Here is a 57,671-nt window from a genome sequence, read left to right on the forward strand (position 1 = left end):
AAACTCTTAAATAATTTTTTATTATATTTGACATGGATATTGTTTGTTTTGCGACTTCAAGATACTGAATTTCAGTGTCTTGAGCAATATCTAATTAATATTTTTTACTTCAAATAATTACACCCAACGGGTTAAAAACTAATTACACCCAACGGGTTAAATTAAGAGAATATCAGCATTGTTTTAATCGTAATAGCTTAACAATGTTTTGTTTATGGGTTTTGCATGAAAATTAAGATAATATTTGTTGGTGTGAGCCATGGGGAGCGATAGGAATTCCGGATTTAGTTGTTATCTTTGTGCCCAAAATTATTTCCTTTTTTGACTCTCTATTTTGTGAGTTGGAATGGCGAAGCCTTGTTTTTCAGTTAGCAGAATACAAAGTTCAGAAGGGGTTTGGATTAATTGTTTATTAAGTCAGAAAAGGTTAATTGTTTAATCGAATAATGTTTTGGCTACAAAATAGTTTAAAATATCATAAAAGTATTATTATCATGAACTTAGACTCAAAAATTTACATAGCAGGGCACAACGGCATGGTAGGTAGTGCCATCTGGAGAGCCTTGACAGCCAAAGGGTATACCAATCTTATAGGCGTTTCCAGTGCCGAACTGGATTTGCGACATCAACAGGCGGTTAAGGATTTTATTTCTACTGAAAACCCGGAAGTAATTATTGATGCGGCAGCAAGAGTGGGTGGAATTTTGGCCAACTCGAATTATCCCTATCAATTTATCATGGAAAACCTGCAAATCCAGAATAATCTAATAGATTCTGCTTTACAAGCGGGTGTTGCGAAGTTTATTTTCCTGGGCAGTTCTTGCATCTATCCCAAATTAGCTCCGCAACCTTTAAAAGAAGACTATTTGCTTACCGGCGAGTTGGAACCAACAAATGAATGGTATGCCATTGCAAAAATCACGGGAGTAAAAGCCTGCCAGGCTATTCGGAAACAATTCAATAAAGATTACGTCAGCCTGATGCCAACGAATTTATATGGTATACATGATAATTTTGATCTTAACAGCTCGCATGTCTTGCCGGCTGTGATGCGAAAATTTCATGAGGCTAAGGAAAATAACAATGCTCCAGTCACGCTTTGGGGTAGCGGAACTCCTATGCGGGAATTCCTGTTTGTAGATGATATGGCGCAAGCCGTGGTCTTTGCACTTGAAAATACGTTGCCGGATTACTTGTATAACATAGGGACGGGAGAAGATTTAACTATCAAAGAACTGGCCGAAACCATTCAGAAAATTACAGGACATCAGGGCGAAATCATTTGGGATGCCACTAAACCCGACGGTACACCCAGAAAACTAATGGACATTTCTAAAATGCATGCTTTGGGCTGGAAACATCAGGTAACTCTTGAAGAAGGGATTCAAAAAACCTATGACTGGTTTTTGGATAATATACATCGCTTTAAGGAAGTGAAAATGTAGTTTTTAAGGTTAACGGTTTAATCGATTAGAAAAAGTTTAACTGTTTAGGAAGAGGTTAACTGTTTAGGAAAAGTTTAACTGTTTAAAAAGGGTTAATCGGTTAAGAAAAGTTTAATCGTTTAATTGTTTAGGAAAAGTTTAATGGTATATTCAAAATGTAAAATGTTAAAATCGATTAACCATTTAGCCACTTAACGGATTAACCAAAAAAACTTTACCTATGAAATACAATATTTATTCTTTCGAAAAATTAGAAGTTTATCAGCTCTAGCCAGAAAGTTTAAAATTGATATAAAGTTGATGAGTCAGTCATTTCCAAAAGAAGAGCGATTTGATTTAATTAGTCAAATCAATAGGGCATCAGCCAGTATCTCTGCTAATTTGGCAGAGGGTTCGGGAAGATTTTCTAATTTTGATCAGGCACATTTTACAAATATGTCCTATTCAACAGGGCTGGAAACAATAGATCATTTGAATACCGCATTGGATATGAAGTATATTACTGAAGAAAAATATACCGAACTTAGAATAAAATTAGATGCTATTCTTAATAAACTCAATTCACTTTATAAATATCAAATCAATAATAAGGAGACATTGAAGAAAAAAGTTTAAAAAGGGTTAATCGGTTAGGAAAGGTTAACTGTTTAAATGGTTAAAAGGTTAACTGATAAGTAAGAGGTTAACTGTTTAATTGTTTAGGAAAAGGGTTAACTGGTTAGGAAAGGTTAACTGTTTAAATGGTTAAAAGGTTAATCGTTTAGGAAAAGTATAAAAAAATAAAAACAATTAGTTAATCGAGAGGCAAAACAATTAAGCAAATAATCGATTAACCGTTTAAGCTAAAAAATATGAGCACACCACAAAAAGTAGCACTAGTAACAGGAATTACTGGTCAAGACGGATCTTATTTGGCAGAGTTATTATTAGAAAAAGGATATATGGTTCATGGTGTTAAGCGCCGCGCTTCTTCTTTTAATACGCAACGTATCGATCATATCTATCAAGACCAGCATGAAGCCCATGTTGATTTTAAATTGCATTATGGAGATTTGACTGACTCTACGAATATCATACGAATCATTCAGGAAGTACAGCCAGATGAAATTTATAATTTAGGAGCGATGTCCCATGTTAAGGTTTCTTTTGATTCACCTGAATATGTTGCAAATGTGGATGGGATAGGAACTTTAAGAATCCTTGAAGCAGTTCGAATATTAGGTTTGGCAAAGAAAACCAGAGTGTATCAGGCTTCCACTTCTGAACTGTACGGCGGTTTAGCAGAGAATAAAAATGCACAAGGATTTTATGACGAAAACTCGGCGTTTTATCCGCGTTCTCCGTATGGAGCGGCTAAGATTTATGGTTTTTGGATTACTAAAAACTACCGTGAGGCTTATGATATGTTTGCCTGTAATGGTATTCTTTTCAATCATGAATCTCCAAGACGTGGTGAAACGTTCGTAACGCGTAAAATCACCATGGCAGTAGCGGCTATCGCTAATGGAAAACAAGATTGTTTGTACTTAGGTAACCTGAATTCTCAAAGAGACTGGGGGCATGCTAAGGATTATGTAGAGGCCATGTGGCGTATTTTACAGCAAGATATCCCTGAAGACTATATAATTGCAACGGGTGTTACCACTTATATTAGAGATTTTGTTCGTATGGCCTTTGCTGAGGTTGGTGTGGAACTCGCATTTGAAGGGGAGCAAGAATGTGAAATCGCGAAAGTGGCTGCGTGCAACAATCCTTTATACCAGTTAGAAATTGGTACCGTGGTTGTGCGTGTAGATCCTGAGTATTATCGTCCAACAGAAGTTGATTTGTTAATTGGGGACCCTACCAAATCTAAAACACAATTGGGCTGGAAACCACAATATGATTTGGCTGCTTTGGTTAAAGAGATGGTGGCGAGTGATTTGAAATTGTATTAGTTAAAGAGTTGTATCTGAAAGATGGTGGTTATACGACTCTGAATTATTTTGAGTAGTTATCTGTTATCTGTTATCTGTTTTGGGTTAATTGTTTATCCCCTAACCCCATATAAAGGTAAAAAGGAAGTATAGTTGGTTTAGAAAGAGTTATTTGGTCTTTTTAGGATTTGAATCCGTAAAAGTAACAACTTTTCGGGATTTGAATCCGTAAAAGTTGTATATTTGTTCTTTATTGTCTCTGTTATGATTGAAAGAATACTTGAAAAAACACTTAAAAGTAAGCTCCATACTGGGAAAGCCATAGTTTTGCTGGGTGCTCGACAAGTTGGAAAAACTACTTTATTGAAAATGCTTTTTGGTACTTCTAGCGATGTATTATGGATGAATGGAGATGAAATAGATGTACAAGCCCTATTTGCAACCGTTTCCGCTACGCGATTAAAAGCAATTTTTGGAAATAAGAAAATAATTATTATTGATGAGGCACAACGCATCCAAGATATAGGATTGCGAATGAAACTCATCACCGACCAAATTCCAGAAGTTCAATTAGTTGTTACTGGGAGTTCTTCCTTTGAATTGGCTAATAAACTCAACGAACCCTTAACAGGACGTAAGTGGGAGTACAAAATGTATCCGTTGTCTTTTGGAGAAATGGTCGCTCATCATGGGTTATTGGAAGAAAAGAGACTCTTGGCTCACCGAATGGTTTATGGGTATTACCCCGATGTGGTAAATACTGTAGGCGTTGAAAAAGAAATATTAAAACAGTTGTCCAATAGTTATTTATATAAAGATGTACTGTTGCTGGAACAAATCAAAAAGCCAGAAGGACTTATTAAATTATTGCAGGGCTTGGCCTATCAAGTTGGTTCCCAAGTTTCGTATAATGAATTGTCTCAGCTTACTAGTCTTGATGCTAAAACCGTAGAAAAATATATTGAAGTATTAGAGCAGACTTATATTATATTCCGATTAGGTTCCTTTAGTAGAAACCTTCGGTCGGAACTCAAAAAAAGCAGAAAAATTTATTTTTACGACAATGGAATTAGAAATGCTTTGATTGCTAATTTTAATCAAGTAGAAAATCGGACAGATGTAGGGGCTTTATGGGAAAATTTCATGGTTTCTGAACGAGTGAAATACGCTCAGTATTCTCAGAAATGGGCTAATTCTTGGTATTGGCGTACTAAAGAACAAAAAGAAATTGATTATATCGAAGAACAAGATGGCGTTTTGACTGCTTATGAATTCAAATGGAATCCTGATGCTAAACATAAAATGCCTAAGTTGTTTCTAGAAACCTATGCCGGAAGTGAATTTAAAGTTATTCATAGAGATAATTTTGAGGATTTTTTGATGTAGGAGTGTGTTAATCGTTTACCCCTTAATGGGGAATAGGAAGGGGTTAATTGGTTAGTAAAAGGTTAACTGTTTGCCCCCTAACCCCCTAAAGGGGGGATAAGGAAAAAGGATATTGTTAAACCTAATCATAATGGTATATTGAAAACCAATTAAACGATGATCCGGCTGCAATTCCCCTCTTGAAACCCTTTAGGTTCAACGCATCCAAAAAAATAGACTTGAGTTATAGAGCTTGTCCCGTTTTTTAGACCTACCGAAGTTGATTTGCTAATTGGTGATCCAAGTAAGTCTAAAAAATTAGGCTGGAAACCGCAATATGATTTAGCGGCATTGGTTAAAGATATGATGCAAAGCGATTTAAAATTAATGAAGAAAGAACAATATTTGAAAGACGGTGGGTATACGACTTTGAATTATTTTGAATAAATTGTAACAAATAGTACCTCAATTTTCCGATTAACACAGCTAAACTTTATAAATAAAACACTTAATGCCCAATACCACAAATAATAAACGCATAGCTAAAAACACATTTATTCTCTACATAAGAATGTTTTTTACAATGGGGGTAAGTCTTTATACTTCGAGAGTGGTATTAAATACTTTAGGAATCGTAGATTATGGGGTTTATAGTATTGTTGGGGGGATTGTAACTTTATTTAGCTTCTTTAATGGCGCCATGACTTCGGCAACCCAGCGTTTTTTAGCGTTTGATATAGGGAAAAATGATTTAGTAAAATTAAAAAAAACCTTTAATGCCACACTTAATATTCACATGGCCATAGCTATTTTGGTTTTGGTGTTAGCAGAGACATTAGGGTTGTGGTTTGTAAATCATAAATTGAATTTACCTTTAGATAGGATGGTAGCAGTTAATTGGGTGTATCAGTTCTCTGTTTTTACTTTTCTTTTGGGAATCATACAAGTTCCTTATGACGCCTTGATTGTCGCCAGAGAAAAGATGGATATTTATGCCTATATGGCCATTGTGGAGGTGTTTTTGAAATTGATAATTGTGTATCTTTTAGTTGTGTTTTCTTATGATAAATTAATACTCTATGCTGGTTTGTTATTTTTAGTATCCTTTATTGTTAGAACCGCACATAAACAGTATTGCAAATGGCAATATGAAGAAAGTAAATACGAATTCTATTTTGATAAATCATTTTATAAAGAATTATTGTCCTATTCAGGATGGAGCTTATTTGGCAATATAGCGGCAGTAGCAAGAGGACAAGGGTCTAATATTTTATTAAATCTTTTTTTTGGAACTGTTTTAAATGCTGCTTATGGAATAAGCCTGCAGGTACAAACAACAGTGCAGGGCTTTGTGCTTAATTTTCAGATGGCGGTAAATCCTCAAATTATTAAACAGTATGCAGCAGGGAATAAAGAACAATGTTTAAAGCTAATCTTTCAGAGTGCTAAATTCTCTTATTTCTTAATGTTTATTATTACCTGCCCCATCCTTTTTAATATCGATTTTATTTTAGAATTATGGTTGAAAAAACCACCTAAATATACTTCTGTTTTTGTAATGTTAAGCCTAGTTAGTATGTTAATAGAATGTATTTCAGGGCCACTAATGATTGGAGCCCAAGCTACAGGAAATATAAAATGGTATCAAATTGTTATTGGGACTTTAATTTTTCTAAACCTTCCTATTTCATATATATTATTAAAAATATATAAAAGCCCGGAGTTAATTTATTATTCAAGTATAATAATTTCATTACTTAGTTTGGTTTTTAGATTGTTTTTCTTAAAGAATATTATGAAATTTCCAGTAAAATTTTTTTTCTATAGCGTACTATTGAGAATAGTTTTCGTTTCAGTTTTTGTGATTCTACTACATCACTTTTTCTTTCAATTGATAATAATAAGAAATAGTATGGTGTATTTTTTTGTAAATATTTCGGTAATATTCTTTTCTACCATAGTGATAATATATACGATAGGTATTAATTCTGAAGAAAAAAAATCAATTAAAATGTTAATTTTAAACAAGATAAAAAAATGATTAAGAATATACTTAAAAGAATAATAAGTTTAATGATTGGAGAAAAGAAGGTATCAAAACTTGGAGACTTAAAATTTTTAGCCTTAAATTATTTTCAGGATTTAAAACTATTTTATATTCATTCAAATGCTTTTAGAATAGACTCTTTTAAAAAAATCGAAGCAATAATAATATTAGATTATCACTCAATAGAAAAAGGTCTTTTATTTAATAATTTGAAACCTGGTTTTGCGGAATATAAAATAAAAAATTTACATCAAAACTTAAATAAAGATGTTGTTAAATCTAATATCACCTCATCTCAAATAAATGTAGCCTTTCAAATAATGTGTCAATATTATGAATTACATCAAAAAATAAATTTTGATATTTCAAATTTTTTTACGCTAGAGCAGTATGGTTTTTATAAAGATTCCCTTAAGGAATCATATTCTTCTATTTTCGCAGGTGCCGTTGAGTATCAACAAGACGATTTCTACAAAGATAACCAGCAAAATTTCGAAATATTTTCACAATCTAGAAAAAGCATTAGAAACTTTACTGGAGAAAAAATTGATATTTCAATAATTATAAAAGCTGTTAAATTATCTTTAAATACTCCTTCGGTATGTAACCGTCAAAGCTCTAAAGTTTATTTATTAGAGAACAAACAGTTAGTTGATCAAGTATTAACTATTCAAGGTGGTATGTCAGGGTTTACAAAAAATATTAATCAACTACTGATTTTGACCACCAATAGAAGTTCTTTTTATAATGTCGGAGAAAGAAATCAAATGTTTATCGATGGTGGTCTATTTTTGATGAACTTATTATATTCCTTACATTTTTATAAAATTGCTAATTGTCCTGCAAATTGGGGCAAAACAATAAATGAAGAAAAAATGTTGGAGCAATATTTTAAAATTGCAGAATCTGAGAAAATTATTTGTATAATTCCAATTGGAGTAGCTGAAGATAATTTTAGAGTCGCTTTGTCGCGCCGAAGAGAAGTTAATGAAATTTTTGAAATAATAAAATAATGAAAAAAATAGGGATTTTAACATTATCACTGCATACAAATTACGTAAGCATATTATGAATTACATCAAAAAAATAATTTTTATTCTTTCATCCTCAATTCTAATAATAACTCTTCTTTATTGTTTTTCGGCAAATGGAGTTAATTTTAATGGAAGTGGTGTAAATCTAAATAAAAGAATAAATTTTAAAAAATCCAATACTTTAATTTCATCTAAGTTAGGATTATCTAACCAAATTTGTTCTGGTATTAATATTCATTTTGTGACAGGGCATGAAAAAGACTTAGATATGATTGCTGCTGCCGGATTTAATTTCATTCGTATGGATTTAGTCTGGCAATCTACCGAGCTCGTAAAAGGAAATTACTCTTGGGAAGCTTATGATGAATTGATTTCAAATCTTGAAAAACGGGGATTGCGTGCCATTTTTATTTTAGATTATTCAAATACACTTTATGAACCTTTGCTTATATATAAAGATACAATTAGTGGAAAGGAGAAAAGGGGAATGATTCCGCCTAAACACATGGAGAGCATCAATGGATTTGCAAATTGGGCAGCAGCAGCGGCTCAACATTTCAAAAATAAAAATATAATTTGGGAAATCTGGAATGAACCCAATATAATTTCATTTTGGTTACCACAACCTAATGTAGTTAATTACTCTGATTTGGCTTACGCTACTTCTAAAGCTATTAAAAATGTTGAACCTAACGCAATAGTTATTGCACCTGGACTTGCAGGAACGACCTCGCCATTTCTGGAAACATTCTTGGCTACAGGTATAATGGGATATATTGATGCTGTTAGCGTTCATCCTTACAGAGATTCTAGTCCCGAAACTGTTGACGCAGAATACAGTAAAATAAGAGATTTAATAAATCGTAATTCAGTATCCAAAAAAAATATAGCTATAATTTCTGGTGAGTGGGGTTATTCAACATATGACAAGGGTATTTCTTTGAACTATCAAGCAGCTTATATTGTCCGAATGCAAATACATAATTTGATTTCAGGCATTCCCCTCTCAATCTGGTATGATTGGAAAAATGATGGGACTAATTTTGCAGAAAGAGAACATAACTTTGGAATAGTAATGTCAGATTTGAATTTAAAACCAGCATACACCGCCATTAAGACAATGAACCAACAATTAAAAGGTTTTAGTGTTGTAAGCAGGATAGATTCTATGAACAATAAAGATTATATCTTACTTTTTAGAAATCGTCAAGGTAAATGCAAGATAGTAGCGTGGACATCAGAGAGTGCCCATTCCGTTGTGATAGATAATAAAATATCAAAAAAGGATGCTTTAACTGCAATTAATGGCATGGGCGGTATCTTAAAATTAAAAATGGAAAATAAAAAGTTAGTTTTGGATTTAAATGAATTACCGCAATACATTAATATTCCAGTTAGGGTTCTGAAAGAATGAATTAAATCATAGTAATAATTTTAGCTGAATTACAAGAATTTTTTTGAATCAATGAATTGAGGAAATAATTTTAAAATTAACATTTACTAAGTATACAAAACAAATAGAATACAAGAACGAAACTACAAAATAAAAAACTAATATAGTACATTATGAGCAAGAAACTAAACGTATATTACTGGAAATTAAAGACCAACCATGGAAACTTTGGAGATGAATTAAATCATTACATTATTTCGCATTTATCAGGCTGTAAAATTAATCAAATTATTATACCTCTTTCGGGTTTCAATTATATCGTTACTTCATTAAGATCAATTTATCATCGTGAGATTCCAATAAAGAAAATTCCATTGATTATCAAACAATTTTTTATAAATGATTTTATTGTTGGTATTGGTAGTATTATAAGAATTCCTGACAGCCATCGTTGTAAAGTTTGGGGTTCGGGTATAATTAGTAAAAATGAAGTAATACATCCCGCTATCTTTTGTGCTGTTCGAGGTAAATATACTCAAAATAGATTGCGAGAATTAAATCTATCTGTTCCGGAAGCAATAGGCGATCCCGCTCTTTTATTGCCCTTAATATATAAATCTAAGGTGTCAAAGAAATTTAAACTAGGAGTTATACCACACTTTTTGCATTTTGAAGATTTTAAAAAAATGTTTAAAGATGATGATGTAATTGTAATAGATCTTACAGAACCTATTGAAATAGTAATTGATCAAATTAACTCATGTGAATATACAATTGCAACATCTCTTCACGGTCTAATCGTATCACATATTTATAATATTAAGTCAATATGGTATGAGTATTGTGAAATGCCACTTTCAGATGATGATGTTAAATTTCTAGATTATTTTTCCTCTGTTAATATTCCAGAATACAAACCATTTAATATTGCATTATTAAAAGATATGAAAACAATCGACATTGTGAATTTAATTATAAATAGTGAGGATATAAATAAAATTAATATTGATATTAGAATTTTGCAAAAACAATTAATAGATATAGCACCATTTCCTATAAAGTATGAATATATTCTAAATTAAAATATTATTATGTTGAGATATAATTTTATTATAAGTTTATGAATTTAAATTAAATTAGGTAAATGATATAATTAATATATAGATTTTATTTATGATGCTGATATTAGTATACGACTCATTCGTATAAGCCTGTAGTTATAGTTAATCTCATTAGGATAGCACCTCTTCTACTGTAATAAAAAGCGTTAAAAATCAAGATTATGTAAAAATTGGCTCAAATTCCATGGTTAACAAAGATATTCCTGCTGCTACATTGGCTGTGGGTATACCTGCGAGAGTTGTAAAGCAAAACATTCATTGGACACGTGAAACCCTTTTTTAATGAGACACCAATAAAATATGCTAATGCCTAAAGTTTCAATAATAGTACCAATTTATAATGCAGAGAAGCACCTTAGACGTTGCATAGATAGTATTTTATCTCAAAAATATGAGGATTTTGAATTGATTCTTGTCAATGACGGTAGCAAGGATTCTTCAGGGTTTATTTGCGAAGAATATGGACTTAGAGACAAGCGTATAAAAGTTATTCTAAAGGAGAATGGCGGTGCATCTTCAGCAAGAAATGTTGGCTTGAATACAGCAATTGGTGAATATACAGCATTCTCAGATTCAGACGATTGGATGGAGGAAGAATGGCTTTCTGCCATGATGGAGAATATCGGTAACACCGATTTGGTAATAGCTGGATATGTTAATCACGAAGGTGATGAGGTTGTCAATAAACCCCTGCCATTGGTTACTTATTCTGAAGGTGAAATTGGGGATGCCTGTTTCACTTTGCTAAACTCTTTCCAGATGGGATTTCTTTGGTCTATGCTTTTCCGTTCTTCCATTATTAAATCCAACCACATTATAATGGATGAGAATATGACTTTTCAAGAGGATCTTGATTTTATTCTCCGATTTTTAACTTATTCCAACTCGTTTAAAACTATTGATAGTTGCCAATATCATTATTATTACACAAATAAAGTTTCCTATCGATTTACAGTTTATGGAGTGGTGAAGATAATGAATTCATTAAAAATCATTCTAGATGAGTCGGGTTACAATCACTGGCGTGACATTTACGGTGACTCAGTCCTACTTATACCTTTGCAGAACAATACTAATATTTCTATGAAAGAAATAAAAAGCTATATCGCTCAATATGGAACTTATCACTATAGCGCAACAGCCTCTGTATTTTTAAAGATTGAGACTCTATTACCAACATTTCTGGCTGTTTTTTTTGCTAGAATTGCTAAATTTATGCTGCGAAAAATGAATAAAATTAATTATTAAGATTTCACAATTTGACACCTTATATTTTATTATTAGTTTTAACAACGTTGTTCGCTTACTTTGCGGATTTACTATTTAAAAAACATCACTCGCAGAGCATTGTTTTTATTATAGGTATAGTTGTTGTTTATACAGTTATTGCGGGCTTACGTGATTTTGGAATTGGTATTGATACAAATGTTTACATTGAAGATTATTTTGACACAGCTAAATCATTAGTTAGTATAAAAGACTTCCTTACAATAGAGTCAATGGACAAAGGATTCTTGTTTATTTGTTGGATATCATCTCTTATAAGCAGCGATAAGCAAGTAGTACTTGTTGTGGTGGAATTCTGGATAATAGCTTTCACAATGCACGGAGTCTATATGCTGAAGAAAAATCACGGTGTAAAATTATGGATTTTTGTATTTTTGTATTTTTTCATGTTTTTTGGTTACTCCATAAATTTAATGCGTCAGTTCTGTGCAATGTCATTACTCTTTTGGGGGTTTGCTTGGCTCAGAAAAGGCAATTGGAAGGTTTATGCTTTAACACAAGTGGTAGCATATTATTTTCATAGTTCATCAGTTGTTTTCTTAATTGTACCTATTGTATATTTTCTATCATCTATAAAAAATGTACGTTTTAGAAATTATATAACTATAGCAAGTTTAATTGTTTTCATTTTTATAATGTCTTCTTTTATTTATTTCCTTACTTTGTTCGGTGATTTCAAAATAGTTTCTGACGTATATACAGATAGGTACGGTCAAAATTCTGATTTTAACACTACAGCAGGTTCCAGTAATATACTGTTATTGAGTTATATGTTTGAATTTTTTTTACTTTACATTGCATCAATAAATAAGAGAATGCCAGTTTCTTATAAATATATATTAGTTACCCTTTATTGTATCAATTTTTTGCTTATTCAACTTCATTTTATTACTGCTTACCTAGATCGTCTTTCCTATTACATTGGCTTAGTTTACATGACTTATCTTGTATACGTTTTAGAGGATAAGCGTATAAATCCGTTATTAAGAGTTACTGTTGTATGCTTTACTATATTTTTTTCCTATCGAATTTTTATAGAGAATGGAGGAGCAGAAATTTATCCATATACATCAAAAATTTTGGGAATTTAATAAAGAAATAGTAATAACATGTGCATGTTTAAAAAACTACTTTTTACTTTTATTTACTTATGTTCAACAGTACTTTGTCAATTAAAAATATTCAATAGATAAATTAATATGGAAGTATCGATTATTATAGTAAATTACAACACACTAGCACTTACGCAATCTTGTATTAATAGTGTATTTGAATATACATTAGATGTTTCTTTCGAGATTATTGTAATAGATAATAATTCACATGATGGAAGTCAGGCGATTTTGGCTCTAGATAATCGTATAACATTTATAGAATCAGACCTAAACCTTGGTTTTGGTAAGGCAAATAATTTAGGGATTAACGTGTCTAAAGGGAATTATGTATTTTTCCTTAATTCTGATACATATCTTTTAAATGATGCAATTTCGAAGTTGTGGAAATTTTGTGAAGAACGAAAAAATGAATTTATTGGGGCTGTTGGTTGTTTACTTATTGGGGATGATGGTCAACGCTGTCATTCTTATGCAAAGCTCCCATCAGCTTTTGACATTTTAAAGTCCTATGCTATAGCCCCATTTGCATCAAATAAAGCAAAACAAATTTTAGGTATTGATAATTCTAAAAACGAATCTGAATTAAGTTTTGAAGTTGGTTATGTTACAGGTGCTGATTTATTTTTACATAAATCAGTACTAGATAATTGCGGACAATTCGATTCAGATTTTTTTATGTATTCTGAGGAAGTTGAGTTGCAATGGCGTTTTAAATCAGCGGGTTATAAAAATGTTATAATTAACGGCCCTCAAATTGTGCATCTGGAAGGAGCAAGCATGAAAGTATCAGAAAAGATTTCAATGAATAAGATTATTATGATACAAAAGAGTTTGTTTCTCCTAATAACTAAGACTTCTTCATTGTTAACATATTATATTTTTCGATACCTTTTTGCTGTAATTAGAATTCCATTCTTGATATTGTCAAATTATTCATTTAAAGATAAAACAAAATATTTGTCACTACTATTTTCTTAAACAGTTGTAAAAATGAAATTAATTATCGAGTGCAGAAGCTTACTAAAAACGCCAACAGGAATTGGATTATTTACTAAAGATTTAATAAATGCCTTATCTCAAACTAGTCCTGACTGGGATATTTATTTATTGACACCAACTAATTTTCATTTATCCATTGAAATAAATAAATCGAGCAACATACACATTATAAATTCTCCTATAAGTTGGTGGAGATTTGCTCCAAGAATTATTTGGTATTTATTAAAGGTACCTATACTTACACGAAAGATCAAGCCAGACTTTTTCTTATCTCCCATGTCTTATTTTCCATTCGGTTTACCAAGAAGTGTAAAAACAGTCAATGTAATACATGATGTTGTTAATATTGAGTTTAAGGAAACAATGACTATTGCCAATAGAATTTATAACCAATTATTATTTAACAAATCAGTAAACAATTCTAATTATATTTGGTGTAATTCTAATTACACTAAAGAAAGAATTTCACATTATTTCCCAACTAGAAAATGTAAAAACATATTTGTTGGACTTTCAATTGACACAGCTTTTCAAAAAATAGAAATTCCTACAGATAGAAAATTATTGGTATATAAAAATTTTGAAATTGTTGATCCTTTCATTTTATTTGTAGGTTCGCTGGAACCTCGAAAAAATTTAGAGTTCCTTTTAAAATTGACACCAATACTTTATAAAAAACATAAAATAAAAACAATAATTATAGGGGCAAAAGGTTGGAAAAATTCATCAATATACAAAATTATTAGTGATCCATCTTATCCCAAAGAAGCAACACATTTTGGGGGATATGTTACTGATTTTGAATTAGTTGATTTATATAATCTTGCATCGTGTTATGTGTCTACTTCCCTAAATGAGGGGTTCGGTATGCCTCAGTTAGAAGCATTATTTTGTGGCTGCCCTGTTGTTACAGCGAATAATTCTGGCATGACTGAAGTGGTATCAGGAAGAGGAACTTTAGTTGATGGTTGGGATGAAGAAGAATGGATCAAACAAATTGTAGAGACAGTTAGAAAAGGTAGAAACATGGAAACGAACTTCGATTTAACAGAATATGATTGGGTAAATATTACAAATAGATTTAGACAATATTTAAATTTAAAATAATATTCCAATAAAAATTTTATGTTAGAATACTTTCAAAAACACACACAATACTGACATAAATTTTTAAACTATGAAAATCTATATAAACGCTCGTTTTTTAACTCAGCCCATATCTGGAGTTCAACGTTTTGCTATTGAAATTTCTAAAGAACTAAAAAAAAGTAATTTATCTTTAGTTTTTTTAGCTCCCAAAAACATTATACACCATGAATTGGCTGAGGAATTAGGCGTAACTGTTCTTGGAAATTTAAAAGGACACCTTTGGGAACAAATAGAATTACAAACCTATGTTTTAAAAAATAATGCTTTATTAATTTCATTTTGCAATACAGCTCCTTTATTTATTAAAAATCAAATTGTGACTATTCATGATTTATGTTTTAGAGTTCACCCAGAGTGGTTTTCAAAAAGTTTCGCATTCTTTTATAATTTTTTAATACCACAATTGGTAAGAGTATCAAAAGGAATTATAACAGTCAGTAATGTTTCAAAACAAGAACTGATTAAAGAACTCAATGTTCCTGAAGACAAGATTACTGTTATTTATAATGCAGTAGCATCTGTTTTTGAGATAGTTAATAGTTTTAAATTATCTAAGAGTGAATCCCCAATTCCTTTTGACTACATTTTATCTGTTTCCTCCCATCACCCCAGGAAAAATTTTGAAAGACTCGTAAAAGCCTTCAAACTAATTAAGCAGGATAATCTTAAATTGTGTATAATAGGGAATATGAATAAAAATTTTAATTCAACTGAATTAGAAATTGAAGATAATGTTATTTACTTACAAAACATTAGTGATTGCGAATTGATTGAATATTATAAACATTCAAAATTATTTGTTTTTGCAAGTATTTATGAAGGTTTTGGAATACCAATAATTGAAGCACTTAAGGTCGGAGTACCTATTTGTATTTCTGATATTCCTGTTTTTCATGAAATTTGTCAAGAAAGTGCATTATACTTTGATCCATATAATATCAATGATATTAAAGATAAAATTATTGAATCGTTAAGTGATTCTTCTCGGTCAAATGATATTGATTTTAAAAGGTTTTCTTGGAAAGATGGAGCTTCAAAAATTTTAAAATTGATAAATGAAAATTTTTAAAATTGCCAATTAAAATAATTATTTAAAATATGAAAAAAGCATTTATAACGGATTGGCTAGATAAATACGGAGGAGCGGAACGTGTTGTTAGTGCCATCAATGAGATTTATGAATTTGATTATTATTATGCTTATGTGAATAAGATGACCCTTGAACTTCAAAAGAAAACTTTTGGAAATCGAGATGTAAATGTAATAAGTTCTAGAATTATGTCCTTGTTTAAGTATAAATTTAGAATACTAATGCCTTTTTTTCCTTATATTATTAAAAAATTTAATAAGCAAACTAAGCAAAATGAGATTGACTTGGTTATAAGTTCTTCTTGGACTATGTCAAAGGGTTATAGGTCTGGAAATGAATTGCATATTTGTTATCTTCAAGCACGTAATTTTAAATATGTATGGGAAGAGGCAGACTTATACTTTAAAGGTCCTCTGAAATTAGTTTCGTTTGTCAAAGGGTATCTTCAACGATTTGATATTGAATCTGCACGTAATCCTGATTATTTAATTTCTAATTCTGTTTTTGTACAAAATTGGGTAAAAGAAAGATATAAAAGAGATTCTGTAGTTATTTATCCACCAGTAGACGTTGAAGATTTTTATATTTCAGATACTACAGATGATTATTATGTTACTGTAGGGAGATTAGAGCCATATAAACGTTTTGATATCGTTGTTGAAGCGTTCACACAAAATAAAAAGAAATTAGTAGTTATTGGTGATGGCACACAATCAAAATATTTAAAGTCTATTGCTGGAGTTAATATTGAGTTTACAGGATATTTGGAAAAAACGAAAATAAAGGATTATTTATCAAAATCAAAAGCATTTGTTTTTGCAGGAGTGGAAGATTTTGGGATAGTAATAGTTGAAGCTCATGCTTCTGGAGTGCCAACAATTGTTTTTTCAGGAGGTGCTGCTAATGAGATTGTTACTCCAGAAAATGGCTTGTGTTACAATATACAGAATGCTGAATCTTTAAACAGTAAACTAATAGATTTTGAAAATCAGTATTTAAGCTATAATAAAAATAAAATAAGAGAATCATCTTTAAAATTTTCAAAAGAAAGATTTAAAAATGAAATAAGAACTTACGTTGAATCCTTAAAAGTAAAGTGTTTGCCGCATTTGAATTAACGAATTGAATATCTGGCTTTAAAAAAAAATCTATTGTAAAATTTAATTTAAAAGAAGGAAGATTTTCTGTACGGGAAACCTCTCTTTATGCAAATGATATAAATTATTTTGCAAACAAAATAGTAATTCTAATAGATAATCCTAAACTATAAAATAAAAGAGGTAAATTATGGTTACGATAGAGTGATAAATGAATGATCGTGGATTATGAGTCTGAAAAATTAATTAAATTTTATGAAAAGGTACTTGCGGGTAGTTAAAAAAAAATTAAAAACGATTTATTCATGCTTTTAAAGAGCTATTTGACTCTAAGAACTCCGCCGCATTTGGAAACAATACCTCTATTATGATTCCTTGTTTAGTGGTTTGATTTTGAGAGAGAAGTTTAATCGTTTAACGAATAAAAACAAAGAATTTTTTCATTAAATGAAAAGAGAAGCAATGGACACAATTAACCCCATAACCAATTAACCATTCACACAATATTTAATTAACAAAAAACACCCCAAAAGTCCCCAAAATCTATATGTCACTTTTAAAAATATTTTCTACCTACCATTTTTCCCGTTATTACAAGCTGGGTCTCGTTGTTTGGGACATCGTGCTGCTGAATGTAGCCATAGCACTCTCCTTTTTGTTCCGATATGGAAATTTTGACTTAGCAGATGATAGAGGGAAACGAACTGTTTCTTTACTATCGAACGTATTCTGGATTTTCTTATTATTATTTAAGGATTCCTATAGAATCATCCGGATAGAACGAATTGATACTATTCTGATGCGAACATTTCGTTTGTTATTGATTCATTTTGCTTTTATTGCGGTATTCATTATTGTTCTGAACTATGATGAAATATCACGGTTGAGGATGATTTATTTCTATACAACCTTTTTTATCTTTCTTATCGTTTTCCGAATAGTATTTATGAAAACCCTAAAATACGTTCGCACAAAAGGATATAATTATAGAAGGGTAGTCATAGTAGGCGCCAATGCAACAGGGGAGCGTATGAACAGAATACTCTCCAAAGACCTTACTTATGGGTATCGTGTGATGGGATTTTTTGATGATGAAACAGATTCGGATACACAGCTAATGGCTCCAATCTTAGGTGGATTTGAGGATATTGAAGACTATATTCTCACTGAAAAAGTTACAGAAATGTATGTTGCCCTCCACATCAGCAAAATTGAAGTTATCAATAGTCTTACCTTACTTTGTGAGCGACATATGGTTCGCATTAAGTTTATTCCTGATTTTCAGCAATACACTAAGACTAATAGGGTTGAAATAACTTTTTACGGAAATGGCAATGTTCCCGTTTTGATGCTGCGCAAAGAACCTCTTGAAATAACGCTCCATCGTTTGATTAAGAAACTATTTGACCTTTGTTTTTCCTTGTTTGTAATAGTATTTCTCTTTCCGTGGTTGTTTCCTATCCTGATGCTACTGATTAAATTAAATTCTAAAGGACCTGTCTTTTTTGTGCAACAACGCTCGGGCAGGGACAATCAATCGTTTCCTTGTTATAAATTCAGAACAATGCGCATCAACAAGGATTCCGATAAAATACAGGCCACGCAAGACGATATACGTATAACCAAAATAGGAGCCTTTCTACGTAGAACCAGTATGGATGAATTGCCGCAATTTTTTAATGTATTAATAGGAAATATGTCGGTGGTGGGGCCTCGTCCGCATATGTTGTCACATACAGAACAATATTCAGAATTAATCAGCAACTTTCTTGTTCGGCATTATGCTAAACCAGGCATAACCGGCTGGGCTCAGGTAAATGGCTTTCGGGGTGAAACTAAGGAACTTGCCGATATGAAGAACCGAGTGGAACACGATATATGGTATATCGAAAACTGGAGTTTGCTATTGGACATCAAGATTATGTGGAATACAGTAGCGGGTGTATTTAAAGGAGATAAAAATGCTTTTTAGTTTGGGGGTTGTCGGGTTGTCCCCTTCTAAAGCGGAAGCTAGCTGCAGAGGAATTTATTTATAGAGAATCGCAATAGGTTTTTTTCTTCACCCTTTAGGGCTGGGAGAAAAAAAACGAATCTAAGAGGAAGAGCTTCAGCACATGATTTATTCCATCGAATTAGAAACGGAAAGTGGATTCCTTTTGTAATTAGGGCAAATTGTAAGTTTGCATTGCTTATCTTTGCCATTCTGATAATTTTTTTTTTTTTGGCCAATTAAAAAAGTAGGCTGTTTTATGCAAACTGATGAATGCAAAAGACTGTTACTACCGTGCAAAACAAAGCATTGGACAACAACAATGAGGGTGTCTTTAAAAAAATCCCCATTTTCTCCCGAAGCATCGGGACTAACAAATAACAAATAATACTTACATGAAAGTTATCTATTTATTAAAAAAATCAATTCCCTTTCTTTTTGCCGTCTTATTTTTTTCCTGCGCCCCTAAAAAAGAGGTGGTCTATTATCAGAATATTGACGGACTGGCCCATACCGAAAAAGCAAATTCCTATGAGATTAAAATACAGCCTGATGATTTGCTGATGATTATCGTTTCGGCCGAGGATCCAGAAACAGCCATTCCTTTTAATTTGAGTTCTATTAGTGTGGCTCCTTCCAACAATCTAAGTTCGATAAGAGGACAGGAAGTTATGCAATCTTATTTGGTTAGCGCTAACGGAACTATTGATTTTCCGGTTTTGGGAAAACTCCAACTGGGAGGACTAACCCGTACCGAAGTCATGCAACTGTTGCAAGGCAAAATTGCTAAATACATCAAAAACCCTATTATTAACTTGCGTCTCATGAACTTTAAAGTCTCGGTGCAGGGTGAGGTTACTCTACCGGGCAACTACAATGTGGCTTCGGAACGTATTACACTGATAGAGGCTTTGACATTGGCCAAAGATCTGACCATCTACGGCAGAAGAGACAATATCCTGATTATTAGAGAAACTAACGGCGTGAAATCCTATAACCGCGTTGATATTACCAAGGCTGATTTTATTAACTCCCCTTTTTATTACCTGACTCAGAATGATGTGGTCTATGTGGAACCCAACAAAGTCAAAATCAACGGGGCAGCGGTGGGGGCCAATACCGGGGTGATTATCTCCATTACTTCTCTACTCATTACCTTAATTACACTAATCGTTACTACCACCAATTAATTTTTTCATGGAAGATAATTTTATGTCAGACGAATATCAGGAAGACGATATTCATTTAAGAACTATTTTAGACAAGTATCTCGTCCATTGGCGATGGTTTGTAGTGGCAGTGGCCGCCTGCCTTTTTGCAGCCTATGGATACCTGCGTTATACAATTCCCCGATACAATGCAGTTACCACCATTCTGGTAAAAGATGAGAAGAAAGGCGGTATTCTTTCGGAACTTTCTGCTTTTTCCGATCTGGGAATAGGTTCGGGTGTGAAAAATAATGTGGACAATGAAATCGAAATATTAAAGTCGAGAACCCTTGTCGAAAGCGTTGTCCGAAAACTGAGCCTTAACACCAGCATAGTGGTGAAAGGAAAAATTGTTGACAACGAAATTTATAAAGTAACGCCAATTACCGTCAATTTCAGCAATGCCAAACCGGATTTTGATACCGAAGGAATGAGGCTTAAATTCACCGAGTTAACACCCAATACGTTTAGCTTAAAAAGTGAATCGAATACAGATACGGTATCAGTAATTTTAAAGAATAAAAAAGAGTTCCGCTTTGGGGAAGTCATTGCCTTGAGGAATGCCAATCTGGTTATTACCTCTTTGAACGGCAATGGATTCAGGTATAAAAATAACAATAAATCGGTTGACATCGTGGTCAGCCCTTTTGAAAATGTAGTGTCGAATTTTCTGGAAAAACTCGAAGTGACTTCCATCAGTAAAACGAGTAGTGTGGTGTCTATTTCACTAAACGATGCCGTGGTGAATAAAGCAGAGGATTTTCTAAACAATCTGATTCAGATTTACAATGAGGATGCCGCTGCCGACAAGAATTTTATCTCCGAAAGCACCTCAAAATTCATTGCAAACCGACTGATTTTGATTACCCAGGAACTGGATGGGGTGGAGCAGGACGTGCAAAGTTTTAAAACCTCGAACCAGCTGACCGATATCGAATCCGAAGCCAAATTGTTTATCGAAGGATCCAATGATTACAATAAAAAATTAGCCGAGACCGAAATACAAATAAATGTGGTTACTTCGATGCTCGATTACATGAAAAAAAGTGGTAATGCAGATTTGTTGCCCTCCAATATTATTGCAGGTCAGGATGAAGCAACCGGACTGATAAGTGCCTACAATGGATTGGTTTTGCAACGCAACAGAATCCTGAAATCAGCTACTGTGGCGAATCCTTCAGTGATTAAATTAGACGAGCAGATTACTTCCCTGAAAGCTAATGTAGTGGCCAGTCTAAACCGCCTACAGTCCACTTTGGCTATTCAAAAAAGAGATTTAAACGGCCGTGAAGGGCTGATGAATTCTAAAATTGGTAAAATTCCGGTTCAGGAACGTCAGTTTAGGGTCATTGCCAGACAACAAAAGGTAAAAGAAGAATTATACTTGTATTTATTGCAAAAAAGAGAAGAAACCGCCATTACGCTTGCCGCAACTCAGCCTAATGCTAGAGTTATTGACACTGCCAAAGCTTCTAAAAATCCAGTTTCTCCCAAAAAAAATATCATTTATCTAGCTGCCTTATTGTTGGGGTTACTGATTCCGTATTTAATTCTATACCTAATGGATCTTTTAGATACCAAGGTAAAAAGTCAAAAGGATATGGTAGGAAAAACACAGATTCCTTTTATTGGAGACCTGCCCAATTCTGAATCCCCTTCTAAATTGATAGAGTCAGAAAGCCGAACAAGTACAGCCGAAGCATTGCGAATTATCAGAACCAATCTTGACTTTATGCTGAATGAGGTGCCAGATGGCATGGCCAAAACCATCATGATGACATCAACCATTCCCGGAGAAGGAAAAACGTTTATCACCGTTAACCTAGCGGCTATCTTTGCCCTTTCCGGCAAAAAGGTGCTGTTGATAGGAATGGACATCAGAAATCCGAAGCTGTCTGATTATTTCGATGTGCCAATTAAACATGGTCTGACAAATTATCTGTCTTCTAAAAATGTTTCGATTGCCGATTATATCACAAAAGCAGAAGGCTTTGATAGTCTCTATGTCCTTCCCACAGGAATTATACCTCCGAATCCGGTGGAGTTACTGATGAATAAAAAGGTTGATGAACTCTTTGCCCAACTGAAAAAAGAATACGACTATATTATTGTTGATACGGCTCCGGTGAGTTTAGTGACTGACACCCTGATTGTGGCAAAACATGCGGATACTACCGTTTATGTGGTGCGTGCCAACCATCTGGATAAAAGAATGCTTCCCATTCCCGAAAGACTGTACAAAGAAAATAAACTGCCCAATATGGCTTTGTTGCTCAATGATACACAAACCAAAAAAGGGTATGGATATGGCTATGGTTACGGCTATGGAGGCTATGGCTATGGAGGCTATGGTTACGGTGTCAAGGTTGAAAAAAAGCCGTGGTACAAGAAGATTTTTAATAAATAAAAAAGAGGCGAAAGCCTCTTTTTTTGTGGGTTGATGGTTTTTTGTTATGGGTTACCCCCTGACCCTCTAAGGGGGGATTGGAAAATTTGCCAGTTATTGGTTGGCAGGCTATTTGTTAATTTGGAGTACAACTTTTGATTTAACCGATACCCATATCCTAACCGATTCACCAAATAACCAGTTCACCAAATAACCCATTCCAAACAAATCACTACATTTGTCTTTATGGAATTTTCATCAAAACTTTTAGAAAAAGCAGTCAACGAAATGGCGCAGTTACCGGGGATAGGTAAAAGAACTTCTTTGCGGCTGGTGTTGCATTTATTGAAGCAGCCCAAAGAACATACCGGTTTTCTGGTGCAGGCTCTGACGAGCATGCGTGAAGAAGTGAAGTTTTGTGTGAGCTGCCATAATATTTCGGATGTGGCCGTTTGCGAGATTTGTTCGAACACTAAGAGAGACCATCAGATAATTTGTGTGGTCGAAGATATTCGCGATGTAATGGCTATCGAAAACACCGGGCAATTTAGAGGGATTTATCACGTTTTAGGTGGAAAGATTTCGCCTATAGATGGTGTGGGCCCTAGTCAACTGAACATCAATTCTCTGGTCGAAAAAGTAAAAACAGGTAATGTCAGCGAGATTATTTTTGCTTTAAGCTCCACAATGGAAGGGGATACCACCAATTTTTATATCTTTAAGCAAATACAGGATTGCGACATCATCACCTCTACCATTGCCCGTGGAATATCTGTAGGAGATGAACTGGAATATGCAGATGAGGTCACATTAGGAAGGAGTATTTTGCAGCGGGTGCCGTTTGAAAAGTCTTTTAAGGGTTAGGGGTTTTAGGTTTTGAGTTCTGGGTTTTAGGTTGTTTTTTCGAAATATTCTTATTGTGTGGGCAAGCCAAAAATAAATAATTCATATAAAGAATGGTGTTACTTTTAAATTATTAAATGAAACTCTATATTTGTTATCTAAAATATAAAAATGAACAAATCCGTACTCTATATATTGCTGGGAATTAGTCTGTTTTTTACTTCTTGCATTCCTGTCAAAGACTTGGTTTATCTCCAAAATAAAAGCGGAACCCCCGCCGATGTCCCAATTTCGGAGGTGATGTTAAAACCCTACCGACTTCAGGTGAATGATGTTTTGAGTATCACCATTAAAGCCGATGATCCCAAACTAGTTTCTATTTTTAACCCTACCAACAAAGGCGAAACCGATAATGCAGGTTCTTCTTTGTATTTTTCCGGTTACACAGTAGACGATCACGGGAATATCCGCATTCCGGTTTTGGGTGAAATCAATGCCATTGGTTTTACGGTGGAAGAGTTGCGACTGAAAATTGAGAAACAACTTCTTGATGACTATTTTAAAAAAGAAGCCAATATTTTTGTCATTGTGCGATTGGCAGGATTCAAATACACCATTAATGGGGAAGTGGGCAGTGTAGGGACCAAGTTTTTATTTCAGGATCACGTCAACATTATGGAAGCCGTAGCCAATTCAGGGGATATTACCATTACAGGAAACCGTAAAGCTGTTACAATCATTCGACAGTTGCCTTCCGGAACCGAAATGCATGATATTGATTTAACCGATATTAACGTAATGCGGTCACCTTATTATAATTTGCAGCCCAATGATTACATTTATGTGAAACCGCTCAAACAAAAAACATGGGGAACAGGTAAAACAGGCATAGAATCTATAGGCACCATCATCACCCTGATTTCATTATTTACGACCAGCTTAGTACTATTAAAATTATAATAAAAGTCAAAAATGTTAGATATAAAAGATTTTTCTATTTTTGAAGCCGACTCCGGATTTGATTTTAAGGGATTCCTAATCAAGATTGGAAGTTACTGGAGATGGTTTATACTGAGTCTGGCCATTACCTTCACCATAGCCTATCAGGTAAATATCCGTAAGGAAAAGATTTATGCCATGGAGTCTCTGATTTCCGTGAAAGAAGAAAGCAATCCGCTGTTTACTTCTACTACCAGTCTGGTTTTCAATTGGGGAGGCACTTCTGATCAGGTACAAACGGTAGCTACCACGCTTCAATCCCGCTCTCATAATGAGTTGGTTGTCGATAAACTGCAATATTACATTGGATATCTCGCACAGGGAAAATACAATTTGGTCGATGCTTATGGTGCCGTGCCTTTTTATGTCAACATCGATAAATCCAAAGGGCAACTTGCAGGAACCCTCATTGGTATTAAATTTCTGAGTGAAAGCGAATATGAAATCCGAATTCCTTTTGCGGGTAATTCGGTTTCTCTTATAACCTATGCGGACAATTCTTATAGCAACACTGCTGTTGCACCAGGTAATTTTATCAAAAGATACAAAGTGGGAGCTCTGGTGAGATTGCCTTTTTTGAATTGGAAACTCCAGATAAAAGACAATCCCGGTTTTTATAAAGGAAACGAATATTTTGTCCAATTCAATGATTTTGACGGGACTGTTTCGGGTTACAGAGGAATCAATGTAAAGTCGGATGATAAAGGAGGATCCATTATTACACTGGGAATGCAGGGAACTAATAAAGCCCGAATGGTGGAATACCTGAATTCAACGGTTCAAATGTTAATTAAAAGACAATTGGACGGCAAAAACCAATTTGCAACCAACACCATCCAGTTCATTGACAGCACGCTTGTGGCCATGGAGTCGCAACTCAAAGAAACAACTAATGAACTGAAAAACTTCCGTAAAGACAAAAACATCTATAACATTGAAGGAGACGGATCTAAATTTTCGGATAAAGCACTGGAATACGATGTAAAGAAAGATGAGATTAGCCGAAAAATAGCGTATTATAATTCCTTAAAATCCTATTTAAAAAGCAGTGACGATTATGCCAAGCTTCCGGCGCCATCGGTTGCAGGAATTGAAGATCCCAATATTGTCGTGAATGTTTCGAAATTAATTTCTCTTTCTACCCAAAGATCCGAGCTGGCCTATGCCGTAAAAAGCGAGAAGATATTCAGGGATTTTGACAATCAGATGGAAGCCGTAAAAAAGGTGTTACTCGAAAATATTGCCACAGCTAAATCTTCCTTGCAGTTTGATCTGGCTATGGTCACCAGTAAAATCAATGAAACCGAAAGCACCATCAAGCAACTTCCTGAAGACCAACAAGAGTTGATTAAAATCAAAAGAAAATATGATTTAAGCGACAATATTTACAGTACTTTTCTTCAAAAACGAAGTGAAGCCGATATTGTGAAAGCAGCATCACTGTCAGACATTCACTTTATCGATCCTGCAAAAGATATTGGTGGCGGACTCATTGGTCCGAAAACATCCGTCAACTATGTGCTGGCTTTATTCCTAGGATTATTGATTCCCCTGCTTTTTGTTTTTGCCATTTTCTTCATCAACAATTCCATTCAAAACACAGAGGATATCAATAAACTAACCAAGATTCCGTTGATAGGAGTCATTGGATTAAGTAAGGATAACACCAATTTAGCGGTTTTTGAAAAACCAAAATCGGCTTTATCCGAATCCTTTAGAGCCATTCGGTCTTCGCTTCAGTTTTTGTACAAACAGCAAAAAGTGGATGGAGCAAAAACGCTGATGATTACCTCCTCTGTCAGTGGGGAAGGAAAGACATTCTGCTCTCTGAACATAGCCACGGTATTTGCCTTAAGCGAAAAAAAGACCGTTATTATTGGGTTGGATTTGAGAAAACCCAAAATGTTTGAAGAGTTTAATATATCGAATGAGATTGGTGTGGTAAATTACCTCATTAAACAAAAAACGCTAGAGGAAATCATAATTCCCACTCACATTCCTTTTCTGGATGTTATTGTTTCCGGACCCATTCCGCCTAATCCTGCCGAGATGATTATGAGCGACGGAATGAAGGAAATGATTGAAGAGTTAAAGAGAACCTACGATTATATCATTTTGGATACACCACCTGTTGGTTTAGTTTCGGATGCCCTGGAACTGGCTCAATATTGTGATGTTACCTTATACATCGTAAGACAGAACTTCACCAAAAAAGACATGATTACCTTACTCAACAACAGGGTAAAACGGGGTGAACTCAACAATACCAGTATTATTTTGAACGGATTCCAGAACAAAGCTAAGTACGGAGCCGGTTATGGCTATGGCTATGGCTACGGTTACGGAAGCACGACCTACTCGAACGGATACAATGATGACGATAAACCAAAAAGTATTTTCGAAAAGATTATGGGTCAATTTAGAAGGAAACAAATACGATAACCCGTTTGTTTTAATGTAAAAGAATGAGACGCCCAAGACAATCGTCATTAACACGCAGAAAAACGGTTATAGGCGTTCCACCTGCCTGTCGGCAGACAGGTCTTCAAATAAAAAACAGATATTATAAACAGATGAAAGAAGGAAAAAGCACGATATTAATTACGGGTGGAGCGGGTTTTATTGGGTCCAATTTATGTGAGTATTTTTTATCCAAAGGGCATCCCGTAGTTTGTTTGGATAATTTTGCCACAGGACATAAGCACAATCTAAAGGACTTCATTACCAACGAAAATTTCCGACTGATAGAAGGTGATATTCGGAATTTAGCAGATTGCCAGAATGCAGTTCAGAATGTGGATTATGTTATGCATCAAGCCGCTTTGGGTTCGGTGCCTCGTTCCATTAATGATCCCATTACCACCAACGACGTGAATGTCTCCGGTTTTTTAAATATGCTTGTGGCTTCCCGCGATGCTAAGGTGAAGCGATTTGTGTATGCCGCCAGCTCTTCGACTTACGGAGATTCAGAAGGATTGCCTAAAGTAGAGGAGGTGATTGGGAAACCACTTTCACCTTATGCCATCACTAAATATGTCAACGAACTCTATGCTGAAATATTTAGCCGAACGTATGGATTAGAAACCATAGGGTTGCGCTATTTCAATGTTTTTGGACGCAAACAAGATCCCCAGGGAGCTTATGCTGCCGTTATACCAAAATTTGTCATGCAACTGATGCAACTCGAAAGCCCAAAAATAAACGGGGATGGAAACTATTCACGTGATTTTACCTATATTGACAATGTGATTCAAATGAATGAACTGGCGATGACCACCCAAAATCCGGCAGCCGTCAATACAGTTTATAATACGGCATACGGAGACCGAAACACCCTGAACAATTTAGTGGACTATTTAAAAAAATATTTGGCGGAATACGATCCTCGTATTGCCGATGTCGCTATCGAATATGGCCCTAATCGGGCAGGAGATATTCCCCATTCTCTGGCCAGTATCGAAAAGGCGAAAGCCCTATTGGGGTATGACCCACAATTTTCTTTGCAAGAAGGCTTGAAGGAGGCGGTAAGTTGGTATTGGGAGCATTTGGCCCCCTAACCCACTAAAGGGGGAATTGCAGATTAGAGATGGCAGGTTTCAGGTAGCAGAATGCAGATTTCAGGTAGCAGAATGCAGGTTTCAGGTAGCAGAATGCAGATTTCAGAAAATAGAGAAAATAGAGAAAAGAAGAGAAAAGAAAAAAGGAATAGAAAAAAGAAAACAGAAAATGAAAATTACAAAAATTTGTTGCATTGGGGCTGGATATGTTGGTGGGCCAACTATGGCGATTATTGCGCAAAAATGCCCACACATTCAGGTTACGGTTGTGGATTTGAATGCCGAACGCATTGCCGCCTGGAACGATGAAGACCAGAATAATATTCCAATATACGAACCGGGATTAAGCGACATTGTTGCCGAAGCCAGAGGGCGAAACCTGTTTTTTTCGACCGATGTGGATAAAGCAATTGATGAAGCCCAAATCATTTTTATATCAGTAAACACTCCAACAAAAACATACGGTAAAGGCAAAGGAATGGCTGCCGATTTGAAATATATCGAATTGTGTGCCAGACAAATTGCCAAAATTGCCAAAGACGATAAAATTGTGGTTGAGAAATCGACTCTGCCTGTACGTACAGCCGAAGCCATCAAAAGTATTCTGGACAATACCGGGAATCACGTAAAGTTTCAAATTTTGTCCAATCCTGAGTTTCTTGCCGAGGGAACAGCTGTCCAGGATTTATTGAATCCCGATCGCATACTGATTGGCGGAGATCCGTCGGCTGAAGGACAGGAAGCGATTCAGGCCCTGGTGGAGGTTTATTCTAACTGGGTGGCTCCTGAAAAAATACTGACTACCAATGTGTGGTCATCTGAATTATCAAAACTGACAGCCAATGCTTTTTTAGCACAAAGAATATCCTCCATCAATGCCTTGTCAGAACTTTGTGAAAAAACGGGTGCCGACATCAATGAAGTAGCCAGGGCCATAGGAACGGACAGCAGAATAGGACCTAAGTTCCTTAAAGCTTCAGTTGGTTTTGGAGGTTCCTGTTTTCAGAAAGACATCCTGAATTTGGTTTACATCGCTAAATCCTATGGATTAAACGAAGTGGCCGATTATTGGGAACAGGTAATTATCATGAACGACCATCAGAAAAAGCGGTTTGCCAATAAAATTGTGCAGACCCTTTACAATACTGTTTCCGATAAGAAAATTGCATTTTTGGGATGGGCTTTCAAGAAAGACACTAACGACACCAGGGAATCAGCGGCGATTTATGTAGCCAATGATTTAATTAACGAACACGCACAAATTGCGGTTTATGACCCAAAAGTGTCCCATAAAAAAGTGCTGAATGATTTGGATTATTTAGAAAGCAGAACGGCTGAAAAAAATGCGAATGCCATCAGTTCCTTTGACAGTCCGTATGAAGCCTGCAAGGATGCTCACGCAATTGCCGTACTGACGGAATGGGATGAATTTGTGCACTATGACTGGCAAAAAATATATGATAGCATGCAAAAACCAGCCTTTGTGTTTGATGGAAGAAATATTCTGGACAAGAAAGCATTGGAGACTATTGGATTTGTATATCAGGGGATAGGGAGTTAGGGGTTGTCGGTTGTCAGTTATGGGTTATCGGTTATGGGTCGTCAGTTGACGGTTGTGAGTTATTGGTTATGAGTTGTCGGTTAACTGTTTAATCGTTGTGAATAATCAAAGATCAAAGGGATGGCTTCTATATAAAAAAGGAATAAGAAAACCAGGTTTCAATCATTAGAAACAAAAGAAATAAAAAATTGAAAACAGATATAAAAATTGCCGTAATAGGTTTGGGATACGTAGGCTTGCCCTTGGCACGTTTGTTTGCCACCCAATATTCAGTGGTGGGATTTGACATCAATCAGTCCAGAATCGATGCGCTTAAACAAGGGAATGACAGTACACTCGAGATAGATTCTGTCAGCTTGCAGCAGGTATTAGTTGAAACTTCAACCAATGCCATTGGTTTGTTTTGCACTTCAACCCTTTCTGAAATAGCGGATTGTAACTATTTTATCGTAACGGTTCCCACCCCAGTGGATAAAAACAATCGTCCTGATTTAACCCCTTTGTACAAGTCCAGTGAGACGGTGGGCAAAGTATTGAAAAAAGGCGATATTGTCATTTATGAGTCTACCGTTTATCCCGGGGTTACTGAGGAGGAATGTGTACCTGTTTTGGAAAGAATTTCTGGTCTAACGTTCAATGTTGATTTTTTTGCGGGGTATTCACCCGAAAGGATTAATCCGGGAGACAAAGAGCATACCGTGGATAAAATTCTGAAAGTCACTTCGGGTTCCACTCCTGAAATCGGACAGAAAGTCAATCAATTGTACCAATCGGTAATTACGGCCGGAACGCATCTTGCACCTTCGATAAAAGTGGCGGAAGCTGCCAAGGTAATCGAAAATTCTCAGCGTGACATCAACATTGCCTTTGTCAACGAATTGGCCAAGATATTCAATATTTTAGAAATCGATACGCATGCCGTGCTGGAAGCAGCGGGAACCAAATGGAATTTCCTTCCGTTTAAACCTGGTTTAGTTGGCGGACACTGCATTGGAGTAGACCCTTATTATTTGGCTCAAAAAGCACAGGAAATGGGTTATCATCCTGAAATTATTCTGGCAGGACGCCGTTTGAATGACAGTATGGGAGAGTATGTGGCTTCGCAGGTGGTCAAGCTGATGATTAAAAAAGGAGTCACCATAAACGGAGCGAGTCTGCTGATGCTGGGCATTACTTTTAAGGAAAATTGCCCCGATGTTCGCAATACTAAAATTGTCGATGTCATCAGGGCTTTGGAAGATTATGGAATTCATGTGAGCCTCTATGATCCCTGGGCTAATCCAGCTGAGGTCTTGCACGAATATGGATTATCCGCCAGCAATCAGCCACCAACAATCACTTTTGATGCTGTGGTTTTAGGCGTGGCACATCAGGAATTTTTAAGCTTAGACTTTGATGTGCTCCGGAATCAGAACAGTGTTCTTTATGATGTAAAAGGAGTTTTAGGCGATGGTGTTGACGGGAAGCTATAGGGGGTTTTGGTTGGGTTGTAGGTTGTTAGTATTGCCTGACCTTAGAGGAAAAGAGAATAAAGTAAAACAAAAACAAAAATAAAATGAAAAACATATTAATCACCGGTGGTGCAGGATTTATAGGTTCGCATGTGGTGCGGCTTTTTGTCCAAAAATATCCAAAATACCATATTTATAATTTGGATGCCCTTACTTATGCGGGGAATCTGGAAAATATAACTGATATCGAAAAGGAGTCCAATTATACATTTGTAAAAGGGGATATTACTAACGAGGCTTTTATTGCCCAATTGTTTCAGGAGCATCAGTTTGACGGCGTCATTCATTTGGCTGCCGAATCGCATGTGGATCGTTCCATTGAAGATCCGATGGCTTTTGTAAAAACGAATGTGATTGGAACCGTGAATTTACTTAATGTGGCTCGAAAACAATGGGCAAATAACAGTGAAGGCAAACGTTTTTACCACGTTAGCACTGATGAGGTATATGGTTCTTTGGGAGCTGAAGGTTTGTTTACAGAAACGACACCTTACGATCCCAATTCTCCGTATTCGGCTTCCAAAGCCAGTTCAGACCATTTTGTCAGAGCTTATGGCGAGACTTATGGTTTACCATTTGTACTGACCAACTGTTCCAATAATTACGGGCCCAACCATTTTCCTGAAAAATTAATTCCCTTGTTTATCAATAATATTATCAATAACAAGCCTTTACCCGTTTATGGGGATGGAAATTATACCAGAGATTGGCTGTTTGTAAAGGATCATGCCGTGGCTATTGATTTGGTTTTTCACCAAGGAATGAATCACGAAACTTATAATATTGGCGGTTTTAACGAATGGAAAAATATTGATTTGGTTAAAGTATTATGCCAAATTATGGACAAAAAGTTGGGCAGAGAGTCAGGTCAATCGGCAAAACTTATTACTTATGTCAAAGACAGACCGGGACATGATTTGCGTTACGCCATTGATGCCGGTAAAATAAACAGGGAATTGGGATGGAAACCCTCAGTCACTTTCGAACAAGGGCTGGAAATTACCATCGATTGGTACTTGAATAATCAGGAATGGTTGAACAATGTGACTTCGGGAGATTATGAAGGGTATTATGAGAAGATGTATTCGTGAGGAGAGGTATGGGTTATGAATTATGAGTTATGAATTATGAGTTATGGGTTATGAGTTATGGGTTATGAATTATGAGTTATGAATTATGAGTTATGGGTTATGGGTTATGAGTTATGAGTTATGAATTATGAGTTATGAGTTATGAGTTATGGGTTATGAGTTATCGGTTATGGGTTATGAGTTATCGGTTATGGGTTATGAGTTATGAATTATGGGTTATGAGTTATGGATTATGAGTTTTGAGTTATGAGTTATGGGTTATGAGTTATGAGCTATGAATTATGAGTTATGAATTATGAGTTATGAGTTATGAATTATGGGTTATGGGTTATGAATTATGAGTTATGGGTTATGAATTATGAATTATGAGTTATGAATTATGGGTTATGAGTTATGGATTATGAGTTTTGAGTTATGAATTATGAATTATGAGTTATGAATTATGAGTTATGGGTTATGAGTTATGAATTATGAGTTATGAATTATGGGTTATGGGTTATGGGTAATCGGTTGGAAAAAATTAGAAGTGGGAGGTTGACCGTCTACCCCCTAAAGGGGAACAGGGAAGTTAAAAGTATTTGGGTCGAACAAAAAAAAATGAGCTTAGAAAAACGAATTTAAAGACTATGAATTGGTATGTAGTGTACACCAAACCCAAGTGGGAAAAGAAGGTAGCGGAGCGATTGAATGAAATTGGGGTGGTGACGTATTGTCCTTTGGTTACAAAAGAGAACCAATGGTCTGATCGAAAAAAAATTGTAAGTGTGCCTTTGTTTAATTCCTATATATTTGTGCAGATTGAAGAAAAGCAACGGAACCGCATCTTTGAAGTGACAGGTGCCATACGTTATTTGTTTTGGTTGGCAAAACCTGCAATAGTTAAGGATTCAGAAATTGAAGCTATCAGAAATTGGCTTTCCGTACCGGACGTCTATGAAGTTTCTTTGGAACAATGGAAAAAAGGAGATAAAATTGTGCTGGAATCGGGACCGTTTGTAAGTCAGTCTGCCATCATTCAGGAGGTCAATCAGAATCACTATATTTTGATTTTAGAATCTATGGGTTGCGTGCTTCGAGTGGATAAAAAAGAGCTTTAATTTTTTATTTTTAGAATTTATATTAAATAAGAATTGAATTTAGTAGTGGGGTTTGTAAATTAAGTTGCTTGTTTCTAATGCATTAAGTGTAAGAAATAACCTTATTTTTTATAATATTCAGCTTACCATATAATACTGATAAAAGGACATCAATCCTTTTAATTTGCATAAATTTGTAATCGTTTGAAATTTTGGTGAACCCGTTGTGGGAGTCACTGAGGCGAAGCTGTTGAAAGATTTCAGATTTCAGATGGCAGGTTTTTGTTATATTTAGTGCATACAACATTAAAACAGCCGAAATCGACTACTTTTTAACAATAATACCAAAAGGGTTTTGTTTCATTTTTTAAGATTTTTAATATTAATTACTTTAGCATTATGAGAAAAATATTTACTGTTATTTTATTTTTGTTTGTACTTTTTCAATCAGGAACACTGATGGCTCAAGATCTGTTTAAAGGCTCTGATTTGAGTACTTTGAAAGTGGATTATTTATCAGACACCGATATTGCTAAAATAAAATCACAGTTGCAAGCGAACAACACCACTATAGAGCAGGTGGAGCCAATTGCATTAGCCAAAGGGATGTCGGCAACAGAGTTTGCCAAATTAAAAGTTCGATTAGGAGTGCCGACTACTACGACGGCAGTACCAAAAAAAGAGAATGTGGAAGAGAATACAGAAGAACTGACTCGAAAGCAAGATAAAATCGTCAACAAAAAGGTGAAAGACACCCTGAATTCGTTGGTTTTTGGATCGGAGTTGTTTGATAATCCCACCTTGAACTTTGAGCCCAATTTAAAATTAGCCACCCCGGTAAATTATATTTTAGGTCCCGGAGATGAATTGCAAATCAGTGTTTATGGAGTGCAGGAGTTTAATGCCAGTATTCCCGTAACAATGGAAGGTAAGGTTACTATTCAAAATGTAGGCCAAATTTCGGTTTCAGGAATGACTATTGAGGCAGCCTCCCAGAAAATAAAAGGCGCTATCGCCAGAGTTTATAGCACAGTACAATCAGGTCAATCCCAAGTGGGAATTAGCCTGAGTCGCATTAGAACCATTAAAGTAACCCTAATAGGCAGTAAACAACCCGGAAACTATTCCATTTCTTCTTTAGCAACCGTATACAATGCCTTGTTTTTAGGAGGTGGACCCGGAAAAAACGGAAGTTACAGAAACATCGAGTTGTTAAGAAACAATAAAGTATACAAGAAAATAGATATTTACAATTTTTTGGTCAACGGGAATCAATCGGATAATGTGGGGTTGAAAGACAACGATGTCATTCGGATTCCAGTTTACACACAAAGAGTTACTGTAGAAGGTCAAGTAAAGCGTCCCGGTATTTTCGAGATGAAAGCAGGGGAGACTTTTAAAGATTTACTGACTTTTGCTTCCGGATTCAATGAGTTTGCCTATACGGCTTCGGTTAATGTACTCCAAAAAACAAGCAAAGATTTTAAGGTAAAAGATATACAAGCGGCTGAATACAATATCTATAAACCACTTGCAGGTGATGTGTATCGTGTTTCTAAGATTTTAAACCGTTTTGAGAATCGTATTAAAATTGAAGGGGCGGTTTTCAGACCCGATGTCTATTCCTTTTATGAGGGAATGCGTATAGCTGATCTAGTTGCTCAAGCCGATGGACTGAAAGAAGATGCCTATACCAAGAGAGCCACCATTGTTCGATTGAAAGCCGATCTGACTACTGAAGTAACCAATGTGAATCTGGCCAAAGCCTTGGCAGGAGATTCCGATGCCAATATCAGTCTGAAAAAAGAAGACATTGTAACGGTCTATTCCATTTTAGATTTCAAGGAGGACTATAAAATCACCATAGACGGGGAGATTAAAAAACCTGCTGTTTATGAGTATCACGAGAACCTGACTTTAAATGATTTATTGGTTCAGGCAGGCGGATTAACAGGTTCAGCATCCAAAAGAGTGGAGATAGCCCGAATGATCAAATCGGATGAAATTGACGATGCTAATCCTAACAGAGTACAATTGTTTAATCTGGAGATTACAGCAGAGAGCAATGAGCAAATCAAAAACTTTGAACTGCAACCTTTTGACGTAGTCAATATTCGCAGAATGGCTGTTTATGAAAAACCGGAGGTCGTTACCATTAGTGGAGCAGTAAATTATTCCGGAAAATATGTTTTGGCCAATAAAAAGGAGAAGATATATGATATTATCCAAAGAGCGGGAGGATTGAAATCGGTAGCCAATTTAGATGGAGTAAAAATCAAACGCCCTATTCAGGCGAAACAAATTGAAGAAATAGAAAATGTGGACCTGAATTTAGGAAAGAAAGACTCCATTCAAAATAAACTGACCAAAAAATTAAAAGAAGATTTAAAATATTCTACTATTCCGGTTGAGTGGAGAAAAATAGTTAAAGATCCAAGTGACAATACGAATGTTACCTTATTTCCCGGTGATGAAATTGAAGTTTCTGTGTACAATGAAAGCGTGAAAGTAACAGGTAGTGTGCTTTTGACTTCAGAGATACCTTATGAAAAAGGTAAAGGATTTAGTTATTATATAGGAGCTGTTGGAGGAACTGATGCCAAGGGCTGGAAGAAAAAAGCCTATATCATTTATCCCAATGGTAAGGCAGCAGTCTCCAGTACTTTCTTTTTCATACGATCGTACCCTAAGGTTTTACCGGGTTCTCAAATTGTAGTTCCTGAAAAACCGGAAGGCAAAAGAATGAGTACAGGCGAATGGGTAAGTATAGGCAGTGTCATCACCAGTATTGCTTTATTGATTGTGACGGCGTTTAAATAGTACAATAGCGATACAAGCACAACCGCCTACCTATTTCAGAACAAATATAATTACAACAAATAGTTAAAAAATGGCAAATGAAGCAAAAGTCAAAGAAGAAATATCTTTAAAAGAATTAATTGAAATAGGCAAAGAATGGTTTGTTTATTTACTTTCTCAATGGAAAATTATTATAATAGCAGGAGTATTTGGAGCTGTTTTAGGGCTGACCTATTCTTTGGTTATAAAACCAGTTTATACCGCTAGTTTATCTTTTGCACTTGAAAGTGAAAAATCTGGAGGAATAGGAGGTGTCTTAGGTCTGGCTAGTTCTTTTGGGTTTGATTTAGGAGGAGGAGGAGGAGGAATATTTGAGGGTTCTAATTTAATAGAACTTTTTAAGTCTAGAAAGATGGTTGAACAAACTTTATTAACCCCTGTTATCATAAACAATAAGACTATTTCTTTAGCAGAAATGTATATTCAAATTAATGAATGGAGAGATAATAAACCAAAACTATCTAAAATACAATTTTCTCCTGATACTAAAAGAAAATATTTTACTAGAGTACACGATAGCATTTTGGGGTTGATTTATGAGGATTTGTTAAGAACATCTTTATACATTGGTCAAAAAGATAAAAAAATTGACATTATTTCCTTGGAAGTCACCTCAAAGAATGAATTATTTGCTAAGTATTTTTGTGAAGGATTAGCAATTCAAGTAGGTCGTTTTTACGTAGCAACTAAAACAAAAAAAGCCAAAGCGAATATGGCTATTTTGCAAAGACAGACCGATTCTATTCGTGGCGAATTAAATAATTCTATTACAGGTGTAGCAGTGGCTAATGATAATACTTTTGCATTAAATCCTGCCTTAAATGTTCGAAGAGTTCCATCTGCTAAACGCCAAGTTGATGTACAAGCCAACTCAGCCATATTAACTGAACTAGTGAAACAATCAGAGTTGGCTAAAGTATCATTAAGACGAGAAACACCATTGATTCAGGTTATAGATAAACCTATTTTGCCTTTGAAAAAAGAAAAAGTCGGTAAAGCAAATGGAATTTTTTTGGGTGGGATTTTGGGTGGGATCTTAGTAATTCTTTATTTAATTTTTACAAAAAAAATAAAAGAATTAGATTGAGTTTTAAAGATGTGATCATTAATAAAAGCACTCATTTTTAATTAATAATTATACTGATAGTCAAAGTATTAAAATGAAGTCTTTAAAAGGTAATTATTATGAAAATGTCCTACAACTATTTTTGTATTAGTTAATTGGTAAAATATGAGTTTAATAAAAAATTACTTTTACAATACATTATTATTAGTTACTAATGTTTTATACCCTTTAATAACATTTCCATATATTGCAAGAGTTATAGGGCCAGAAGGTACGGGAAAATTAGCATTTATAATGTCAATTGTACAGTATTTTGTAATTGTTGCTGCACTTGGGATACCTGCTTATGGAGTTAGAGAAATAGCAAGATTACGCGATAATAAAGAAAAACGCGATAAACTATTTAATGAACTAGTAACTATCAACATTATAAACTCGGTAGTTCTCTCTTTTTTTTATTTATTGCTGTTGTTTTTAGTTCCAAAGCTCGAAGTTGACTTTAAATATTTTTTAATTTCTATTTTATTTGTATTATTTAGTTTTACGAATGTAGACTGGTTCTTTACTGGAATTGAGGAATTTAGATTGATTACGATCCGGAATGTTATAGTTAAATTGCTTTCAATAGTATTATTATTTATTTTTGTAAATAGCAAAGCTGATTTTGGTATTTATTTTGGATTAACCTTTCTTGGCCTTTTTATTAACAATTTTATTAATTTTTATTATTTAAAAGATAAAATAAAATTTTCGTTTACAATAAATTACTCTTTACATTCAAAACCCTTATTACTTCTCTTTGCAACAATTTTTGCTACAAGTATTTATGTATTAATGGATACTATAATACTTGGTTTTCTAACAAATAGTCTTTATGTAGGTTATTATAATGCATCGATGAGGCTTTATAAGGCAGCTTTGCCAATAGTGACTAGTTTGGGAGTGGTTATGCTTCCAAGGATGTCAATTGCACTTGAAAAAAATGATATGCCTGAGTATAATAAATTAATTGAAAAATCAATTTCATTCCATTTTTTTGTTTCATTGCCAATTTCATTATTTATAGGTCTTTTTTCGTCTGAATTAATTATGCTATTTGCTGGTAAACAATTTATTGCTTCGATACCCACCACTCAAATTTTAGCTCCTTTGATTATCATTGTTGGATTATCAAATATTCTAATACTTCAAATTTTAAATACAATGAGAATGGAAAAATACATGCTTTTTTCTGTTTTAATTGGATCTATAACTAGTTTGGTTTTTAACTTTATACTCATTCCTTTTTTATATCAAAATGGTGCTGCTTGGGCTACTTTTATAACTGAAGTAGTAGTTTGTTTGATGTTGGGATATTATGTTTTTTTTAAAACTTCGATTCGTATTTGTCTAACTGCTTTTTGGCAAGGTAGTATTTCATTAATTCCATTTATTTTTTTTTATTTTTTGTTCCATGATTTCTTTTTAAATATGTTTCTTAGATTAGGCATTATAAGTATTCTTGGGATGACTTTTTACATACTAATATTGCATAAATTATTTAAAAATGAATTTATTATAGCCATGTATAATCTCTATTTATTTAAATTTAGATTAAGATGAATAAAACCTGTTTAATAATCACTTCTTGCATCTATCCTTTTTCAAGTTTTGTGGAACTAAAAAATCCAAAGGAGCGTGAACATTTACATATTTTAGCATTAAAGAGATGGCTTAATGAATCTAATTTCAAAAGTATAATTATATGTGATAATTCTGCTTATACCTATTCAAATGAACTAGTAAATTTAGCGTTAACTAAAGGTAAAAATTTAGAGATTCTCTCTTTTAATGGAGATAGAGAGAAAACATTTCTTTATGGTAAAGGATATGGTGAAGGTGAGTTAATGCAATATGTATTTTCAAATAGTGAATTACTTAAAGAGCATGACAGCTTTTTCAAAGTCACTGGAAAGTTATTTGTTGAAAATTATTTTGTTTACAATAAAACTAATAATTCTGATTTCATTTTTTCGTATCCAATTAATTTTATTTTTGTAAAAAAAGCTTTAGATCGGATTTTTACGGATTTTTATTATGCAAAGATCACGAGTTATAAATTGTATCTAGGTCAGGCCTACCATAAAGTTAGAGATAATGAGGGTTTGTTTTTAGAGCATGTTTTTGCATTAAGATTAAACGAACTTAAATTTAAAAACGAAAAAATTAAAATAAATACTATGTACCCATTTCCTAAAATTACGGGTAAAGGAGGCTCTATAGGGACTGTATATGAGCTTAATCCTATTAGAAATTGTATTAAGAACTTTTTACTACGCACTCCTTTTGTTAAGAAGGTGTAATCTTAATAAAATATTTAATGAAAAAAACTTTAATTTTTGACGAACAAATAGCTGGACATCATTTAGAATACATTCATCATTTATATATGGGTGGATTGGAGAAAATAAATGAAGATTTTGTTTTTTTTCTTTCTCCTGATTTTAAAAAAGTTTCCACGAATTTAGTTTGGCCTACTGCTCCAAATATTACAATTAAATACATTGCTGATGCAGATATTTCAAAATTAAACAAGAACAAATTGCTAAAATCTTTATATTTAAGTAAAATATTAAGGAGAATTAGTAGGGAGTATTCCATTTCACATATTTTTCTTGTATCCCTGATACAGTTTCTTCCGTTTCTGCCTCTTGTTTTAAATAAAAGAATAAGGGTTTCGGGTATTGTTTATTTAATTTACTTATACAGGTGGAAAAAATCGTCTTTTCTTGTGCGAGTAAGCGATTTATTGAAATATTTGTTGTTATCAAGATTTAAAATTTTTGAAAATATTTATTTGTTAAACGATTCAGTAGCTCCAGTTTATTTGAATAAAAAATATAAAACATCCGTTTTTAAATATTTGCCAGATCCCTTTGTTCCTGTTTCTGTTGATTCAATTAAAAATTTGAGAGAAGAATTAAGGATACCTTTAGATAAAATTGTTTTGCTTCATTTTGGAGCACTTTCAGATCGGAAAGGAACAATTAACATTTTAAAAGCTATCGCTATTGCTAATGAAAATATTTTAAGTCACTGCTGTTTTATTTTTGCAGGTAAAGTATTTGACGATATAAAAGAATCCTTCTATTCGCTAACCAATGATTTAGAGAAACACACACAAATTGTCATATTTGATACATTTTGTTCCTACGATTACATAGGATCCCTTTGTTTAACAAGTAATTACATATTAATGCCTTATAAAGATTCTGAACAGAGTAGTGGGGTCATAGGATATGCTGCCCAATTTAAAGTGCCAGTAGTAGGCCCAAGCGTGGGGTTATTAGGAAAGCTTATTAAGAAGTATAAATTAGGGTTGTTACTTGAAAATTGTTCAGAAATAAAATTGAAAGATTTTATTAATGGTATTTATGATATAGACTTCAAAGTAAAGACGAGTTATACCGAAGAAAAAACAGTTTTACTTTTTATTAATACAATTTTCAGATAAATTTTGTTTTGACATGGAGTATGTATTTTCGTTTGTTGATTTGTGGCCTTATATTCTTATTGCATTACTATTTATTTTATGTTATTACTATAAAATTCAAGAAAGTTCTAAAATAATTTATTTTACTTTACTACTTTTTAGTTGTTTACGTTATGATGTTGGATGGGATTATGATATGTATGTATGGGAAATAGGGAAAGGATATGATTTACTTATAGAAGGGAGATTTGAGCCGTTAAGTAAGGTGATTTTTATAATAGCGAGCGAACTAAACTTTTATCCAATTGCTTTTATTTTTTTTGCTTGGTTAACCTTGAGATTAGTATCGTTATCAATTGATAAATATTCTGTAAATCCAACGATTTCTTGGTTAGTATTTTATTCTTTTCCCCTTTTCTTTTTTGCATCATTATCTACCATAAGGCAATCTTTAGCTACAGCGTTAATATTGTATTCTTACCAATTTGCAGTAGAACGAAAGATTGTAAAATTTTTATTAATTATTATGGTTGCCTTTTTATTTCATACGTCGGCTATATCGGGCTTGATTATTTTACCATTGCTGTATTTGAATGTAAGTAAAAAAGGCAACTATATTTTATTTATCTCTTCTTTTTTCCTTTCTATTATTATAAAAAAAATAATTTTATCAAGTTTTATTAACGAGTTATCGGTTATATCTCGTTTGCAAGAGTTTTATATTGATGCAGATACTGCCAGTCCCACCAAACTTCAATATTTGTATTATATAATTGCTGTGGTTAATTTGATTTATTATGATAAATTAGTTGCTTTAAATAGTTTGAATAAACAAATTATCTCGATTACTACTTTTGGGATATTTTTTTTCAATGTATTTTCTTTTGAGCCAATATCTGCTTCACGAATTAGTGCTTTCTTCTTATTATTTTGGATTTACCTCATACCTTATTACAGCAAAATATTTTCGATTAGATATGGGAAGATTATTCAGCATATTATTTTTACTCTTTTATTATCATTATCTTTTTATTATTTATCTATGTATGTAAGTTCTTATCAAAATAATATTCAAGAAAAAGTATCCTTTTTGCCATACAAATTTTGGTTTTTTAATCTTTAAATTGTATAAATTTAAAAAATGAAAATTGCTATCATTATACCCAATATTATTGATTCTACTCCCTATGTCAAAAATTTCACTGATGTTTTTGATAGAATTGGAGCGGAATATGAATTCATTTGCTGGAATAGAAATGAATTAAAAATTGTTTCAAAAGAGAAAGAAAAAAAGTATGTTTTTAACCATCCTGGACCTGAATCAAATTCACTTTGGAGAAAGATGTATGATTACTGGTTATTTTCACGGTTTGTGATTAAATGTTTGAGTAATACACAATATGATTATTTGACAGTTCATACCATAGTATGTGGTTTTTTTTTAAATAATTTTTTGAAAAATAATTTTGAAGGACGTTATGTATTTGATATCAGAGACTACTCACCAATAACTCCTTTTATAAATAAGCAAATCGAAAAACTTATTTACAACTCTTCATTTTCTGTCATTTCGTCAAATGGATATAAAAAGTGGTTGCCTCAAAAATATGATTACATTTTGGGTCATAATGTTAGAAAAAAACTTATCGAAAATTCAATAAATGATCAGCGAGATGACGATATTTTGCCATTATTTGACGAAATTAGAATTCTTACCATTGGTCAAATTAGAGATTTTGAATCTAATTCAAGAATAATAGATTCATTTGGTAATAAAAACAAAATCAAACTGATTTTTGCAGGTAGTGGTTTAGAAAAAGAAAAATTAGAAAAATTTTCTAAAGAACGATATTCAAATATTTATTTTACTGGCAGATATCAAAAAAATGAAGAAAAAAAAATTGTAGAAAATTCTGATTTTATTAATATCGTTTTGCCATCTTCGAGTTTATTTAGAACCCAGATGAGTAATAGATTTTATTTGTCTTTAGTCAGCAGAAAACCGATGATAGTAAACTCGGAAAGTATTCAAGCCGGATTCGTTAAAAAATACAAATTAGGTATTGTAGTAAATTCAACCGATGACATTTATGATAAATTGACGGAATATATTAGAGAATTTGACAAGAATGTATTTGATAACGGATGTGAAGAAATGATTGCAAAGATTTTTCAGGATATAAATAATTTTGAAGGCGAGATCATAAAGCGTTTTGTTTAAATGATTTGTGGTTTTTGTTTTTTTCAATCACTCCAATTTAATGTTTTTAATATCTTAGAAGGGTTAGAATTTACTAATAATAATTTTGAATGAAAATCTCCATCATAACAGTTTGTTATAATAGTTCTTCTACTATTATAGATTCTATTGAATCTGTTCTTAATCAATCGTATCCGAATATCGAGTATGTAATTATTGATGGGAACTCGAAGGATAATACCGTTTCAATAATTGAGGAATACAAAAACAGATTGGGTTATTTTATATCCGAGCCTGATAAAGGTTTGTATGATGCTATGAATAAAGGGATACAAGCTGCGACAGGTGATGTCATAGGGATATTAAATTCAGACGATTTGTATCAAGATTTGGATGTTATTAATGATGTTATGCAACAATTTAATAATGATCCAGAGTTGGAAATATTATATGGAGATTTGGTCTATGTAAAGAGTGATGATACCAATAAAATAGTTCGAAATTGGAAATCAAAAAGTTATTACAATAATTTTTTTGAGAATGCCAATGTTCCTCCACACCCTTCATTATTTGTTAGGGCTAAAGTGTTTAAAGAAGCAGGTTTATTTAATTTATATTACAAACTAGCTGCGGATTATGAGTTTATGCTTCGGGTATTTAAAAAGCACCATTTTAAACCTAAATACATTAATAGATTGATAATTAAAATGAGATTGGGTGGCGCTACAAATCAAAGTTTTTCAAACATAGTTAATCAAAACAAAGAGATACTCAAAGCATGGAAAAATAATGGATTAAAAGCTCCATTTTACTTAATGCCATTGAGAATATTTAAACGTTTGGTTCAATTTATTTAGTTGATTAAAGTATTTATTAAATGGAAATTTTATTGACAGGTGCAAATGGGTTTTTAGGAAAATCTATTGTAAAAGAATTAGCAAGTAGTTATAATCTAATTAGTTTGTCTAGAACTTCTGGAGATTACAAGGTTTCTTTAGAAAAGGAAATTCCTGAATTTTTCCAAAAGTTCGACTTGGTTATTCATTCTGCCGGGAAAGCCCATAGTGTTCCCAAAACGGATATTGAAAAACAATCTTTTTTTGAGGTAAATGTTAAAGGAACAGAAAACCTGTTAAAAGGTCTCGAGAATGCCGGTTTGCCCAAACAATTTGTTTTCATTAGTTCGGTCAGCGTTTATGGGGTCATATCGGGAAATCAAATAAATGAAGAGCAACCTTTGATGGCCATAGATCCCTATGGGAAAAGTAAGATTTTGGCCGAAAAATTAGTCCAGGATTGGTGTGCGAAAAACAATATTATTTGTACTATTTTGCGATTACCCTTAGTGGTTGGCAAAAATCCTCCGGGTAATTTGGGTGCCATGATTAATGGAATAAGAAAGGGGTTTTATTTTAATATTGCAGGAGGAAATGCTAAAAAGAGTATGGTATTGGCGGATGATATTAGCAGAGTTTTATTAAAAGTAGCCGAAGTAGGAGGAATTTATAATTTAACAGATGGGTATCACCCCAATTTTTATGAAATAAGTCTTCTTATCAGTAAGCAATTGGGCAAAGGCAAAGTAAATAATATGCCCATTTGGATTGCTGAAATTTTCGCTTTTTTTGGTGATATTATAGGTTCCAGGTTTCCCATTAACTCGGATAAATTAAATAAATTAAATGCTACTTTGACTTTTGATGACTTAAAGGCAAGGCGAGCATTCGGATGGAATCCACAAGCGGTATTAAAAGAATTTAAAATTAATTAACAATGCTCAATAGATTATTCGGTTTATTCCTGCTTATTAGTCTTTTACCCCTTTTTGTCATTGTGGGTTTAATCATTTCATTGGAAGATGGTTTCCCAATTTTTTTCAAACAGAAACGCGTAGGTGTCAACTATACTTTTTTCGAAATATACAAGTTTCGGAGTATGAGAAAAGACACCCCAAATGTGGCTACCCATTTATTGGGGAATCCTGAGAAATATTTACTAAAAATAGGAGGCTTGATTCGAAAACTGAGTTTAGACGAATTGCCTAACCTTATTAATATCATCAAAGGAGAAATGGTATTTGTAGGACCTCGTCCCGCCTTGTACAATCAGGATGATTTAATGGTACTACGTGTGGCAAAAGGGGTTGATACCCTTATTCCAGGCATTACCGGCTGGGCACAAGTCAATGGTCGTGATGAATTATCCTTAATAGAAAAAGTGAAGTATGAAAAAGAGTATTTAGATCGTAAATCTTTTGCATTTGATTTAAAAATTATTGCAATGACCTTTACCAAAGTTTTAGCAAAACAAGGAGTAAGCCATTGATTAAATAATGTTTTTAATTAAGCGATTCGTCTGAAAATTAAAGAATAATTCAAAATTTGAAACCATCTAAAATTTACTTATCTCAACCTCATATGAGTGGTCATGAACAAAATTATGTTCAGGAAGCCTTTGATGCCAATTTACTTGCTTCGGAGGGCTCCAATCTTAATAGTTTTGAACAGGATTTAGAAAAGTATTTAGGAAATCAATCTCACGTTGGCGCTTTAAGTTCAGGAACATCCGCCATTCATTTAGGACTAATCCTGTTAGGTGTTCAGGCAGGAGATGCCGTAATTTGTCAGAGTATGACTTTTTCGGCTTCAGCCAATCCGATACTCTATCTTGGGGCCACACCCATTTTTATTGACAGTGAATCGGAAACCTGGAATCTTTGTCCCATCGCTCTTGAAGAAGCCATCACAGACAGCATTGCCAAGGGTCGAAAACCAAAAGCCATCATTGCAGTGCATTTGTACGGTGTTCCGTATCAGATCGAAGCCGTACGAGCTGTTGCCAATCAATATGGTATTCCTATTCTAGAAGACAGTGCCGAAGGATTAGGAAGCAGTTACAAAGGACAACGTTGTGGCACTTTTGGAGACATTGGAGTTTTGTCTTTTAACGGTAACAAGATTATCACTACTTCGGGAGGTGGTGCCATTGTTACCAAAACCAAAGCGCTTAAAGACAAAGCCCTGTTTTTTGCGACCCAATCCAGAGATAATGCACCCCATTACCAGCATAGTGAAATAGGATATAATTATAGAATGAGCAACATTTGTGCGGGAATTGGCCGGGGTCAGATGGAAGTTTTAGATACTCATGTTGCCTTACGCAGAACCATGCATGATTTTTATGTAGATTTATTTGCAGCTATTGCCAGTGTGACGGTTTTTACCGCACCCAACGAAGATTATTTTGCCAATTACTGGTTGAGTACTATTGTTGTGGAACCTCAATTGACTAAGGGAATTGACAGAGAATCGATGCGATTGGCATTTGAAGCTGAAAACATTGAATGCCGCCCTTTGTGGAAACCCATGCATTTGCAGCCCATTTTTGAGAAATATCCTTATTATGGGAAAAGAGTAGCTGAAACCCTATTCGAAAAAGGATTATGTTTGCCTTCTGGTTCCAACTTGACTGATGAGAATAGAGCCAGAATCAGAGAGGTAGTCCTAAAATTGTTTCAAAATAATTAGATTCATAAATAAAATTCAAGTAAACTTGCCACTTTATTATAAAATACAATGAACATAGAACAGACCCCAATATCCGATTTAGTAATAATTAACCCTGCAGTTTTTGAAGACTCAAGGGGTTATTTTTTTGAGTCCTACAACAAAAGCAAGTTAGCCGATTTAGGAATAATCATCGATTTTGTACAGGACAATCAGTCTTTTTCCAAGAGAGGAACTTTAAGAGGGCTACATTATCAAAATCCGCCTTTTGCACAGACTAAATTGGTTCGTGTGTTGCAGGGTGAGATTATGGATGTAGCAGTTGATTTGCGAAAGAATTCACCCACTTTTGGCAAACACTTCGGAATCGTATTATCGGCCGAGAACAAAAAACAATTGCTGATTCCGCATGGATTTGCTCATGGCTTTTCAGTTTTGAGTGAAACTGCCGTGGTGCTTTATAAATGCGATCAATATTATAACAAGCTAAGCGAAGGCGGCATACGATATGATGATGCCACTTTAGATATTGATTGGGGGATGGATTTATCCACTGCCATTGTTTCTGAAAAAGATACCATTTTGCCTAATTTAGATAATTGTAATTCCCAATTTTAATGAAAAAAATACTAGTTACCGGAGCCAATGGGCAATTGGGCTCTGAAATAAAAGAATTAGCCTCCCATTATCCCAATTTTGATTTTATTTTTACTGATATTGATGATTTCCCATTGGATAAAGCACAGGAAATCATTACTAATTTTAATCGTATTCAGCCTGAGATTGTGATTAATTGTGCTGCCTATACCGCTGTTGATAAAGCGGAACAAGATCAGGAAGTAGCTGATGCCATCAACCATCAGGCCATTGCCACCTTGGCCACCTTGTGCCATGATTCAGGAGCAAAACTGGTCCATGTTTCCACAGATTATGTTTTTGACGGCACTTCTCCAGTAGCTTATTCAGAGGAAGACCAACCCAATCCCCAAAGCGTTTATGGGGTTACAAAATTAGCAGGCGAAAAAGCGTGTTTAAAAAATTGTCCGGAAAGTATTATTATAAGAACAGCTTGGGTTTACTCAGAATTTGGCAATAATTTTGTAAAAACGATGTTGCGTTTGATGACCGAAAGAGATACCTTGAGTGTGGTAAACGATCAGATTGGCTCTCCCACTTATGCTGCTGATTTGGCTCAGGTTATTTTAACTATTTTGGATAGTCCTAAATGGGAACCAGGCATTTATCATTATTCGAATGCAGGATCCATCAGTTGGTATGAATTTGCACTGGACATTAAAGAGATTGGAAATAAAAGCTGTGATATCAAAGGAATTCCGGCATCAGCTTATCCAACGCCTGCCGAAAGACCTGCTTATTCTTTATTGGATAAATCCAAAATTGCAGCGGTTTACGGAATTGAGCCTGTTGATTATAAAACAAGTTTGAAGAGAATGATGTACCAATTGCAGGCGGCAGGTGGTAGATAGCAGGTGGTAGATAGCAGATAGCAGGAGGCAGATAGCAGGTGGCAGGTTGCAGATAGCAGGTTGCAGATAGCAGGTGGCAGGAGGCAGATAGCAGGAGGCAGATAGCAGGTTGCAGATTGCAGGTTGCAGATTGCAGGTTGCAGATAGCAGGCGGCAGATTAAAAAAGAAAGAGGAAAGAATAAAGAATAAAGAAGCAAGATACAGATCTATTGAAACTGTTATTATAAAATTATGAAAGGAATTATATTAGCCGGTGGATCCGGTACCCGATTACACCCATTGACTTTGGCCATGAGCAAACAAATGATGCCAGTCTATGACAAACCTATGATTTATTATCCATTGTCTACGCTGATGACAGCCGGGATTAACGAGATATTAATTATTTCGACACCCCACGATTTGCCTAATTTCAAGAAATTATTGGGAGACGGATCGGCTATTGGCTGTCAATTCAGTTATGCTGAGCAGGTCATTCCCAATGGACTGGCGCAGGCTTTTGTGATAGGAGAAGAATTTATCGGAAAAGACAGTGTTGCTTTGGTTTTGGGTGATAATATTTTTTTTGGTTCTGATATGGATGAGTTGCTAAAGTCGAATTCGCATCCTGAGGGAGGAGTAGTTTTTGCCTATCATGTTTCGGATCCGGAGCGCTATGGAGTGGTGGAATTTGACGAAAACTTAAAAGCCCTTTCCATAGAAGAAAAGCCACTGGAACCCAAATCAAATTATGCTGTTCCCGGTTTGTATTTCTATGACAATTCAGTAGTGGAAATCGCCAAGAACATTCAGCCCAGTGCCCGAGGAGAATATGAAATCACCGATGTGAATAAGGTTTATCTGGAAAAAGGATCTTTAAAAGTGGGGATTTTAAACCGAGGTACAGCTTGGCTGGATACGGGTACTTTCAATAGTCTGATGCAGGCCGGTCAGTTTGTCCAGGTTTTAGAAGAGCGTCAGGGATTGAAGGTGGGTTGTATAGAAGAAATTGCCTGGAGTCAGGGATTTATAAGCAGTGAGCAACTTAAGAGTTTAGCGGAACCTTTGATTAAATCGGGTTATGGTGATTATTTACTCCAATTGTTAAAACATAAAAAATAGATTTGTATCCCGGTCACGACCGGGATTTTTTTTACAACTGTATAAAATACCTTTTTGAAAAGCCTATACATATTAAAAATAAAAACTTTTGTTGAAGTCGAGTTTTATAAAAGTATAGCAATTAAGCAGATACGTATCTTTGTCGAGTTTATTTGCTTTTTATCGGTAAAGACACAATGTTTTATGGAGAATATTACATACTAAAAGATTAATTTGTATTTTTGTTTGTTTTTAAGATAATTAGTATGAAATAAAAATTTGTGAATATGCTTTTGAAGTTTAATTCAGTTCCCGGAATCACAACGCAAATTATTTTCAGTACCGGAGTAACATTTTATGAATTTTGAAGTACTTTGTTCAATGGCTTCAAATAATCAATTGCATACAGGATTTAAACGAAGAACCCATACTACTTTATATGGATAAAAAATACTCGAACTAAGGATGAAAGACAATAATTTCGGTAGTTATTTTTCAAGTGCCAACTTAAGATTCAATATTCATAATTTAAGCTATTTGCCCAGATGGATTATTGTATTGATTGATTTCACTATTTTAGTATTGGCATTTTTCCTCACTTATTTAATTTACAATAGGGCAGGATTGGAGTATGTTTCCACCACGCACAAAGTCATTTATATTAGTTCTTTATTTGGAATTAATATTTTTTTCTTTTGGTTATTTCGGACTTATTCCGGAATTATCCGTCATTCCTCTTATATTGATGCCGTTAAGCTTTTGTTTTCGCAAACGGCTGTTTTAGTTTTTCTTTTGTTTTTCAATTTTTTATTTGAGATGCTTTACCATGAGAAAATCTTTCTAAATTCAGGTCTTTTCATCAACATAGTGTTATCTTTTTGTGGGTTGTTTGTTTATCGTATAATTGTAAAACAAACTTTCGAACTTTATTTTACGGGAAGAAATGACAGTAAATTAATAAAAGCGATTATTTATGGTACAGATGCCAATGCGATATCAGTTGCCAATGCGTTGAACTTTGAAACACCTTCAAGATTTAAAATTATTGGTTTTGTCGATAAAAACAATCAGAATGCTTCGAAGCGAATGTTAGATTTGCCCATCTATGTCCTAAGAAAAAAATTACCTACATTAATGCGTTCCATTGATGCTGAGGCTGTTGTTATAGCAGACCGAAGTTTGACCAAAGAAAAGCAATTGGATATTGTTGATCAATGTCTGGAATTTAATTACAAAGTATATACCTTACCTTCGGTATCCGATTGGGAAAATCAAAAAGAGATTTCCCAAAAAGTAAAAAACATCCAAATTGAAGACTTGCTCGAAAGGGAACCCATTGTCCTGGACAACATTTCTATTTCTAAACAGTTAATGGATAATACCGTTTTAATTACCGGGGCAGCCGGATCTATAGGCAGCGAAATCGTAAGGCAGGTTTTGAGTTTCAAGCCTAAAAAAGTAATTATATTAGATCAGGCCGAGACGCCACTGCATCATATCAGCTTAGAAGTTAGGGGTATCCAGACTGATGCCATAATTCGTACCCTTATTGTAGATATAAGAAGCCGGGCTGCTTTAGAAAAAGTTTTTAAATTATACCGCCCTCAAATGGTATATCATGCTGCAGCCTATAAGCATGTGCCTTTGATGGAAGAAAATCCGTCCCAGGCCATTTTGACGAATGTGGAAGGAACAAAAAACCTAGCCGACTTAGCTTGCGAATACGGGGTCAAGAAATTTGTGATGATCTCTACAGACAAAGCCGTAAACCCCAGCAATGTTATGGGAGCGAGCAAAAGAATCGCCGAAAAGTATGTGCAGTCTTTGCATTTAAAATGCCAAGAGCGTAACGACGGCTTGTATGCCACTAAATTTATTACCACCCGTTTCGGAAATGTATTAGGATCCAATGGTTCCGTAGTACCTTTATTCTCCAAACAAATAGCTGAAGGAGGGCCAATTACCATTACACATCCTGACATTATTCGGTATTTTATGACCATCCCTGAAGCCTGCCAATTAGTTTTGGAAGCAGGTTCCATGGGAAACGGAGGCGAGATTTATATTTTTGATATGGGAAAACCAGTCAAGATTATCGATTTGGCCCGAAAAATGATTCGTTTGGCAGGATACGTTCCGGATCGCGACATCAAAATAAAGATTGTAGGATTGCGTCCCGGAGAAAAACTATATGAAGAACTGCTCAATGACACTTCTAAAACCCTACCTACCTATCACGAAAAAATTATGATTGCACAGGAAATTCAGGAAGGATTTGAAGATTTGCATATCGAAATCGTAGATCTCATCGGTATTGCCAGTTTCTTTGATAATGATGATATCGTGGCCAAGATGAAAAAAATTGTTCCTGAGTTTATCAGTATGAATTCTACCTTCGCCGTATTGGATAAATAAGCAACCCCACTATCTCAGCAATAAAAAAGTTTACAAAAGTAATTAAAGTGTTTTGTGAACTTTTTTAGTTATAGCCAAATCTACTCGAGTCTAAAAAACTGATTGTTTGCCATAGCCTCCGTTAAGGGTAGCAGGTCTTTTAGTTTTACTTTTCGGTCAAAGGCTGCAATGTGGTTGTCATGATGCACATCGGATCCCACAAAACTATACATGCCTTTCTGGAGTAATTTTTCGGCAATTTTAGTCACCGTTAGTCCGTAATAGCCCACTGCGGATAACAAATTTAACTGAAACAGGCAGCCTGATCGTTTTAGTTTGTTGTATTCTTCCAAATTTTGGTGATAAAACAAATAGCGTTCCGGGTGTGCCAAAACTGGAATGTAGCCTGCAACCTGTAGATCAAATAATATGCTATACAATTGGATAGGCGGATTGATATAAGACATTTCGACCAGCACATAATTTTTTTTGAGAGTCAAGAGATTTCCGGATCGAAGAAGACTCACAAAGGAATCATCCATCATATATTCTGCGGCTGCCCGAAAGGGAAGGGTAATTTGGTGTGTGCTTAATTCCTTTAGGACACCTGCTTCTTTTTCGGTAATAATCTCGGGGGTATTATCCCAAAAATGTTCTATAATGTGGGGTGTGGTAATGAATTGTGAAGTTCCAAAACTTTGAAGTGCCCTTGTGAGTCGCAACGTATCCTCAAATTTTTGGGCACCATCGTCTATTCCCGGTAAAAGATGGGAATGGATGTCGATATAATTATCCGGAATTAAATCTTTGAGAACAGGTTTTGATTTTAATAGTGACAGCATGTTGCAAAGGTAGTTAATTTGTAATTAGAGATTAATAGGGTTAATTGTTTAATTAGTTAACCCATAACCTTATATTTTCTTTAATGACTTATATGGTAAAAAAAGATTAAACCATATAAGGGATTTGAGTTCATATGAGAAACACACCCTCAACCTTGTGTTGTAAAGATTGACACACCCCCTACCCCTCTCAAGAGGGGAGTTAGGAGTGCAACTAATTAAGTTAGGGTAGATAAAATTATTTAGATTAATCCAAAAATTATTATCAGCAGGGTTCAGTTCCCCTCTTGAGAGGGGCTAGGGGTGTGTTCTTGGATTACTTCAATAACAAGGTTTTAACAACGATTAAAGCAGGCGGTATTTTATTTAATAAAACAAGTTAAAATAGTTACTTTTAATTCCTCAATAAGGCAAAACAAGCTATATGGCTAAAAGAAAAATAATCCCTTACAATCCACGACTAAAAGAGTTTGCGCGCCAACTTCGGAATGATTCCACTAGAACCGAGATTTTTATTTGGTTAAAGTTGAAAGGCAAACAAATGTATGGGTATGATTTTCATCGTCAAAAACCGATTGATCTGTATATATTAGATTTCTTTTGTCAGGAATTGATGCTAGGTATAGAAGTGGATGGATATTCTCATGAATTTCTGGAAGTTTATAATAGAGATGAGGTTAATGAAAAGAGAATGAATGAATTGGAAATTACTATTTTGCGATTTAGTGATGAACAAGTTTTAAAAGATATGGAGAATGTAATTAGGGCGATTGAGTTTTTTATTTTTGAATATGAGAAACACACCCCCGATCTCCCGTTCTAAAAACGGGATAAGCTCCCTCAAGAGGGGAGTTAGGAGTGCAAATAAATACATTTTTATAAGTGAAATCATTTAGTTTAATTCTTAAGGCTACTATTAGCAGTTTTCTGTTCCCCTCTTGAAATCGAAGATTCAACGACTCCAAAACAAATATAAACTAGAATTATAGAACTTGTCCCTTTGTAAAGATTTACACACCCCCAGCCTCCCGTTCTAAAAACGGGACAAGCTCTCTCAAGAGGGGAGTTAGGAGTGCTAGTGATTACGTTAGTGTAAATAAAAATATTCCGTTTAATCCTAAAGGTAACTATTAGCAGGGTTATATTCCCCTCTTGAGAGGGGCTAGGGGTGTGTTATTTAGTTTAATAGTAAAAGTTATTAAAAGCAGTTTTCCGTTCCTCTCTTGAAATCGAAGATTCAACGACTCCAAAACAAATATAAACTAGAGTTATAGAACTTGTCCCTTTGTAAAGATTTACACACCCCCAGCCCCTCTCAAGAGGGGAGTTAGGAGTGCAAATAAATACGTTTCCATAATTGAAATTATTTAGTTTAATCCTAAAGATAACTATTAGCGAGATGCTGTTCCCCTCTCAATAGGGGAGTTAGGAGTGCTAGTGATTACGTTAGTGTAAATAAAAATATTCCGTTTAATCCTAAAGGTAACTATTAGCAGTTTTTTGTTCCCCTCTTGAGAGGGGCTAGGGGTGTGTTGTTTGTCTTATTTAATTCTTAATAGTACTTTTAACAGAGTCAAATTCCTCTCTTGAGGGAGTTTGTCCCGTTTTTAGAACGAGAGGCTCTGTATATGTCCGGAATTTTAAAAACCACTTTTTTTGATTTTCATTCCTCATTTATAATCATCCAAAAATCAAAATTTTTATCCCGCAGTTCTAATCGATAAATTATTATATTTGCGCTGAAGCATATAGTGTCCCTATAATTTTATAAAAAAATGTTTCACCGCTTTGCTCAAAAGAGTGCATATAGCCGATACCAATGAACAAAATAGAAAATATAGAAAATGACTGGCTGTTTGAGATAACACCCAAAAATAAATTCTTTTCGCTGAACCTCAAAGAAGTCTGGCAATACCGAGATTTGTTGTTGCTGTTTGTAAAAAGAGACGTGGTTACCGTATACAAACAAACCATTTTGGGGCCTTTATGGTACCTGATTCAGCCCTTGTTTACTTCGATTACGTTTACTATTATTTTCAATACCGTGGCGGGAATAGATACCGGAACCGTACCTCCCTTTTTGTTTAATTTGGCCGGAATCACGGTATGGAATTATTTTACGGCCTGTCTTAATGATACCTCGGACACCTTCAAGAAAAATGCGGCCATATTTGGCAAAGTCTATTTTCCTCGGATCATCATGCCACTTTCGGTGGTGATTTCCAACTTGTTGAAATTTGGAATTCAATTTATGATTTTCGTGGCTTTTTATATCTTTTATTATTTGCAGGGAGCAGCCATTTCCATCAACGAATCCTTATTGTTTTTTCCTTTACTGGTAGCCCTGATGGGGATTTTAGGACTCGGACTGGGAATGATTATTTCCTCCCTGGTGACGAAGTATCGGGATTTCACTTATCTCATTGGCTTCGGAGTGCAATTGCTAATGTACCTCTCGGCGGTAATGTATCCTATGGCATTAATCAAAGAAAAATTACCTGCTTACGGATGGCTGGTGCAATACAATCCACTGGCGTATATTATAGAGACCACCCGGTATATGTTGTTGGGCATAGGACACATATCCTTTTTGGGATTGGGCTATACTTTTGCCGTGACTGCCATTGTGTTTTTGGTTGGCGTGTTGATTTTTAATAAGACCGAGAAGAGTTTTATCGACACAGTTTAGGTTTGCTTCGCCTGTTCGAGCGGAGCTCTCGGGTTGGGTTTTCTGCTACCTGCAATCTGTAACCTGCAATCTGCAAGTGCTAAACAAACTACTATTTAATCAATCCAAAAAAAAAGCAATAAATGTCAATGTATTGATGTAAAATAATAACAAAAACATCAGTGTGTTGATATTTTTTATTATTTTAGCCAAAAAGTAAAAGATGCAAAGATTATACAGTCAATTTTACGAAAAATACGCAGTTGTGCAAACGCAACAAGTGAGGGACTTTATGCATACTATTGATTGGGACAATCGATTTATAGGTATAAAAGGGAGTAGAGGTATAGGAAAAACAACGCTTCTGCTGCAGTATATTCGGCTAAATTTTAAACCAGACAAAAGTGTTTTGTATGTAAGTTTAGACCATTTATATTTTCTTGAAAACACCTTATACGATTTAGTAAGTGATTTTTATAAAAAAGGAGGCTTGTTTATAGCTATCGATGAAGTTCATAAATATCCAAACTGGGCAATTGAAATAAAAAATATGTATGACGATATGCCCCATTTAAGATTAGTTTTCACGGGTTCCTCTTTACTTCATATACAGCAGGCAAAAGCAGATTTAAGCAGGCGCGTGGTGGTTTATTCTATGCCGGGTTTGTCTTTTAGGGAGTTTCTTCAATTTGAAACAAAGATAAATTTGGATACTTATACACTAAAAGATATAGTAGCCAATCATATAGCCATCAGTATTGCTATTACCCAAAAAATAAAACCTTTACATTACTTTGATGAGTACTTGAATTATGGCTATTATCCTTTTTATATCGAAAATAAAAAAGCATTTCATCAAAAATTAAGCGAGATTTTACTAACAGTTTTAGAAGTCGACATACCGCAATATGCTTCCATTCAGGTTTCTAATATTGTAATGCTAAAAAAATTATTGGCAGTCATTAGCAATTCAGTGCCTTTCAAACCTAATATGAACAGCATAAGCGAACGCACGGGAATAAGTCTCAATACCATGAAAAACTATTTAAATCTTTTGAATGACGCACAACTTTTACAGCTTTTGTATGTAGAAGACAAAGGAATTAATAGTTTAGGCAAACCAGAAAAAATTTATTTGAATAACCCTAATTTAATGTTTAATTTGGTCAAAGAAGTCGATAAAGGAAACCTAAGAGAAACCTTCTTTTTTAACCAACTCAACTATAAGAACACTGTTTTTGCTTCACAAAGTGCCGATTTTAAAGTTGCTGGTGTATATGAATTTGAATTGGGAGGTAGAAATAAAAAGCAAAAGCAAATTAAAGATAGTAAGAATGCATTTATTGTAAAAGATCATATCGAGATAGGAACTGATATAAATATTCCCTTGTGGTTGTTTGGTTTTTTGTATTAATTTGCCTTAAGGGTTAACAAACCACGAATGGTTGGGTTTCACTGTTTAACACATAACCTACCACTTTATGGTAAAAAAAAATTAAACCACATAAGGCATGTATGATTCATATAAGAAAAAAAACTTTGTGCCTTATTGTTTTTTGTTGGAGTGTTGATTTTTAATAAGACCGAGAAGAGTTTTATCGATACAGTTTAGGTTGGTTTGTCTGTTGTTGGTTATCAGTTATCGGTTTGCTTCGCTTGTTCGAGCAGAGCTCAAGGTTTGAGTTAACGGTTTAATCGTTATCCGTTGTTCGTTATGGGTTAACTGGTTAATCGTTTAACTGATAAAAAATATCAATATCAATTTCAATGGTAATATCAATTTCTGTGCCTACAACCCACAACTCATAATCCCTCTATTTTTTATCTTCATGTGGTGATTAAACTTTATTTTTACCGCAAAAATGCGGTTATAAATTGAAATAATCACCGCATAGTTTTTTATTTACGGTAAATAATGGTTATATTTACCGCAAAAATGCGGCGTATATGTATATTCATCAAAAAAAGAATTGGCCAAAATTCACTTGGGATGCGGACCTGATTACTCCTTTACTTGGAGAAGTCAGACATCGTCAGGGCAAAATTCTTGGAGTGATGCAAGGACTTGGTTTTCGTTTGCAAGAAGAAACTGTGCTGAATACATTGACTTTGGATGTGGTTAAGTCGAGTGAAATTGAGGGAGAACAATTGAATCCCGAACAGGTACGTTCCTCTATTGCAAGACGTTTGGGAATTGAAATTGCTGGTGCTGTTCCTGCAGAACGCAAGGTTGAAGGTGTTGTAGAAATGCTTTTAGACGCTACACAACAATATGATGCACCTTTAAGTGAGGAACGTTTGTTTGGATGGCATGCTTCCCTTTTTCCAACAGGGCATAGTGGAATGCATAAAATAAAGACCGCTGCTTGGCGAGGCGATGCCATACAGGTAACTTCAGGTCCAATGGGTAAAGAAAGGATTCATTTTGAAGCCCCAAGCGCAGATCAGGTGCCCATAGCAATGATTGTTTTTTTAAAGTGGTTCAATGCCAATCAAGATATAGATCCAGTATTAAAAGCCGCTTTTGCTCATTTGTGGTTTGTTACGATACATCCCTTTGAAGACGGAAATGGACGTATAACACGAGCTATAACCGATATGCAATTGGCCCGGGCCGACCAAAGCAAACAACGCTTTTATTCGATGTCGACTCAGATTCAAGCAGAGCGCAGCACCTATTACGACATATTGGAAACTACCCAAAAAGGGGATTTGGATACCACAGATTGGTTGAAATGGTTTTTGGATTGCTTGTTGCATTCGATGAGACAGACCGATGAAACTATTGCAGCCATTTTAAAGCGTGCCCAATTTTG

45 protein-coding genes and 1 pseudogene (1 of these 46 running past the window's edge) are annotated in these 57,671 nt (G+C 34.4%); 45 read left to right on the forward strand and 1 reads right to left on the reverse strand.

Features of this window, described 5'->3' with window-relative positions:
* Positions 1-494 precede the first annotated feature (494 nt).
* The 41 genes and pseudogenes from IR213_RS06185 (at position 495) to IR213_RS06390 (ending at position 51,366) form a co-directional block, all read left to right on the forward strand.
* Positions 495-1,445 (forward strand): GDP-L-fucose synthase family protein, encoded by a 951-nt coding sequence (locus IR213_RS06185; protein WP_194311438.1) that lies wholly within the window; start codon positions 495-497, stop codon positions 1,443-1,445.
* Between the two features lie 249 nt (positions 1,446-1,694).
* Complete coding sequence (locus IR213_RS06190) at positions 1,695-2,060, forward strand: four helix bundle protein (RefSeq protein WP_317173126.1); 366 nt, start codon at positions 1,695-1,697, stop codon at positions 2,058-2,060.
* A gap of 236 nt (positions 2,061-2,296) precedes the next feature.
* The gene (gene gmd / locus IR213_RS06195) at positions 2,297-3,382 is read left to right on the forward strand and encodes a GDP-mannose 4,6-dehydratase (RefSeq protein ID WP_194311440.1); all 1,086 of its coding nucleotides are present in this window, start codon (positions 2,297-2,299) and stop codon (positions 3,380-3,382) included.
* Between the two features lie 243 nt (positions 3,383-3,625).
* Positions 3,626-4,747, forward strand: a complete 1,122-nt coding sequence (locus IR213_RS06200) for an ATP-binding protein (protein ID WP_194311441.1) — start codon at positions 3,626-3,628, stop codon at positions 4,745-4,747.
* Between the two features lie 240 nt (positions 4,748-4,987).
* A pseudogene (locus IR213_RS06205) lies at positions 4,988-5,173 on the forward strand (GDP-mannose 4,6-dehydratase); the annotation flags it as partial.
* A 124-nt stretch (positions 5,174-5,297) separates the two neighbouring features.
* Complete coding sequence (locus IR213_RS06210) at positions 5,298-6,767, forward strand: lipopolysaccharide biosynthesis protein (protein ID WP_228479104.1); 1,470 nt, start codon at positions 5,298-5,300, stop codon at positions 6,765-6,767.
* Entirely contained in the window at positions 6,764-7,786 is a 1,023-nt protein-coding gene (locus IR213_RS06215; protein WP_228479105.1) for a nitroreductase family protein, read from the forward strand. Before IR213_RS06210 ends, IR213_RS06215 begins: the two co-directional genes overlap by 4 nt.
* Before the next feature lie 55 nt (positions 7,787-7,841).
* Positions 7,842-9,221 carry a cellulase family glycosylhydrolase gene (locus IR213_RS06220; RefSeq protein WP_194311443.1) on the forward strand — a complete coding sequence of 460 codons (1,380 nt, stop codon included), beginning with the start codon at positions 7,842-7,844 and terminating at the stop codon, positions 9,219-9,221.
* A 152-nt stretch (positions 9,222-9,373) separates the two neighbouring features.
* Positions 9,374-10,282, forward strand: coding sequence for a polysaccharide pyruvyl transferase family protein (locus IR213_RS06225; protein WP_194311444.1), 909 nt, complete (start codon positions 9,374-9,376; stop codon positions 10,280-10,282).
* Between the two features lie 345 nt (positions 10,283-10,627).
* The gene (locus IR213_RS06235) at positions 10,628-11,569 is read left to right on the forward strand and encodes a glycosyltransferase family 2 protein (RefSeq protein WP_228479106.1); all 942 of its coding nucleotides are present in this window, start codon (positions 10,628-10,630) and stop codon (positions 11,567-11,569) included.
* 11 nt (positions 11,570-11,580) lie between these two features.
* Positions 11,581-12,699, forward strand: coding sequence for an EpsG family protein (locus tag IR213_RS06240; protein ID WP_194311446.1), 1,119 nt, complete (start codon positions 11,581-11,583; stop codon positions 12,697-12,699).
* Positions 12,700-12,807: 108 nt separating this feature from the next.
* Positions 12,808-13,701: a glycosyltransferase family 2 protein gene (locus tag IR213_RS06245; protein ID WP_194311447.1), complete on the forward strand. Its 894-nt coding sequence runs from the start codon at positions 12,808-12,810 to the stop codon at positions 13,699-13,701.
* 12 nt (positions 13,702-13,713) lie between these two features.
* On the forward strand, positions 13,714-14,829 hold the full coding sequence (locus tag IR213_RS06250; RefSeq protein ID WP_194311448.1) for a glycosyltransferase family 4 protein: 1,116 nt from the start codon (positions 13,714-13,716) through the stop codon (positions 14,827-14,829).
* A 70-nt stretch (positions 14,830-14,899) separates the two neighbouring features.
* Positions 14,900-15,940: a glycosyltransferase family 4 protein gene (locus tag IR213_RS06255; RefSeq protein WP_194311449.1), complete on the forward strand. Its 1,041-nt coding sequence runs from the start codon at positions 14,900-14,902 to the stop codon at positions 15,938-15,940.
* 29 nt (positions 15,941-15,969) lie between these two features.
* The gene (locus IR213_RS06260) at positions 15,970-17,079 is read left to right on the forward strand and encodes a glycosyltransferase (protein ID WP_194311450.1); all 1,110 of its coding nucleotides are present in this window, start codon (positions 15,970-15,972) and stop codon (positions 17,077-17,079) included.
* Between the two features lie 526 nt (positions 17,080-17,605).
* Positions 17,606-19,030 (forward strand): undecaprenyl-phosphate glucose phosphotransferase, encoded by a 1,425-nt coding sequence (locus IR213_RS06265; RefSeq protein ID WP_194311451.1) that lies wholly within the window; start codon positions 17,606-17,608, stop codon positions 19,028-19,030.
* A 413-nt stretch (positions 19,031-19,443) separates the two neighbouring features.
* A complete protein-coding gene (locus IR213_RS06270) occupies positions 19,444-20,238 on the forward strand; it encodes a polysaccharide biosynthesis/export family protein (protein WP_194311452.1) in 795 nt (264 codons plus the stop codon).
* A 7-nt stretch (positions 20,239-20,245) separates the two neighbouring features.
* On the forward strand, positions 20,246-22,663 hold the full coding sequence (locus IR213_RS06275; protein ID WP_194311453.1) for a GumC family protein: 2,418 nt from the start codon (positions 20,246-20,248) through the stop codon (positions 22,661-22,663).
* Between the two features lie 225 nt (positions 22,664-22,888).
* Positions 22,889-23,506, forward strand: coding sequence for a recombination mediator RecR (gene recR / locus IR213_RS06280; protein WP_194311454.1), 618 nt, complete (start codon positions 22,889-22,891; stop codon positions 23,504-23,506).
* Between the two features lie 150 nt (positions 23,507-23,656).
* The gene (locus IR213_RS06285; protein ID WP_194311455.1) at positions 23,657-24,445 is read left to right on the forward strand and encodes a polysaccharide biosynthesis/export family protein; all 789 of its coding nucleotides are present in this window, start codon (positions 23,657-23,659) and stop codon (positions 24,443-24,445) included.
* 12 nt (positions 24,446-24,457) lie between these two features.
* Positions 24,458-26,926, forward strand: a complete 2,469-nt coding sequence (locus IR213_RS06290) for a polysaccharide biosynthesis tyrosine autokinase (RefSeq protein WP_194311456.1) — start codon at positions 24,458-24,460, stop codon at positions 26,924-26,926.
* Between the two features lie 131 nt (positions 26,927-27,057).
* Positions 27,058-28,041, forward strand: coding sequence for an SDR family oxidoreductase (locus tag IR213_RS06295; RefSeq protein ID WP_194311520.1), 984 nt, complete (start codon positions 27,058-27,060; stop codon positions 28,039-28,041).
* A 169-nt stretch (positions 28,042-28,210) separates the two neighbouring features.
* Positions 28,211-29,602, forward strand: coding sequence for a UDP-glucose 6-dehydrogenase (locus tag IR213_RS06300; RefSeq protein ID WP_194311457.1), 1,392 nt, complete (start codon positions 28,211-28,213; stop codon positions 29,600-29,602).
* A 188-nt stretch (positions 29,603-29,790) separates the two neighbouring features.
* On the forward strand, positions 29,791-31,074 hold the full coding sequence (locus IR213_RS06305) for a nucleotide sugar dehydrogenase (protein ID WP_194311458.1): 1,284 nt from the start codon (positions 29,791-29,793) through the stop codon (positions 31,072-31,074).
* Positions 31,075-31,157: 83 nt separating this feature from the next.
* Complete coding sequence (gene rfbB / locus IR213_RS06310) at positions 31,158-32,204, forward strand: dTDP-glucose 4,6-dehydratase (RefSeq protein ID WP_194311459.1); 1,047 nt, start codon at positions 31,158-31,160, stop codon at positions 32,202-32,204.
* Between the two features lie 626 nt (positions 32,205-32,830).
* Positions 32,831-33,301, forward strand: a complete 471-nt coding sequence (locus IR213_RS06315) for a UpxY family transcription antiterminator (RefSeq protein WP_194311460.1) — start codon at positions 32,831-32,833, stop codon at positions 33,299-33,301.
* Between the two features lie 378 nt (positions 33,302-33,679).
* Positions 33,680-36,100 (forward strand): SLBB domain-containing protein, encoded by a 2,421-nt coding sequence (locus IR213_RS06320; RefSeq protein WP_194311461.1) that lies wholly within the window; start codon positions 33,680-33,682, stop codon positions 36,098-36,100.
* Positions 36,101-36,170: 70 nt separating this feature from the next.
* Positions 36,171-37,226: a Wzz/FepE/Etk N-terminal domain-containing protein gene (locus IR213_RS06325; RefSeq protein WP_194311462.1), complete on the forward strand. Its 1,056-nt coding sequence runs from the start codon at positions 36,171-36,173 to the stop codon at positions 37,224-37,226.
* Between the two features lie 144 nt (positions 37,227-37,370).
* Complete coding sequence (locus IR213_RS06330) at positions 37,371-38,807, forward strand: flippase (RefSeq protein ID WP_194311463.1); 1,437 nt, start codon at positions 37,371-37,373, stop codon at positions 38,805-38,807.
* The gene (locus IR213_RS06335) at positions 38,804-39,547 is read left to right on the forward strand and encodes a hypothetical protein (RefSeq protein WP_194311464.1); all 744 of its coding nucleotides are present in this window, start codon (positions 38,804-38,806) and stop codon (positions 39,545-39,547) included. The genes IR213_RS06330 and IR213_RS06335 overlap by 4 nt, the downstream gene beginning before the upstream one ends.
* A 95-nt stretch (positions 39,548-39,642) precedes the next feature.
* The gene (locus tag IR213_RS06340) at positions 39,643-40,698 is read left to right on the forward strand and encodes a glycosyltransferase (RefSeq protein WP_194311465.1); all 1,056 of its coding nucleotides are present in this window, start codon (positions 39,643-39,645) and stop codon (positions 40,696-40,698) included.
* Between the two features lie 13 nt (positions 40,699-40,711).
* Positions 40,712-41,800 carry an EpsG family protein gene (locus IR213_RS06345; protein ID WP_194311466.1) on the forward strand — a complete coding sequence of 363 codons (1,089 nt, stop codon included), beginning with the start codon at positions 40,712-40,714 and terminating at the stop codon, positions 41,798-41,800.
* An 18-nt stretch (positions 41,801-41,818) separates the two neighbouring features.
* Entirely contained in the window at positions 41,819-42,898 is a 1,080-nt protein-coding gene (locus IR213_RS06350; protein ID WP_194311467.1) for a glycosyltransferase family protein, read from the forward strand.
* Between the two features lie 89 nt (positions 42,899-42,987).
* Positions 42,988-43,734: a glycosyltransferase family 2 protein gene (locus IR213_RS06355; protein WP_194311468.1), complete on the forward strand. Its 747-nt coding sequence runs from the start codon at positions 42,988-42,990 to the stop codon at positions 43,732-43,734.
* Positions 43,735-43,754: 20 nt separating this feature from the next.
* Complete coding sequence (locus tag IR213_RS06360; RefSeq protein WP_194311469.1) at positions 43,755-44,648, forward strand: NAD-dependent epimerase/dehydratase family protein; 894 nt, start codon at positions 43,755-43,757, stop codon at positions 44,646-44,648.
* 2 nt (positions 44,649-44,650) lie between these two features.
* The gene (locus tag IR213_RS06365; protein WP_194311470.1) at positions 44,651-45,202 is read left to right on the forward strand and encodes a sugar transferase; all 552 of its coding nucleotides are present in this window, start codon (positions 44,651-44,653) and stop codon (positions 45,200-45,202) included.
* 56 nt (positions 45,203-45,258) lie between these two features.
* Positions 45,259-46,404 (forward strand): DegT/DnrJ/EryC1/StrS family aminotransferase, encoded by a 1,146-nt coding sequence (locus IR213_RS06370; protein WP_317173124.1) that lies wholly within the window; start codon positions 45,259-45,261, stop codon positions 46,402-46,404.
* 48 nt (positions 46,405-46,452) lie between these two features.
* The gene (gene rfbC, locus IR213_RS06375) at positions 46,453-47,001 is read left to right on the forward strand and encodes a dTDP-4-dehydrorhamnose 3,5-epimerase (protein ID WP_194311471.1); all 549 of its coding nucleotides are present in this window, start codon (positions 46,453-46,455) and stop codon (positions 46,999-47,001) included.
* Positions 47,001-47,870 carry a dTDP-4-dehydrorhamnose reductase gene (rfbD, locus tag IR213_RS06380; RefSeq protein WP_194311472.1) on the forward strand — a complete coding sequence of 290 codons (870 nt, stop codon included), beginning with the start codon at positions 47,001-47,003 and terminating at the stop codon, positions 47,868-47,870. Before rfbC ends, rfbD begins: the two co-directional genes overlap by 1 nt.
* A 232-nt stretch (positions 47,871-48,102) precedes the next feature.
* Positions 48,103-48,972, forward strand: coding sequence for a glucose-1-phosphate thymidylyltransferase RfbA (gene rfbA, locus IR213_RS06385; RefSeq protein ID WP_194311473.1), 870 nt, complete (start codon positions 48,103-48,105; stop codon positions 48,970-48,972).
* Positions 48,973-49,416: 444 nt separating this feature from the next.
* Positions 49,417-51,366 (forward strand): polysaccharide biosynthesis protein, encoded by a 1,950-nt coding sequence (locus tag IR213_RS06390; protein ID WP_194311474.1) that lies wholly within the window; start codon positions 49,417-49,419, stop codon positions 51,364-51,366.
* A gap of 80 nt (positions 51,367-51,446) precedes the next feature.
* Here IR213_RS06390 and IR213_RS06395 read toward each other — a convergent pair whose 3' ends face one another.
* A complete protein-coding gene (locus IR213_RS06395; RefSeq protein ID WP_194311475.1) occupies positions 51,447-52,187 on the reverse strand; it encodes a tyrosine-protein phosphatase in 741 nt (246 codons plus the stop codon).
* A gap of 424 nt (positions 52,188-52,611) precedes the next feature.
* Here IR213_RS06395 and IR213_RS06400 point away from each other — a divergent pair, with 424 nt between their 5' ends.
* From IR213_RS06400 to IR213_RS06415, 4 genes are all read left to right on the forward strand, one after another.
* A complete protein-coding gene (locus tag IR213_RS06400) occupies positions 52,612-53,010 on the forward strand; it encodes an endonuclease domain-containing protein (protein WP_194311476.1) in 399 nt (132 codons plus the stop codon).
* Positions 53,011-54,006: 996 nt separating this feature from the next.
* A complete protein-coding gene (locus IR213_RS06405; protein WP_194311477.1) occupies positions 54,007-54,876 on the forward strand; it encodes an ABC transporter permease in 870 nt (289 codons plus the stop codon).
* 202 nt (positions 54,877-55,078) lie between these two features.
* Complete coding sequence (locus IR213_RS06410; protein WP_194311478.1) at positions 55,079-56,269, forward strand: ATP-binding protein; 1,191 nt, start codon at positions 55,079-55,081, stop codon at positions 56,267-56,269.
* 533 nt (positions 56,270-56,802) lie between these two features.
* Positions 56,803-57,671 carry the 5' portion of a Fic family protein gene (locus IR213_RS06415; RefSeq protein ID WP_194311479.1) on the forward strand. Its footprint extends 220 nt past the window's final position, so only the first 869 of its 1,089 coding nucleotides appear in the window; its start codon is at positions 56,803-56,805; its stop codon lies off the right edge, out of view.

Source organism: Flavobacterium soyangense, from assembly GCF_015277675.1.
GTDB classification, from domain to species: Bacteria; Bacteroidota; Bacteroidia; order Flavobacteriales; family Flavobacteriaceae; genus Flavobacterium; species Flavobacterium soyangense.

Bases quoted from the DNA above. Each gene is read 5' to 3' on its own strand.
- rfbB (WP_194311459.1), top strand. From the start codon at position 31,158: ATGAAAAACATATTAATCACCGGTGGTGCAGGATTTATAGGTTCGCAT.
- IR213_RS06260 (WP_194311450.1), top strand. From the start codon at position 15,970: ATGAAAAAAGCATTTATAACGGATTGGCTAGATAAATACGGAGGAGCG.
- IR213_RS06300 (WP_194311457.1), top strand. From the start codon at position 28,211: ATGAAAATTACAAAAATTTGTTGCATTGGGGCTGGATATGTTGGTGGG.
- IR213_RS06220 (WP_194311443.1), top strand. From the start codon at position 7,842: ATGAATTACATCAAAAAAATAATTTTTATTCTTTCATCCTCAATTCTA.
- IR213_RS06225 (WP_194311444.1), top strand. From the start codon at position 9,374: ATGAGCAAGAAACTAAACGTATATTACTGGAAATTAAAGACCAACCAT.
- IR213_RS06235 (WP_228479106.1), top strand. From the start codon at position 10,628: ATGCCTAAAGTTTCAATAATAGTACCAATTTATAATGCAGAGAAGCAC.
- gmd (WP_194311440.1), top strand. From the start codon at position 2,297: ATGAGCACACCACAAAAAGTAGCACTAGTAACAGGAATTACTGGTCAA.
- recR (WP_194311454.1), top strand. From the start codon at position 22,889: ATGGAATTTTCATCAAAACTTTTAGAAAAAGCAGTCAACGAAATGGCG.
- rfbC (WP_194311471.1), top strand. From the start codon at position 46,453: ATGAACATAGAACAGACCCCAATATCCGATTTAGTAATAATTAACCCT.
- IR213_RS06290 (WP_194311456.1), top strand. From the start codon at position 24,458: ATGTTAGATATAAAAGATTTTTCTATTTTTGAAGCCGACTCCGGATTT.
- IR213_RS06325 (WP_194311462.1), top strand. From the start codon at position 36,171: ATGGCAAATGAAGCAAAAGTCAAAGAAGAAATATCTTTAAAAGAATTA.
- IR213_RS06250 (WP_194311448.1), top strand. From the start codon at position 13,714: ATGAAATTAATTATCGAGTGCAGAAGCTTACTAAAAACGCCAACAGGA.
- IR213_RS06365 (WP_194311470.1), top strand. From the start codon at position 44,651: ATGCTCAATAGATTATTCGGTTTATTCCTGCTTATTAGTCTTTTACCC.
- IR213_RS06270 (WP_194311452.1), top strand. From the start codon at position 19,444: ATGAAAGTTATCTATTTATTAAAAAAATCAATTCCCTTTCTTTTTGCC.
- IR213_RS06285 (WP_194311455.1), top strand. From the start codon at position 23,657: ATGAACAAATCCGTACTCTATATATTGCTGGGAATTAGTCTGTTTTTT.
- IR213_RS06215 (WP_228479105.1), top strand. From the start codon at position 6,764: ATGATTAAGAATATACTTAAAAGAATAATAAGTTTAATGATTGGAGAA.
- IR213_RS06330 (WP_194311463.1), top strand. From the start codon at position 37,371: ATGAGTTTAATAAAAAATTACTTTTACAATACATTATTATTAGTTACT.
- IR213_RS06210 (WP_228479104.1), top strand. From the start codon at position 5,298: ATGTTTTTTACAATGGGGGTAAGTCTTTATACTTCGAGAGTGGTATTA.
- IR213_RS06245 (WP_194311447.1), top strand. From the start codon at position 12,808: ATGGAAGTATCGATTATTATAGTAAATTACAACACACTAGCACTTACG.
- IR213_RS06410 (WP_194311478.1), top strand. From the start codon at position 55,079: ATGCAAAGATTATACAGTCAATTTTACGAAAAATACGCAGTTGTGCAA.
- IR213_RS06405 (WP_194311477.1), top strand. From the start codon at position 54,007: ATGAACAAAATAGAAAATATAGAAAATGACTGGCTGTTTGAGATAACA.
- IR213_RS06295 (WP_194311520.1), top strand. From the start codon at position 27,058: ATGAAAGAAGGAAAAAGCACGATATTAATTACGGGTGGAGCGGGTTTT.
- IR213_RS06255 (WP_194311449.1), top strand. From the start codon at position 14,900: ATGAAAATCTATATAAACGCTCGTTTTTTAACTCAGCCCATATCTGGA.
- IR213_RS06355 (WP_194311468.1), top strand. From the start codon at position 42,988: ATGAAAATCTCCATCATAACAGTTTGTTATAATAGTTCTTCTACTATT.
- rfbA (WP_194311473.1), top strand. From the start codon at position 48,103: ATGAAAGGAATTATATTAGCCGGTGGATCCGGTACCCGATTACACCCA.
- IR213_RS06200 (WP_194311441.1), top strand. From the start codon at position 3,626: ATGATTGAAAGAATACTTGAAAAAACACTTAAAAGTAAGCTCCATACT.
- IR213_RS06335 (WP_194311464.1), top strand. From the start codon at position 38,804: ATGAATAAAACCTGTTTAATAATCACTTCTTGCATCTATCCTTTTTCA.
- IR213_RS06185 (WP_194311438.1), top strand. From the start codon at position 495: ATGAACTTAGACTCAAAAATTTACATAGCAGGGCACAACGGCATGGTA.
- IR213_RS06275 (WP_194311453.1), top strand. From the start codon at position 20,246: ATGGAAGATAATTTTATGTCAGACGAATATCAGGAAGACGATATTCAT.
- IR213_RS06350 (WP_194311467.1), top strand. From the start codon at position 41,819: ATGAAAATTGCTATCATTATACCCAATATTATTGATTCTACTCCCTAT.
- IR213_RS06360 (WP_194311469.1), top strand. From the start codon at position 43,755: ATGGAAATTTTATTGACAGGTGCAAATGGGTTTTTAGGAAAATCTATT.
- rfbD (WP_194311472.1), top strand. From the start codon at position 47,001: ATGAAAAAAATACTAGTTACCGGAGCCAATGGGCAATTGGGCTCTGAA.
- IR213_RS06390 (WP_194311474.1), top strand. From the start codon at position 49,417: ATGAAAGACAATAATTTCGGTAGTTATTTTTCAAGTGCCAACTTAAGA.
- IR213_RS06345 (WP_194311466.1), top strand. From the start codon at position 40,712: ATGGAGTATGTATTTTCGTTTGTTGATTTGTGGCCTTATATTCTTATT.
- IR213_RS06320 (WP_194311461.1), top strand. From the start codon at position 33,680: ATGAGAAAAATATTTACTGTTATTTTATTTTTGTTTGTACTTTTTCAA.
- IR213_RS06400 (WP_194311476.1), top strand. From the start codon at position 52,612: ATGGCTAAAAGAAAAATAATCCCTTACAATCCACGACTAAAAGAGTTT.
- IR213_RS06395 (WP_194311475.1), bottom strand. From the start codon at position 52,187: ATGCTGTCACTATTAAAATCAAAACCTGTTCTCAAAGATTTAATTCCG.
- IR213_RS06315 (WP_194311460.1), top strand. From the start codon at position 32,831: ATGAATTGGTATGTAGTGTACACCAAACCCAAGTGGGAAAAGAAGGTA.
- IR213_RS06265 (WP_194311451.1), top strand. From the start codon at position 17,606: ATGTCACTTTTAAAAATATTTTCTACCTACCATTTTTCCCGTTATTAC.